Raw genomic sequence first — 43,083 nt, 5'->3', positions numbered from 1 at the left:
AGCCGGCGCCCCTTCTTCGGTACTGCTGAACAGCTGGTGATCTACTTGGCGGACACCGAGCGGCCCGCGGACTTGAGGTCGTTGCACGCCTCGATCACGCGAGCGGTCATCGACGCCTCTGCCTTCTTCAGATAGCTGCGCGGGTCGTAGACCTTCTTGTTTCCGACCTCGCCGTCGATCTTGAGCACACCGTCGTAGTTGCTGAACATGTGTGCCGCGATCGGGCGGGTGAACGCGTACTGCGTGTCGGTGTCGACGTTCATCTTCACGACGCCGTAGCTCAGTGCCTCGTCGATCTCCGACTTCAGCGAGCCCGAGCCGCCGTGGAAGACGAGGTCGAAGGGCTTGGAACCGTCCTTGAGGCCCAGCTTCTTCGATGCGGCCTTCTGGCCTTCGTCGAGGATTTCCGGCTTGAGCTTGACGTTGCCGGGCTTGTACACGCCGTGCACGTTGCCGAAGGTCGCGGCGAGGAGGTACTGGCCCTTCGCCCCTGCGCCGAGCGCATCGACGGTCTTCTCGAAGTCTTCGACGGTGGTGTAGAGCTTGTCGTTGATGGCGTTCTCGACGCCGTCCTCTTCACCGCCGACAACACCGATCTCGATCTCGAGGATGATCTTCGCGGCGACAGCATCGGCGAGGAGCTGCTGAGCGATCTCGAGGTTCTCGTCGAGCGGGGTGGCGGAACCATCCCACATGTGCGACTGGAACAGGGGATTCTTACCTGCGTCGACGCGCTCCTTGGAGATCGCGATGAGCGGGCGGACGAAGTCGTCGAGCTTGTCCTTGGGGCAGTGGTCGGTGTGCAGGGCGATCGTGACGTCGTACTTCTCGGCGACGACGTGCGCGAACTCGGCAAGCGCGACCGCGCCGGTCACCATGTCCTTGACGCCCAGGCCCGAGCCGAACTCCGCGCCACCGGTCGAGAACTGGATGATGCCATCGCTACCGGCGTCCGCGAAGCCCTTGATAGCGGCGTTGATGGTTTCGGACGACGTGCAGTTGATGGCCGGGAACGCGAAGGAGTGCTCCTTGGCGCGGGCGATCATCTCGGCGTAGACCTCGGGAGTCGCGATAGGCACAGCGGCTGTCCTCCAGATGAGTATGGATCGGCTACCCGCTCGGGTGTGGCAGGTGCCCTTGTCCCTGCAGTATGTCAATAGGCACGACGTTTAGATACTCGGGTGGACCTCACATTCGGCACCCGATGGTCCGTCGCGATTCGAAGCAGCTTCCGCACGTCGGTACTCTGGGGATCGTGAATTTTGTCGAAGCCTCGGAATCTGTGACCAATTTGGCCCTGCTCCCGGGCTTCCTCGACCCCGTGAACCTGTTGAATTCGTTCGGCACCTGGATGCTCGTCGGGCTCCTGCTGGTGGTGTTCATCGAATCGGGCCTGCTGTTTCCCCTGCTACCCGGCGATTCGCTGCTGTTCACCGCAGGTCTGATCGCGGCGTCGAAGTCTGCGGAGGTCGAGCCGTTCGCGCCGCTGTGGGTGCTCATGGTGACGATCCCGATTGCGGCGATCCTCGGCGATCAGGTGGGCTACTACATCGGCACCAAGGGCGGCGCGAAGCTGTTCAAGAACAACGACGCGAAGCTGTTCAAGAAGAAGTACCTCGACGAGTCGCATCGATTCTTCCTGCGGCACGGTCCCGCAATGATCTTCTTCGCCCGGTTCGTTCCCATCGTCCGCACCTACGCGCCGCTCGTGGCGGGCGCCGCGAAGATGCCGTATCGCGTGTTCATCGTCTACAACGTGATCGGCGGCATCGTGTGGGGCGCGGGCGTGACGCTGCTCGGCTACCTTCTCGGCCAGATCTCGTTCATCGCCGACAACGTCGACATCATCTTCCTGCTCATCGTGTTCGTGTCGGTGCTCCCGATCATCAGCGAGGTCGGCAAGCGATTCCTGACGGCACGTAAGAACGCCGGAGCAGAAGGCACCGCGTCGGACGAGACCTCGGCGGAGCAGACCGGTTCTGCCAGTGCTCTCTCGGGCGCCGAGCACGCACCGACGACCCCCATCCCGACCGCGCAGTCCGCGGCACAGACCTCGGCGCCGACCACGCCGATCCCGATGATCAACACGGATCCGAACAACCGGCGATAACGACGTCGGTCAGGGAGACGCCACCACCGCGTGCGCGGCTTCCATGAGCATCCAGCCACCGAGCTGCACCGACAGGTCGCGTTCCGCGATCGACGACGAACGCACCGTGCCTGCGGCGAACTGCGCGACCGTGCCCGACGAACCGGGCAGTCGTGCGGGCGCGGTCCAGTCACTCCCGAACAGCGGTAGCCCTTCGATCTGCAAGCGGTTCTCCCACGCACCGTCGGCCGAGGCCAGCACGATGCGGCGAGCCGCGGCGCGTGCTCGTACGTCGTCGGAGTCCTGCACCGGCAAGGTGGTCGCGACCACAGCGAGGTAGCGCGCGAGGATGCCGTTGAACAGGCCCCCGTCACCTCCCCCACCACCTGCGATGACGCTCCGTTCGGTGAGTTCGTTGTCGACGGCGTCGACGAGCGCATGCACCCGCGTGCGATGACGAGAGTCGTCGCACCGGGTGGCGAGCTCGGTCTCGAGTCCGAGCACCACACCCTGGCAGTACGAGTAGATGGCGCGTTCGGGTACGCCGTGACGGATGCCGTCGAAGATGAGCCCGGTATCGGGATCGACGAGGCGGTCGTTGATCCACTCGGCCATCTCCTGCGCCCGCGCGAGCTCGCCCGACCGCGCGAGCAACAACGCTGCCGGACCGTTGGCAGGGGTGTTGAAGAAGTCGTCACCGCGTCGCCACGGGATTCCTCCGCCGTGCTCGGGTTGCCACGCATCGTGCAGTTGACCGACGAGGGTGGAGATCGCGGTGCGGTGGTCGATATGCAGGTGCCGTTGGGCACGGTCGAGGGCCAGACCGAGCCACGCCATGTCGTCGAAGTAGTTGTTGGTCCAGCCCGTGATGTTGCGGATGCGGTGGCTGCGGGTCAGCTGTGCCACGCGGCGGCGGCCGCGCGGGGTATCGTCGCCGTCCTTCGCCTGCCGCTCTGCGGCGTCGACCGCGAGGTCGATCAGGTGCGCCTGCCACCAGTAGTGCCACGAGCCGAAGAGGCGTTCGCGTCGCGTGGCGGGCCAGCCGACGACACCGAGTTCCGTACCGGGTAACCCCCAGAGTCGACGCACGTGCCGCGCAGCGACGGCAGCTTCGGCTGCATCCGCCCGATCGGCCCACATTTCTGGCATGCCGTAATCTTCCTCGTCCCACAACAGCGGCGGGGCCACATGGCCCGCGCTACTTCATCTGCACAGGGAGCGGGGGCGTTACTACAGACCGAGTCACTACCAAGCGTCGGCGAGGTCGGCGTGCCGGCGGACCCATGCGTGCATGGCGATTCCTGCGGCGACGCCCGCATTGATCGAGCGGGTGGATCCGAACTGCGCGATCGACACCGTCATCGACGCCACCTCGCGTGCTCGTTCGGTCACACCCGGCCCTTCCTGCCCGAACAGCAGTAGGCAGTTGCGGGGCAGTTCTGCCGTCTCGAGCGGCACGGACCCGGGGGTGTTGTCGACGGCGACGATCGTCAGATCGTGCTCGACGGCCCAGTCGATCAGCGCATCGACGTCGGGGTGGTGTTGAAGATGCTGGTAACGATCGGTGACCATGGCTCCGCGGCGATTCCAGCGGCGTCTGCCCACGATGTGAACGGCGGCGGCCGCGAACGCATTGGCGGTGCGTACGACGGTGCCGATGTTGGCATCGTGCGCGAAGTTCTCGATCGCCACGTGCAGCGAGTGTCGGCGGGTGTCGATGTCGGCGACGATCGCGTCGCGCGTCCAGTACCGATACGAGTCGACGACGTTGCGGCGGTCGCCGTGTTCGAGCAGTTCGGGGTCGTACTTCGGGTCGGTGGGTGGCGGTGTCCCGAATTCGTCGATCCACGGTCCCATGCCGTGCGGATGCTCGCCCCATTCCGTGGGTCCGGGGACGGTGAGAGGGTCCTGTTCCTGGTCCGGCCCGGTTTCTCGGTCAGGCACGGTCAGAACGTCTCGTTCGAGCCGGATGCGACGGTGAATCCGTGTCCGGTGGTGTCGTTGGTGCACGTCACGTCGGCTTCGGTGGTCGCGCACGTGTAGCCGAGCTGCGAGAGCGTCGCCCCCGCGGGCAGCACCTCCGCAGACCCTTCGACGGGCAGGTAGACAGGACCGCCCGAGCACAGGAACTCACCGGGACCGCTGTCGACCACACGCATCCCGTGGCCCCAGTTGACAACGCAATTCTCGGGCTGCGGCGGCACCGGATCGGTGACGCCTTCGCAGCCCGCTTCGGTACGACCCGGGAGTTGCACGATGCCGCACGCGAATGCCCCGTCGGGGGTCGTGAAGTAGTACGACTCGCCCTGTTCGAACGCGACCGCGGCCAGTGTCGGCGGTGCCTCGGGAGTCGGCGCCTCGGTCGTCGTCTCCGAAGGCGGAAGTTCGGAGGGCAGTGTTTCCGAGGTGGTGGCTTCTGTCGTGGCCGGTGCAGCGGTCACGCTCGTGGTGGTCACTGTTGTGGTCTCCTCGGCCGCGGCATCCGGCTCGTCTGCGGATCCCCCACACCCACTCAGAACCAGTACAGCTCCCAACGCAACCACAACCGACGACACGCGCACCTTCACACCGCTCCCTCCGACGAGCACAGAAAGTGCCACTCTATCGACCGACGGTCGACGCGCGGTCACGCGCTAGTGTGGGAGACGGAGGGGCATCATGAAACACAAGCGCATCCTGCGTGTGGTCGCGTTCATCACGGTCGGCTATCTGATTCTGCTGTCGCTCTGGCTGAACCTGTTCTATCCGGATTCCGCCGAAGGCACCGAAGGCTTCCAGGTGATGTTCCTCGTCTGCCTGTACGGCGCGCTGCTGGGTCTGGGCATGTTGCTCGCCGATCACACCACCCGCGCAGACCGCAAGATCGAACGCGAAGGGATCGAGGGCTGGGCGACGATCCGCGCCGCCACCCCGCTCGGCTCCGTCATCGGCAACGTATACCGAACCGAATTGGATCTGGATCTGATGGTCCCCGGTTCCGAGCCGTACAGCGGCAGGGTGGTATTCGAAGCGGACCGCAATGACCTGTCGCGGTTGGTGGCCGGCCAGGTGGTGTCGGTACTCGTCGACCCCGACGACCATACGCGGATCCTGATCTACCCTTGACGAATCACGTGCGCCTCACCGCGACAGGTCATTTGCGTCGGACGAGCGCGAGCATCCCCTCGACGAGAAGCAACTGCGCGGCCGCGTAGGTGGCGAGTACGAATCCTTCCGCTGCTGCCCGCGACGACTTGCTCTTCAGCAGGGTCCGCCGCTCGACGATGGTGCCGTCGGACAGGGTGAACACGAGCCCGCCGAGACCGAGCCAGCTGCGCCGGTCGGCGTTCGGAAACACGAGACCACCGGAGGTCTTCGCTCCGGGTGCGAGGGACGGGTCGGCCGCGAGTGTCGCAGTGGTCGCCAACACTGCGCCGTACGCGGTCAATGGCGCGGCCACCGAGCGGCTCCGCCACCCGAGCAGTCCGGCGGCTCCCAGGACCGCGGGCACACGCTGCAGCACCGCGGTACGGGTCGGGCGGGCGCCGTGCCGGGCGAGCAACGTCGAATACGCAGTCTGCATCACCGCGAAAGATCCTGCACCGCGCAGGATCCGACTGTCGTCGTCGGGGTCGATCATGAACACGTCGCCCACGGTCGCGGCGGTCAGGCCGACGAGGAGCAGCGCGGCGTCGCCGCGGTCGAGGTCGCGGGAGCGGCGCAGCACCCGCACGGCGAGCGACGGCGCGATCAGCGGCTTCGCGACCTTCTGCACCGACTCGTTGCCCAGGACTCCGCCGACCACCGTTGCCGCGCTCGCGACCGCGAACACGGTGTGTTCGACACCCCACTTGTTCCGAGTGAACCAACCCATGGGCGCACAGTACCCGGCAGTGCTTCAATGCCTCTCGCACGGTAACGTTCCCGCGACGATCCCAGTTATCTGCACGCGCAATCGCGGTAGCGGGAAGCTGGAATCGTCGCGGCTGGACTTCGCCACGCCGACGGCACCGTCGGTGTTCAACAGCGGCACGCACCGGGAGACGGCGTGGCGTGCAGGAACACCGGCGGCGGAAAACCTTGGGCTTCAGCTGTCGCAGTCACAGCCGCCTCGATTCCCGGCACGTCGTTGCTCTCGCACAACGCGATCGCCGAGCCTCCGAATCCACCGCCGACCATGCGCGCCCCGTGCGCTCCCGCCGCGGTCGCCGTGTCCACGGCGCTGTCGAGTTCTGCGCAACTGACCTCGAAATCGTCGCGCAGAGACCGATGCGACGCGTCGAGCAACGGGCCGAGGTCGCGCACGCGACCGGCCCGCAGTGCGTCGGCTGCCGTGCGGACGCGGGCGATCTCGGTGACCACGTGTCGCGCGCGGCGCTTCAGTGTCGGGTCGTGCAGTGCGGACACGGATTCCACTTCGCGGAGGGGGTGGCCCAGTAGCCGGGTCGCCTCTTCCACCTCGGTCCGTCGCGAACCGTACCGGCCGTCGACGAGCCGATGCCCCGTCCCGGTGTCGATGACCAGCACCGTGAGGCCTGCCGCGGCGGTATCGACGGGGATGTGCTCGACGTGCCCGTCGGCGCAGTCGAGGAGCAGCGCGTGACCTGCGCGGCCGCGCAGGGCGATCTGTTGATCCATGCCGCCGGTGGGTGCACCCGCGTAGTCGTTCTCCGCACGCGCACAGGCGCGGGCGAGGGCGTCACGTCCTTCGTCGTCGACGGGGAGCCCGCACAGATCGGCGAGCGCCAGTGCCACGGACGCCTCGAGCGCGGCGGACGACGACAGACCCGCACCGACCGGAACCTCCGACGCGATCGCAATGTCCGCTCCGCGGAAGCCGGGCGGGTCGAGCGCCCACACCACACCGGCGGCATACGCACCCCACCCTGCGACGCGTCCGTCCGTCTCGACCTCCACGGAGTCGAATCCGTTGCTGTGCAGGCGGAGCCGGCCATCGATGCGACGACGCACCGCGGCCGCAGTCACCTGGGGAATCGCCATCGGCAGGCACAGTCCGCCCGCGTAGTCGACGTGCTCACCGATCAGGTTGACACGACCGGGTGCGCACCAGATGCCATCGGGGTCGCCGCCGAACGCAGTGGTGAACGCGCGCCACGCGTCGTCGGAAATCGTCACGGTGCGAGCTCGCGTAGTCGCTCGGCGATGCGCTCGGGTGTCGTGTCGCTGATCCACGCGCCCATCGCCGATTCGGATCCCGCCAGATATTTGAGCTTGTCGGGGGCACGGCGCAGCGAGAAGATCTGGCAGAACAACCGGCCGTGCTCACGTCCGTCCCCGACGGGTGCCTGATGCCATGCCGCGATGTACGGGACGCGGTCGAGTCCGTCGAAGAACCGGTCGACGCGACCGAGCAGGTCGCGATAGGCGAGCGCGAGCTCGTCGCGTTCGGCGTCCACGAGCGCAGTGAGATCGGGGACGTCGCGGTGCGGTGCGAGATGCACCTCGATCGGCCACCGTGCCGCGGCAGGAACATACGCGGTCCACCATTCGCCCGACCACACCACGCGGGTTCCGGTACGACGTTCGGCGTCGAGAATGTCGCGTTGCAGCGACCCGCCCGTGCGTTCGTGATGGTCGCGGGCACGGTCGATCAGCGTCTGCGTCCGCGGCGGAAGGAACGGGTATGCGTAGATCTGTCCGTGCGGATGTTCCAGTGTCACACCGATTTCGACGCCGCGATTCTCGAAGCAGAAGACCTGCCGAACCCCCGGTAGCGACGACAACGCGGCGGTACGGGAGGCGAGGACGTCGATGACGGTGCGGGCCCGTGTCGCGGGGAGGTCGGCGAAGCGCGCGTCGTGGTCGGCGGTGAAGGCCACCACTTCGCACCGACCTGCTTCTCCCGAGCCGAGGGCAGGAAAACGGTTCTCGAACACGACGACGTCGTAGTCGGCCGCCGGGATCTCGGTGGCGGTGCCACCTGTGGACTCGGTGCCGGGTCTGGTCGGGCACAGGGGGCAGTCCGCGGCCGAGGGCAGGAACGTGCGATCCATACGGTGCGCGGCGAACGTCACCGGTTCCCCGGTGAGCGGGTCGATACGGATTTCCGATGTCGCCGTGACCGCCGGAAGTGCACGACGGTCGTGTGCGACACGGGTGGCACCTCCCCCGACGTACGGTTCGGTGTCATCGAAGAAGATCAGTTGGCGACCGTCCGCAAGTTGTGTGACGGTCTGCCTCACCCGTGGGTTCACGGTGTCAGGAGTTGTCGAGGCCCAGGTCGGCGAGGCCGAGCAGCGACCGGTACTCGACGTCTTCCGCGGCGATGACCTCGTCGGCTCCGGTCGCGCGGTCGACGACGGTGGCAACTCCCACGACGATCGCTCCCGCATCGCGCAGTGCCTTGACTGCGGTGAGCGGCGAGTTCCCGGTGGTGGTGGTGTCTTCGACGACGAGCACTCGCTTGCCGACGACGTCGGGGCCTTCGACCTGCCGCTGCATGCCGTGGGCCTTGGCCGCCTTGCGGACGACGAACGCGTCGATGGGGCGACCGGGTGCGTGCATGATGGCCATCGCGACCGGGTCGGCGCCCATGGTGAGTCCGCCGACCGCGTCGAAGTCCCAGTCGGAGACGAGTTCGCGCAGGAGGGAGCCGATGAGCGGTGCAGCGCGATGGTGCAGGGTCGCGCGACGCAGGTCGACGTAGTAGTCGGCTTCCTTACCTGACGACAGGGTCACCTTGCCGTGTACTACTGCCAGCTCACGTACCAGTGCAGCCAGTTCGTCGCGGTCGCTCATCGCACATCCTCACCGTCGTCTCGTTCACCGCCGGTGGCGGAACCGGCGCGAAACGAGCCTAGTCGCTGCCGGCGGGGGTTCAGGCGGCGACGGTCCCCGAGCTCTTCTTGTCGCTCGGCTCGGGGGCGGTCTGTTCGTCGGTCCGATTCTCGACTGCGGATGGCTCGGTTGCGGTGTCCGCTGCCAGCGCTGCCGGAACCTCGAACATCGGGACGGCCCGCACTCCGGCCAGCATTGCGAACAGCGACGTCGGAACTCTCGACACCTGGGTGTTGAGTTTGCCTGCCAGGTCGTTGTGGACGCGGACCGCACCGGCGATGCGCTGCTCTCGGGTATCCAGTTCACGGGCGACACGGATGAACGGCCAGTGGTTGGCTCCGTCGCAGACTCCGATGAGCTCGTGCAAAGCAGCTGACAGCGCGTTCTCGGTGGCCGCACGCTCGGGGAGATCGAGACGCTGGTCGCGCATCGCGATGGCGAGGGAACGGGCTCCCACGACCGGACTGATGCGGCTGCGCTCGACACCGGCACCCGCCGACGCCGCGATGAGCGCGGGGATCAGATCGTAGCGATCATCGAGTTCGTTCAGGAGCAGGCGCAAGCTGTCCCTGCGTCTGGTGAGAAGGGTCCGTAATCGTCGGATTCCCAGCCGAATCCACAGCAGCGTCACTGCCACCACTGCCACAACCATCACCACAGCCACAGGTGTCACGGCGAGAAATGTACAGACCTCAATCGGTTCGCACGACGAAGGATCCGGCGTGTCCTCCCGGGCGTGTCCGTACCGTGATCTGTCGAGCCGGCAGATCGGGTCACCGGGATGTGCTGCGACGACCGCGCGTGAGGTATGCCGGGCAGGTCAGCGATGTGCGGACGGGCGTCCCGGATCGTGGAAGCTGCGGTCGACGTTGTCGGGGTCGACGACGGGCGGGAGGACGTGCAGGATGCCCGAGAGGCGCGCGACCGCTTCGATCGCCGCGTCCCATTCGCGTCCGTTGCTTCCCACCGGGATCGAACCGAGCGTCCATGGACCTTCGCTCCACAGCATCTGGACGTGCTCCGGGATCGACTGGGTGAACGACACCATCCGCTGGTCGCACACGCGTCGGGCGATCTCGAGGTCGGTGGAGAACACGATGCGAGGGCCGATCGACCCGAGCAGATTCATGTCGGAGTCCTTCGGCGGGGGCGTCGACTTGAGGCGCAGGTCGATGTCGACGTCGGACCCGACCTTGCGGCGTACCGCGACGATCGTGGCGGTTTCCTCGATGTCGAACAGGATGAATTCCTCACCCCGACGTACTCCGCGCACAACGTCGATCGCGCCGAGGTACTCCTGCTTGGCCAACGCCGCGCGATGCCAGTTGGAGGGCAGCCGCTCGTCGGAGTCGGTGTACTTGTACCCCTGGGCGCGGGCCCAGATTTCCCGCACGCGCCCTGACTGTTCCCTCCGCGTGCGGTCGATGTACAGCAGAGCGAGCGCGCCGAGGAGCGCGATCGCCGCCAGACCGAACCACATGAATGTCATCGCGATCAGCCTAGCGTCTTCAGTTGCCCGGGTTGCCGAACGAGGGGAGCGACGCGCTGATGACGGTTTCGGCCGTCATCTGTCCGTTCTCGACGGGGCTGCCGGTCGCGACGACGGTCGCGCCGATCTCGAGGGCCTCGGGCGATGACCCCTTCAACGTGATGATCTGGGTTTCCGGCGTGAACAACACCGTGGTGAGCGATCCGCCGATGCCGCTGAGCGTGATGCTGCTGCCGTCGTTTGCCGTGATCGATCCCACGACGGCACCGGTCTGGCCGATGACGTCACCGAGACCGCCGGGAAGTTCGTCGAGCGGCAGCCCGAGCGTTCCTTCCGGCGCGGTGGCCGGCGGCGGTGTCGTGGTGGGTGCGGGCGGCATGGTGCGGCTGGTGGCCGGGCCGGTCGCGGTGGGGTCGGGGTCGTCGCTGCTTCCGCTCAGGAGGAATCCGACGATCCCGCCGAGCACGATGAGGACGAGGGCGGCGAGGGCCAACAGACCCCAGCGTGGACCGCGCGGCGTCTTCTCGGGTTCCGCCGGCTGCCCGTAGCCGGGCGGGGGTGCGGCGGGCGGCTGGTATCCGCCTCCGGGATAACCGGCCGGTGGGTACTGTCCCTGCTGGTACTGGGCTTGCGAGTACTGGGCTTGCGGGTACTGGGCCGTCGGATGTTGCGCAGCCGGTTGCTGGCCCTGCGAGTATTGCCCCAGGGGTTCGCCGAGTTGCTGAGTGGGGTTCGGGGGCGGCGCTGCCGAATCGAAGCGCGGATCGTACTGCGGATACACCAGGGTCGGGTTCGTCACCGGCTGCCCGTACGCCTCCGTCGGGTCGTCGGTGTGCAGCACGCGCGTCTCGTCGTCATCCGGCTCGTCGTGCGGGTAGGCACGTTCCTGCGGTGTGCGCGGATCGTTCGGATTCGTCATGGCCCCTCCCAAGGTACCGATACGGGGCCGGTCCCGGTGACTGTTGCCACCGGGACCGGCCCCGCACCGGTGTCAGACGCCGAGGACCAGGCTGTCGGCGTCGTCGCTCACACCGACCTTCACGGTGTCGCCGTCGCGGATCTCCCCCGCCAGCAGCTTCTTGGCGAGCTGGTCGCCGATCGCCTGCTGAATGAGCCTGCGCAGCGGACGCGCGCCGTACTGCGGGTCGTAGCCACGCACCGCGAGCCACATCCGTGCCGCTCCGCCGACTTCGAGGGTGAGACGTCGCGCTTCGAGACGCTTCGCCAGCTGGTCGATCTGGATGTCGACGATCCGTTCGAGCTGCTTCTCGGACAGCGGGTCGAAGATCACGACGTCGTCGAGCCGGTTGATGAACTCCGGCTTGAACGCCATGCGCACCGCCGCCATCACGTGGTCCTTGTCCCCACCCGCACCGAGGTTCGAGGTGAGGATCAGGATGGTGTTGCGGAAGTCGACCGTGCGGCCCTGACCGTCGGTGAGTCGTCCGTCGTCGAGCACCTGCAGCAGCGTGTCGAACACGTCGGGGTGTGCCTTCTCGACCTCGTCGAACAACACCACCGTGTACGGGCGACGACGCACCGCCTCGGTGAGCTGACCACCGGCGTCGTAGCCGACGTAGCCGGGAGGCGCACCGACGAGCCGGGCGACGCTGTGCTTCTCGCTGTACTCGGACATGTCGATCCGCACCATGGCGCGTTCGTCGTCGAACAGGAAGTCGGCGAGCGCCTTGGCGAGCTCGGTCTTGCCGACGCCGGTGGGCCCGAGGAACAGGAACGATCCGGTGGGGCGGTTCGGGTCGGCGACACCGGCACGGGCGCGGCGGACCGCATCCGAGACGGCCTGTACGGCTTCGCTCTGGCCGACGACACGGTGGCCGATCTCGTCTTCCATGCGCAGGAGCTTCTCGGTTTCGCCTTCGAGCATGCGGCCGGCGGGGATGCCCGTCCATGCGGCGACGACCTCGGCGACGTCGTCCGGGCCGACCTCCTCCTTGAGCATCACATCGCCGTCGGACGCGGCACCCGACGCCTTCGATGCAGCGTCGAGCTTCTTCTCCAGTTCGGGGATCCTCCCGTAGCGCAGCTCCGCGGCCTTGCCGAGGTCGCCGTCGCGTTCGGCGCGTTCTTCTTCACCGCGCAGCGCTTCGAGTTGTTCCTTGACCTCTCGGACGGAGTCGATCGCGGTCTTCTCGTTCTGCCAGCGTGCGGTGAGCTGGTTGAGCTTCTCGCGTTCGTCGGCGAGTTCGCCCCGCAGCTTGTCGAGCCGATCCTTCGACGCGGCGTCGGTTTCCTTCTGCAGCGCCATCTCCTCGATCTCGAGGCGACGGACGATGCGTTCGACGGTGTCGATTTCCTCGGGTCGCGAGTCGATCTCCATCCGCAGTCGCGACGCGGCCTCGTCGACGAGGTCGATGGCCTTGTCGGGGAGGAAGCGCGACGTGATGTAGCGGTCGGACAGGGTCGCGGCGGAGACCAGCGCGGAGTCGGTGATGCGCACGCCGTGGTGCACCTCGTAGCGTTCCTTGAGTCCGCGCAGGATGCCGACGGTGTCCTCGACGCTCGGCTCACCGACGAGTACCTGCTGGAAGCGGCGTTCGAGGGCGGCGTCCTTCTCGATGTATTTGCGGTATTCGTCGAGAGTGGTGGCACCGACCAGTCGAAGTTCACCGCGCGCGAGCATCGGCTTGATCATGTTGCCCGCGTCCATCGCGGATTCGCCGGTCGCGCCTGCGCCGACGATGGTGTGCAGTTCGTCGATGAAGGTGATGATCTGGCCGGCTGATCCCTTGATCTCGTCGAGGACGGCTTTGAGTCGTTCCTCGAATTCGCCGCGGTACTTCGCACCCGCGACCATCGAACCGAGGTCGAGGGAGATGACGGTCTTGCCACGAAGGGATTCGGGGACGTCCCCTGCGATGACGCGCTGCGCGAGGCCCTCGACGATGGCGGTCTTGCCGACGCCGGGTTCGCCGATGAGAACCGGGTTGTTCTTGGTGCGGCGCGACAGGACCTGCACGACGCGACGGATCTCGTTGTCACGGCCGATGACGGGGTCGAGCTTGCCTTCGCGGGCACGTGCGGTGAGGTCGGTGGAGTACTTCTCCAGGGCCTGGAAGGTGCCTTCCGGGTCGGCGGTGGTGACACGGCCGGTGCCCCGCACCGTCGTGAATGCTTCGCGCAATGCTTCCGGGGTTGCACCCTTACCGGTGAGCAGCCTGGAGGTGTCCGAGTCTCCACTCGCAAGGCCCACGAGCACATGTTCGGTCGAGACGAATTCGTCGGTGAGTTCGGTCGCGAGTTTCTGCGCCGCGGACAGCGCGGCGATCGCTTCACGGCCGAGTTGCGGTGTGGTGGTCGCGCCGGTCGCGGTGGGCAGTTTATCGACGAGGTCGTGTGCCTCTGCCCTGATCTGGGCGGCGTCGACGCCGACCGCCTTGAGCAGCGGGCCTGCGATGCCATCGGTCTGGTCGAGCAGCGCGACGAGCAGGTGCGCCGGACGGATGTCCGGGTTGCCCGCAGCGGATGCCGACTGCAGTGCTGCCGTCAACGCCGCCTGGGTCTTCGTCGTGGGGTTGAACGAGTCCACTACGGGCTCCTTCCGTTCTCGAGTGAGTCTGTATCAATTCTGTACCCATAGACTCGGGTCTGCGGGCACTCGATGGTTTCAACGAGCGCAAAGTTGAGTTTGTTCCACTCAACTTTGCGCTGAATAGTGATTCCCCTCACTATTCCGAACTGTCGATCACGCGACCGCGTCGAACATGTGGCCGACCCGCGAGGAAACGACTACAGTGGCGGCGTCCGAATCAGCGCACTACGTGGGAGGATGGCGTGGAGGCGTTCGCCATCGCCCGAGTGCAACTCAGCTTTGCTTCGATCACCGCAACCCCGACCGGGCCCGAGCGGTTCGCCACGTCGTTCTACACCGCGCTGTGGAGCGAGACGACCGGCACCCGCGAGTTGTTCCCCGCAGGCATGGAGAACATGCGGCAGCGGTTCACGACCGCGGTCGGCTGGGCGGTCAACAAGCTCACCGACTTCGACGGCCTCGACGCCTTCCTCGGTCAACTGGCCCGCGACCACCGCAAATACGGAGTCCGGCCCGAGCACTTCCGCGCCGCCGGGCACGCACTGCTCGTCGCAGTGCGGGAATGCACACCGATCATCCTGTGGACGGCCATGCTCGAGCGCACGTGGGCCGAGGTGATCGCCCACTTCACCGAGACGATGGCCGTCGCCGCGGCGGAGGACGATCTGCCCGCAGCGTGGGGCGCCACCGTCGTCGGACACGAACGCGTGCTCGCCGATCTCGCGATCATCCGCCTCGAAACCGACAGCCCCATCCCGTTCCACGCCGGCCAGTACATGAGCGTCCAGATCCCCCAGCGTCCCCAGATGTGGCGGTATCTTTCTGCAGCAATCCCCCCGAATCCTCAGGGACAGATCGAGTTCCACGTCCGACGTGTCTCGACCGGGTGGGTCAGCGGGGGTCTCGTCGGTGAGGTCGTGGTCGGCGATCGGTGGACGATCGGTCCACCACTCGGAGGCCTGCAGGTCGACCCGGACAGCAGTCAGGACGTACTCATGATCGCGTCGGGTACGGGCCTGGCGCCACTACGCGCCCAGATCATGGAGATGGCGATGCGCGGCACGAATCCGCGCACCCACCTGTTCTACGGCGGAACCTACCCGTGCGATCTCTACGATCTGGAAACGTTGTGGCACATCGCGATGACGAATCCGTGGCTCACCATCACCCCCGTCATGGAGGAGCTGGAGAACCCGTACTGGCATCCTGTTCCCGTGCGCGAAACGCCCCCGGGTCTCCCGGAGCCGATTCAGGGAAAGCTGGGTAAGGTCGTCGCGAGTTACGGATCGTGGTCCGATCACCAGATCCAGATCTCCGGGTCGCCGTCGATGATCCGCACGACGCTGTATGCCTTGTCTGCCGGGGGGACGCCCCGGCAGAACATCAGCTTCGACCCGCTGTAAATCACGCCCGTGAGATCACGCCCGTGAGATCACGGCGCGCGCGAAGTCGGGGTGCGCGTCCTGCACCACGAGCGCCGAACCGTCGTCCGCAAGTGCCACTCCCACTCCGGCCCGTCGATGCTCGATCATCCGCAGTGCGACGTAGAGCGGCACGAAGGACACCGCGAACACCACGAGCAGCGCGATCCCGTAAGGGCGAGGCGCACCCTGCAGCAGTGCGAACACCAACGCCAGAAACAGGACCGCGAGCGACGTGAACAGCGCTGCCGCGGCGATCTGCCAACGCAGACGCGCCGTGACACACCGCGCACACACCGGCCACTCCACCGCTGCCACCTGCACGGTGTAGGCCGCGGCGAGCGCCGAACCCAGCCGGCTCTCACTGTGCTGCGCCTGCGACCTGTCCGACTTGATCGTCACCCGCACCCGGTCGGTCTCGGGGTCTCCGTGTCGCGAGCAGATCGGCGGCACCGGCTCCACCGGCCGTAGTGCGCCTTCTCCACTGAATGCCGATCCGAAGAGAGCCCCGTCCGAGCTCTCGACCGGCACTCGTACTTCCACCCGCTGCGGGTCCCCGTTCGCCATGCGAGGCAGTATGTCAGGCGACACCCCACATCGGTAGATCGGGCATAACGGGCACTTTCAGACCGGTCGCAAAGCTTCCTCCCGTCGTCCGGCCTTCCGTTGACTCACGACCCACGGAAACCCGGACGAGGTGCGGACACTTCCACTCTCAGCTCGGCAACCACTTGTCGGGTCCGAACACCTCGTAGTGGATGTTGCGCTCCGGAACACTGCGCTCCACAAGCGCACCACGCACGGCCTCCATGAACGGCAGCGGCCCGCACAGGTAGACCTGGGTGTCGGGCTCGACCTCGACCTCGCTCAGATCGATCCGGCCGGCGCGGGTCGTGTCGCTCGCGGGCCGGACTCCCAAATCCTCGTACCAGTGATGGAGGTGAGCGCCCGGTAGTCGATCGACGAGTTCGGAGAGCTCTCGTCGGTGCGCGTGCCGTGACGGCGCGCGATCTGCGTGGAGCACGCTGACATACCGGTCGGACTCCGTGCGAGTGAGATAGTGCAGGAAGCCGATGATCGGGGTGCAACCGATTCCCGCGGAGATGAACAGCAACGGAGCATCGGTGTCGTCGAGGAGGAGATCACCGTACGCCCGCGACACCTTCAGCTCGTCGCCGTCGAACAGGTTGCGGTGCAGATGGTTCGACACCTCCCCTTCGGGAATGACGTGACCATCCTCCGATGTGGTCTCGGGGATCGCCTTGACCGTGATTCCCCAGTACTGGCGCTGTGGAGCGCGAGTGAGGCTGTACTGCCTGATCTGTTGAGCGCCGTCCGGGAGTCGGACGGCCACCGAGACGTACTGCCCGGGTCGCGCGAACGGTAATGTCGACTCGTCGGGGAGCGCCAACGCGAACGAGACCGTGTCGGGTGATTCCTGGGTTCGTTGCCGGACGACGAGTTGCTGCCACACCTCCCCGGGTTCGACCCCCGATTCCCGGTACAACTCGTTCTCCATCGAGATGAGAGCCTTCGCCATCTCCCAATAGACCTCGTCCCACGCGGCCCCGACCTCTGGGGTCACAGCATCTCCGAGCACCTCGACGATCGCGTCGAACAGATGCTTGTGAACGATGTCGTACTGGTCGGCGATGATGCCGAGCGACGCGTGTTTGTTCGCGATCCGCGAGAGCAAGTCGTCGGGTTCTGCGACGCTCTCGGAGACCAGCAGGGTGGCGTATGCGGCGATCGCTCCGGCGAGAGCTCGTTGCTGGTCACCCTGCGCTTGATTCCCCCGGTTGAACAGATCCTTTTCGAGTTCGGGATGCGCGGCGAACATCCGACGGTAGAAAATAGGAGTGATATCGCCGATGGCGGCGCCGACGACGGGAAGGGTCGCGCGCACAACCTCGGCGTTCTGTGCAGACAACATGATCCAACGGTAGGCCTACCACGCCCGCCAGGACCCGCATTCGGGCTTTTCACCTGTGGAAACGAGCATGCAGGATGGTTCTCGGCAACCGCCGAGAACCATCCTGGTGACACTATTGCGCGGACCCCGTCTTCAGCAGCTCCAGAATGATGCCGACGATCACGTCGATGAGTAGCGGTGCAACAGAACCCATTTCATTCCCCTCCCGATGAATGCCATACACCGCGCTCGATGTACAGCGGTGATGCGGTGATTCGAATCCCCATCACCGGAAGTAATCCTCACCCGAGTCGGCGGTTTCCGCTTGCCACGTGACAGACGTCACCCCATAGGACTGGGCAAAGTTGTGACGCTGCACAACTTTTCGGCTCCCGACTTTCGGACGTACCCCTATCGGTACGACGCGCGCAGCGTCTTCTTGTCGAGCTTGCCCAGCGGCGTGAGCGGCAGTGCGTCGAGGAAGTCCACCGACTTCGGCGCGTGGACGGACCCCTTCGCCGCGCGCACCTTCTCGATGAGCTCATCGGCCGGAACATCCTGCCCGTCGCGCAGAACGACACACGCCTTCACCGCCTCGCCCCATTTCTGGTCGGGCACACCGACGACCGCGACCGACGCGACCGCCGGATGCGCCGAGATGACGTCCTCGATCTCGCGGGGAAAGACGTTGAACCCACCTGTGACGATCATGTCCTTCTTGCGGTCGACGATCGTGAGGAACCCGTGCTTGTCGGCGCGAGCGACGTCGCCGGTATGCAGCCATCCCCCGCGCAGCGCCTCGGCCGTCTCGTCGGGCTTGTTCCAGTAGCCCTTCATCACGAGGGGGCCGCGCACACAGATCTCACCGAGTTCACCCTGCGGCACTTCCTGCAGGTCGTCGTCGAGCAGGCGGACGTCGAGCCACGGCACCGGGCGGCCGCACGAGGCGAGGCGTTCGGGGTCGTCGGCGAGGTGCTCTTCCTTGCGCAGCACCGCGATGCTCATACCGCATTCCGACTGGCCGTAGAACTGGAAGAACACCTGCCCGAGACGCTCGATGCCCTCGCGCAGCCGGGCGGGCGACATGGCCGAGGCCCCGTAGAAGAGGGTCTGCAGACTCGACAGGTCACGATTGTCGAAGTCGGGGTGGTCGAGCAGCATGTAGATCATCGTCGGGACGAGCATCGTGGCGTCGATGCGGTACTTCTCGATCGCTTCGAGAACAAGACCGGGCTCGAAGTAGGGCAGCACGTAGAGGCAGCCACCGCGCAGCAGTGTGGGAACGAAGAACGCGGCTCCGGCGTGGGACAGCGGCGTACAGATCAGGAATCGAGGCTGCTCCGGCCACTGCCACTCGGACATCTGGATCTGCGGCAGCGCAACACCGGACCGGAAAGAGCCCATCACGCCCTTGGGCTTGCCGGTGGTGCCCCCGGTGTAGACCATCGACGAAGTGTCCTCCGCGTCGACATGCGCCGCGACGAGTCGCTGTTCGGTGAAGGTGTCGGCCAGCGCGAGGATGTCGGTGGCGATCTTCGAGGGGCCGAGCGAGAACAGATTCTTCAGGGTCGGCACCTGCGTCTTCAGTTCGGCGGCGCGCTCCTCGAAGTGCACGGGGTCGAACACGAGGGTCTCGATCTCCGCGTCGGCGGTGATGTACAGGTGGTCGTCGAGCGACCCCATGGGGTTGAGAGCGCTGTTGCGGCACCCGGCGATCATCGTCGCGCCCATGTTGATGAGAACCTCGGGACGGTTCTTCGACAGCACCGCGACCGACGAGCCCTGCCCGACCCCGACCGACGCGAGTGCCTGCTGGTAGCGGCTGATGGCCGCGCGCATCTCGGCGCCCGTGAGGACGACATCACCCAGGTGCAGCGCGGGGCGGTCGGCACTGCGGTCGAGTGCGGTGATGAGCAGATCCGGGTTGTAGACGGGGCGATGCAGCTCTGCGTACTCCCCGGGTTCTACGTTCTCAGGCATCGGCATCCTTCCGATCGTGGTGACGGCGTCGGTGCGATGGCCGGCAGGTCGGTATATGGCGACCATCACATGCTGTCCGTCACGATAACCGCTCCCCGACCAAAACTGAAACACGTTCCACTCTGTGACATGTCCGAATTTTCGCCTAGAGTGTGGGAACACCGTGCGCACATCACCAGGGGATCCATACATGCAGTCGGCTACGTCCTCATCGCCCGAAACCGAAGTCGCCGTGTCGGCGACCGTTGTCGAACACCACCGGCTCCGTCACGATCTCGCGGTGATTCGGCTCGAATGCACCGAGGGCATGGTCCCGTTCCGTGCGGGTCAGTACGTCGACGTGACGGTGCCCCAGCGCCCCAACCTGCCGCGGCGCCTGTCTCCCGCGTTGCCGCCGTCGATGGACGGCAAACTCGAGTTCCACGTGCGCACCGTCCCCGGAGGCTGGGTCAGCGGCGCGATCGTGAGCGACACCCAGCCGGGCGACGTGTGGGCCATCACCGCACCACGCGGTGGCGATCTCCACCTCGACGACACCGGCCGCATCGCCATCATGGTCGCCGCAGGCACCGGGCTCGCGCCGATGCGCGCGTTGATCCTCGACGCCGCCCGCCGCGAGAATCCGCCGCGCACCTTCTTGTTCATCGGCTCGCGATCGCCGCGCGATCTGTATGCGGCCGACATGCTTTCGCTCCTGGGTGAGGCACTGCCGTGGCTGACGGTCGTCCCCGTCGTGGAGTCGGTGGAAGACCCCTCGGTCCCCGACCCCTGGTACCAGCGGATCCTCTCGCGCGTGGGCGATATCGGCGCCGAACCCGATGATCTGCTCGAGGGCAGCCTCGACGAGATCGTCACGTCCTACGGGGCGTTCGGCGATCACCAGGTCCTCGTGTGCGGACCGGGCGCGATGGTACAGACGACGGTGCAGCGGCTGACCGAATCGGGTACTCCGATCGCGAACATCCGCTACGACCCGTACTGACCGCCCTCCCGAACAGGCGGCTACATGCCGATGACTCGGCGATCGCCGAGCTCGGCGCGGATCCGCACGGTCCGCGCCGCGAGCCGCCATCCGTCGGACGTACGACGCCAGCGGTCGTCGTAGTCGCCCATGCATTCGTAGGTGAGGCCTGCCAGGTCGCCGATCCCCGTGTGGAACGCCCGGAAGCTGCTTCGCACCGCGGCGTCGCTTCCGTCCTGCTCGATCCGGACGTTGCCGATCAGATGCTGGGTAGCACCACACACGTCGAGGCAGTACCTCACGCGTGCAACGGTTTCCGCGACACCGACACTTCCGTACGAATGGGTGTCATCGGTGAGCGACGCCGCGAGCGTCACCCAGTCCTTGTCGTCGAGACAGGTCGCCATCGCGAACAGACTGTCCGCGATGGCGGCCCGGTCCATGCTCATCACCGTCAGGAAGTCACCTTCGATTTCGCGGCGTCGAGGGCGGCGATGTGGCCGTACACGAGGCCCTGGCCGATCGTCGCGCCCGCACCCGGGTACCGGTTGCCGAACGCATTGGCAGCGGTGTTGCCGATCGCGTACAGACCGTCGATGACGTCGCCGTCCTCACGCAGAACCCTGCCACGTTCGTCGGCGCGCAGGCCGCCGCACGTGCCGAGATCGCTGAGCGTCATCTTCACAGCGAAGTACGGACCGTGATCGAGCGGACGCATGTTCGGGTTGGGCTCGACCGTCGGATCGCCGTAGTAACGGTCGTACGCGCTCGCGCCACGGTTGAATTCCGCGTCGACACCTGCGGCGGCGTCCTCGTTGAACCGTCGGAACTGGTCGGCGAACGACTCGACGGGCACGCCCATCGACTCCGCGAGCTCCACTGCATTCGTGCCCTGGTGGGCGATTCCGGCCTTGTACCAGGACCCGGGGATCGGTGCGCGCGGGAAGAGCCCGGCTGCGAACATGTAACTGTTGCGGTACTTCTGGTCGAACACGATCCACATCGACTCGATCGGATCACCGGCGCGCTCGCGCTCGAGGACTAGCTGTCCGAAGGACATGTAGTCCGACGACTCGTTGGTGAAGCGACGACCGGTCTGGTCGACGATGAACGAACCCGGCAGCGACCGCTCGGCGAGCATCACCAGCGGCGCCTTGCCCGGCTTCGTCGGTGCGACGGCGGGGAACCACCAGGCCTGATCCATCAGGTCGACGTCTGCGCCGATCTCCTGCGCGATCTTGATGGCGTCGCCGGTGTTACCTTCGGCGCCCAGGCTCTCGCCGTCGAGCAGCGACTCCGACTGGAACTTGCGACGCCATTCCATGTCGTGATCGAACCCGCCGGCGGCGAGCACGACGCCGCGGCGCGCGGTCACCGTCACCTCGCGGCCGTTCTGCTCGAGAACCGCGCCGGTCACCCGGTCGCCGTCCTTGACGAGCCGGACGAGCGAGGTCTCCGTCCACACCGGGATGTTCGCGTTCAGCACGCCCGCGAACAGGCCCGCCGCGATGGCCTGCCCACCGGCGGCGTACTCACGCTTGACGGCAAGTCCGGCCACGCCCTGAGCGAGACGACGGAAGATGCGCGAGAACCCCTTGACGGGCGTCCGCACCATCAGGTTCATCCACTTGTAGTCGGCGCCGGTCGTGGGCATCGGGAGTCCGGCGTCCATCAGACCCGGGCGCAGCCGGCCACGTTCCGCACCGAGCTGAGAGAGGTTGAAGGGGCGGCACTCACAGGTGCGGCCGACGGCGGCACCGCCGGGACGCTCGGGGTGGTAGTCGGAGTAACCCTCGGCCCAGAAGAACTTCATCGGCGTGGTGCGCTGCAGCATCGCCACCGTCTCGGCGCCGTTGTCGACGAACGCGTCGCCGCGCTCCACAGGAGCGGTGCCGTCGACCACCGAGCGCACGTAGGTGCGGCCACGCTCGACCGTGTCGCCGGTCTTCGCTTCCTTCAGCACGGGGTTCGCAGGCATCCAGAACGCACCGCCCGAGCGGGCGGTGGAGCCACCCACATACTTGGTCTTCTCGACGACGAGCGAGGACAGACCGAGTTCCTTCGCGCTCAACGCCGCAGCCATGCCCGTACCCGAGCCGATCACGAGCAGGTCCACGGTTGTGTCGCGGGCGGGGGTAAGGGGCGGTACTGCGCGTTTCGCCATCGAGGATTCTCCTTCAATTTCGGTGTCCACCGGACGGTAGGTCGCTTCGGGAAGCTCAGATGCGGCTCATCCCGCCCAACGGGATTCATGCTGCTGCCGCGTCATCTGCGGTAACTGTAGAAATCGGGCGTGTGATCGACCCGGAGCCGCGTGAGGTTTCGGTAGCTGATCAACCACGTCCCGTCGACCCTGCGGTATTCCTCGTGGTAGTGGCCCCAACCGTGCAAGTGTTCCTCCACATCACCGTTGGCCCACCACAGCACGTCCTCCATCGCCCAGATCCCCGTCGCGGTGGTATCGGAGGTGAGGACGATCTCCGGGTTGTGCCCGTGATGGGCCGACGTGACCGGGACGGGTCCGTCGAGGAACTGCTGGATCATGTTCTTCAGCGGTTCCCGGCCCACGACGGCACCGGGTCGCTGCGCGGGCGGCAGGTGGCTGTGGTCGCCGCCCTCGAGACGGAACGTCTCGCTGACCACATCCTCGGTGTGCAGCTCGGGATAGCGCTCCCATTGCTTGGTGTCCATCACCCGGAGCCGAGCCGCGAAGAGCCGTTTGATCTCCTCGATCGCCAACGCCTGTTCTGCAGGAGTGAGGGTGAGGGCGGTACCGGACATCAGAGCGTCCGCAGGTCGGCAGGCGACCAGAACGCCCGCATCGACGTGATGCGGCCCTGCTCGTCGAAGGTCATCACATCGATCGGCTCGACCTCGTAGGTGGCGCCGCCCATCGGGGTGGTGACGCGGAAGTGGAACGCTGCGTTCGCTCCACTGATCTTGAGGCTCAGCAGTTCGGTCGTCTGCTTGCTGCCGTCGAGCGCGCCGTAGAACTTCGTGATGGCGTCGCGGCCGACCTTCGGCTCGCTACCGACCGGATCCTCGAGGGTTGCGTCGTCTGCGTACAGGGCGGCGATGGTCGTCGACGAGCCCGACTCCAGTGCGGCCATGTAGCCGGTCACCGTGGCGCGGATCGTGTCGGCCGAAGGGATGCTCTCGATTGTGGACATGCGGGCGACGCTACGACGGTCCGATGTCCACAGGGATACAGTTTCCCGTTGAGCGAGAGACCGGATCCTCGTGCCCTGTTCGACCGCTGATCGGGAGCCGGATCGGTATCTCCCGATCGCGTACCGGACACTGGAAGGACAGTGTCACGGCCTGGTAGGTCATGGCCCGGTAGCAGGACGACGACTTCGGAACGGAGCTGAGTATGACCGCGGAACATGCAGTGCTGGATCCACGCACGATGCGCGACGTGATGGGTAACTTCTGCACGGGAGTCACGGTGATCACCACCCTCGACGGTGAGCAGCCGCTCGGATTCGCATGCCAGTCCTTCACGTCGGTGTCGCTGGAACCGCCGCTGGTGTCGTTCTGCCCGGCTCGTACGTCGACGACCTGGCCCAAGATCCGAGAGATCGGCACTTTCGCGATCAATGTGCTCTCCGACAGCCAGCGCACACTGTGCGGGGCCTTCGCGACGAGCGGCGGAAACAAGTTCCACGGTGTGCGCTGGTCGCCGGGCGACAATGGCGCTCCCGCGATCGACGGTGCGCTTGCACGAGTGGAAGCGACCATCGAAACCGAACACGACGCCGGCGACCACACCATCGTGGTGGCCCGTGTCACCGGGTTGACCACCCTGCATCCGAACAGCCCGCTGCTGTTCTACCGCGGAACGTACGGCACCTTCGAAAACATGTGAGTCGGCCCTGATGTAAGTCGGCCCTGAAGGTAAGTCACAGGAATAGCGGTCGCCGGGAAAGGGTTGCACCGAAGGTGTGCCCGGCGGCCGGTGCCGGGCCCCGACGCGAAGGATCTCTCGGTGACTGTTCCCCTCTCCATCCTCGATCTGGCACACATCGGCAAGGGTGAATCCGCACGCGACAGCTTCGAGGCGAGCGTGAAAATGGCCCAGCTCGCAGAGAAGTGGGGTTACCGACGGATCTGGTACGCCGAGCACCACAACATGCCGACGATCGCGTCGTCGGCGACGAGTGTCCTGATCGCGCACGTCGCCGCGCACACGTCGACGATCCGTCTCGGTGCGGGTGGCATCATGCTGCCCAACCATTCGCCGCTCACCATCGCGGAACAGTTCGGCACCCTCGAAACGCTGCACCCCGGTCGTATCGATCTGGGTGTGGGCCGCGCGCCCGGCAGCGATCAGAAGACCATGCGGGCGCTGCGCCGCGACCCGTCGTCGGCCGACAGTTTCCCGCAGGACGTGCTCGAGCTGCAGGCGTATCTACGTGGTGATTCCCGTATCCCCGGTGTCGACGCGGTCCCCGGCAAGGGCACCGACGTACCGCTCTACATTCTCGGATCGTCCCTGTTCGGCGCCAAGCTCGCCGCGCTCCTCGGGTTGCCGTACGCGTTCGCGTCGCACTTCGCGCCGCAGTCCCTCGAAGAGGCGGTGCAGCTGTACCGAAACGAGTACCAGCCGTCGGAGCAGCACCCCGAACCGCACGTCATCGCCGGTGTCGGCATCATCGCCGCAGACACCGCCGACGAGGCCGCAGAGCTGTTCGAGCAGACGAAGCGTCAGCGCGTGGTGCAGATGGTCGGGCGGGGCCGCACCTTCACCGACGAAGAGATCGACATGCTCCTCGACTCCCCCGCCGGGATGCAGGTGCTCACGATGCTGCGCTACACCGCCGTCGGCACCCCCGACGAGGTGCGCACCTATCTGGACGCGTTCACCGAGCGCGCCCAGGCAGACGAGCTGATCGTCGTGTCGTCGGCGCCGGGTCGCGAGGCGTGGCTGCGGTCGCTCGAGCTGGTCGCGGAGGTCAGTGGGCTCGTCCCGGCCTGACGCTCTCGCGCATGGCCGAACGCGAATGGGAAGGTAATTTCGGCGCAACGTACTCGCGGGTACACTTTGGCCGCCAGCCGGCCACACGCAGTGGGCACCGAGACACCCGCAGGAGCACCATGAAACTTCGCACCCGCGTCATCGCCGCCGCCGTCATCGCCGCCGCAACACTCACGGCCCCCGCAACGGCAGGTGCCGAGGAGCTCCCAGACGATGGCCCCACCATCACGATGACCATCGCCAACACCACCGATGCGCCCATGATCTATGCCGGGGAACGCAACGAATACGGGCGATGGGTCGACAAGCCCGCAACAGTGATCGCGGCTCACGCGACCACGACGGTCAGCGCTGTCGCGGCGGACCGGCGCGGGTTCGGAATCCAGGTGACCTACACGATGCCGGGCGACGGGCACGTGACATTGATGTCGAGCAACTACGGCACCGGCCCTGCGAACGCCGACGGAACACGGATCGACGGCGGAAACGAGCACCGCTATTCCATCTCGTCGCACGTCGACACGGGCTTCCCCTTCATGAAGGTGGCCTACACGGTCGCCCGACCCTGAAACGACAGCCGACCCTGAAACGACAGCCGACCCTGAAACGACAGCGGCCGAACGTCACTCCCCTCGCGAGGTGAGTGACGTTCGGCCGCTTGACACTCGATGAAAGCCCGTCAGCGGGTTGCAGCATCCTTCACTGCCAGATGTGCGAACAGTGCGCTCGCACCGATCGGATTGCCGCCGCCCGGGTAGACGGTGCCGCTCGGTGCTGCCATCGTGTTCCCCGCCGCGTACAGGCCGGCGATCGGCTTACCCGCGGTATCGAGAACACGACCGACCGTGTCGGTCTTCAGACCGCCCTTGGTGCCCAGATCGGAGATCCCGAACTGCGCAGCATGGAACGGTCCCTTCTCGACCGGCACCAGCGCCGAACCCCCGCCGGTGAAAGCAAGGTCGTAGGGCTCGTCGCCGCGACCGAAATCGTCGTCGACTCCCTTGGCGGCGAACTCGTTGAACCGCGCCACCGTCGCCTCGAGGGCAGCCGCCGGAACGCCGATCTGCTCGGCGAGGCCGGCGAGGGTGTCGGCAGACTTCCACAGACCCTTCTCGACGTACTCCTCGGTCTTCGAGAACGGAACGTTCGTCGCCCCGACCGGGGGCACCTCACCGTTGCTGTCGTCGTAGATCATCCAGAACGGCAGCGTCATCGTGCCTGCGTTCATACGGTCGATGATCTCGCGGCCGAGACGGTCGTAGGGTGCGTACTCGTTCGTGAAGCGGTTGCCGTCCTGGTCGACGAAGATGCCTGCGGTGAAGCACAACGCGAAGGCGGAGCGGCCATCCGGGTGGGTCAGTCCGGGCGACCACCATGCCTCACCCATCAGGTCGACGTCGGCACCGACGGCGATACCGGCCTGATGTGCCTTGCCGAGGTTGGACCACGGCCCCATGGAGTCGCGGGCGGCGCCGGGAACGCCGTATTTGCCGCGCATCTCGTCGTTCTGGTCGAAGCCTCCTGCCGCGAGCACGACACCCTTGCGGGCACGGATCGCGCGACGCTCCCCGCCGTTCGACACGATCGCACCGACCACGACACCGTCTTCGACGACGAGCTCTTCGAGCGGTGTGTTGCGGTGCAACTGCACGTTCGGGAACTTGCGCAGCGCGATGAGGAACCGGCCGACGAGGGCGCGGCCACCGATGAGCATGTCGGGCAGCGCGTCGCCGTTGCGTTCGCGTCCGAGCGGGCCACGGATCGACTCGTTGAGTTCCGGGTCGTCGGCGATCGCCAGCGGCTTCGGCACGATGTGACGACCCTCCGCGCGCGCCTTCGGTGCCTTGCCGAAGTAGTCCGGCCACGGGTACGGCACGAACTCGAGATCTGCGTCGATCTCGAGGTAGTCGATCAGGGGTGCGCCGCCGCGGACGTATGCGTCCTGCAATTCGCGGGGAGTCCGGTCGCCGACGACGGCGTGGTAGTACTCGAGTGCGTCCTCGATGGTGTCGTCGTCACCGGCGCGCTTCAGTACAGCGTTGGTCGGGAACCAGACTCCGCCGCCACCGGAGTACGAGGTGGTGCCGCCGTAGTACTCGGAGGCTTCGACGAGGGTGACGGAGAGTCCCTCACGTGCTGCCGTGTAGGCGCCGCAGCACCCTCCGGCTCCCGATCCGACGACGAGTACGTCGCATTCTTCGGCCCAATCCACCATGCTTGATGCCTTCCGCTGCTCGGTTCTGTGGAACACGCCACAGTGTGCCCGTGCGGGACGCTCGCCGGTCGGATGATTCCGCTGATCGGGAGGCTATCGGCGCAGCGGTACGAGACAGGGCAACATCGGTCAGCGTTCGCGTTGGCCGCGCGGCTTCCACACCACCAGCGCATTGCTGCGCGGAATCGGAACCAGTTCTCGTCGCACGGAGCGGAGCTGAGCGATCTCCACCGACATCTCCGCGACCCGCTGCTGCAACGCCTCGACCTGGTTGGTCAATTCGATGATCCGCTTGATACCGGCGAGGCTGACGCCCTCGTCCTGGGACAACCGCTGAACCTCACGAAGCAGTTCGACGTCGCGCGGCGAGTACCGGCGACCGCCACCGCTGGTGCGGTGCGGGGTCACCAGTCCGAGCCGGTCGTAGTTACGCAGCGTCTGCGCGTGCATCCCTGCAAGTTCGGCCGCGACCGAGATGACGTAGACACGTGCATCCGGGTCGGGTGAGTTGCGGAAACCTGGCGTCTCGCTCATCGTGCACCTGCCCATCCTTCACGCGGATCGAATCCACCGGCCTCTTCGGCCTGAAGATATGCGCGCAGCGCCTCGGTCGCCTTGTCGTCGAGGTTCTGTGGGATGGCCACTTTGAGGGTCACCAGCAGATCGCCCGAGCCGCCGCCACGCTTCGCGACACCACGGCCGCGGACACGCATGACCCGGCCGTCGGCGGTGCCCGGCGGAATCTTCAGCCCGACACGTCCTTCCAGCGTCGGCACCGATACGGTGCCGCCCAACACGAGTTCGCCGTAGCTGACCGGAAGCACGAGGGTCAGGTCGTCGCCTTCGCGACCGAACACCTTGTCGGAACGCACATGCACCGTCACGAACAGGTCGCCCGACGGCGCGCCGCGCAGTCCGGCCTCGCCCTGCCCGGCGAGACGGATCTTGGATCCGTCCTTCACGCCGGGGGGAACGCGGACCGTGATCGTCCGCGTCCGGTTCTGCACTCCGGATCCGTGGCAGTCGTGGCACGGGTTGTCGATGATCGAGCCGCTGCCGCGGCAGTCGTCGCACGGCTCCGAGAAACCGAACGCGCCCTGGTTGCGCGAGACGATGCCACTTCCGTTGCAGCGCGGGCAGACACGCGGGCTGGTTCCCGGTTCGGCGCCGCTGCCGTGACACGTGGTGCACGGCGCGGGGCTGGTCATGCGCAGCGGAACGGTGACGCCCAGAACGGCGTCACGGAAGTCGAGTGTGGTTTCGGTTTCGACGTCGGCGCCGCGACGCGGACGCGACCGGGTGGCCCCACCGGTGCCCCCGCCGCGATTGAACACGCCGCCGAAGAGGTCGCCGAGGCCGCCGTCGCCGGCTGCGCCTCCACCGAAAAGGTCGCCGAGGTCGAAGGTGCTGCCCCCGGAGAATCCGCCGCTGCCGGGCTGGAAGCCGCTGCCACCGCCGGGGAAACCCCCGGAGGCGAACAGGCGACGGGTCTCGTCGTATTCCTTGCGCTTGGCAGGGTCGGACAGCACGGCGTTTGCTTCGCTGACCGCCTTGAAACGTTCCTCGGCGGCGGTGTCGCCGGGATTGGCGTCGGGATGCAGGTCCCGTGCCAGCTTGCGGTAGGCCTTCTTGATCTCGTCGGCCGATGCGGACGAGGAAACGCCCAGATCCTTGTAGAAGTCCTTCTCGATCCACTCCCGTTGGCTCACTGGGCGCCTCCTCCTTCCGTTGTTGTTGTTCTTACTCTGCGCCGGACTCGTCCGACGGCTTATCTTGCGGTGTGTCCGACGGATCTCCGTCGGTCACAGTCACCATCGCGTGCCGCAGGATCCGCTCGTTGTAGCGGTAGCCCTTGCGCAGGACTGTCCCGAGAACGGGATGGTTTCCGTCACCCTCCATCTGGACCGCTTCGTGGAGTTCGGGGTCGAAGGGGTCGCCCTCCACTCCGAATCCGGCCAGCCCGAGCGAGTCGAACACGGTGGTCAACTTGTCGGACATGGCCTTCAGCGGGCCCGACTCGAGATCTCCGTGTGCTCGCGCACGGTCGAGGTCGTCGAGCACGTCGAGGAACTTCGCCGCGACCGAGGCCTTGGCTTCCTCCACCGCTGCGGTGCGCTGGGCGTCGGACCGGCGCCGGTAGTTGGCGTACTCGGCTGTGACGCGCTGCAGATCTGCAGTGCGCTCGGCGAGTTCGTCCGATTCCGGCGCCTCCACCGATCCCTCGGCGGTCACTTCTGCGTCACCCTCCGAGTCAGGAGCAGGCTCCACCACGTCGCCTTCGAGAGGCTCGGTGTCGCGAACCTCGAAGGTTTCCGGGTCGATCCGTCGCTTGTCGGTGACGGTTACCGGCTCCTGCTCTGGGGTACCCGAAGTCACTTCTTCTCCGTGTCGTTGGGCTCGTCGACAACCTCGGCGTCGACGACGTCGTCGGCACCGGCGGCTGCGCCGTCACCGGCTGCCGCACCCTCGGCGCCCTGCGCCTCGTAGATGGCCTGGCCGAGAGCCTGCGACTCGGTCGCGAGCTTCTCGACGGCAGCCTTCACCGCGGCGATGTCGGATCCGGCGAGAGCGTCGTTGGCTTCCTTGATGGCAGCCTCGACCTTCTCCTTGACGTCGGCCGGCACCTTCTCCTCGTTGTCCTTGATGAACTTCTCGGTCTGGTGCACGAGCGACTCGGCCTGGTTACGAACCTCGGCCTCCTCGCGACGGGTCTTGTCTTCCTCGGCGTGGGCCTCGGCGTCCTTGACCATCCGGTCGATCTCTTCCTGGGACAGGCCGGAGCCGTCCTGGATCTTGATCGTGTTCTCCTTGCCGGTGCCCTTGTCGCGGGCGGTGACGTGCACGATGCCGTTGGCGTCGATGTCGAAGGTCACCTCGATCTGCGGGACACCGCGCGGAGCCGGTGCGATACCGCCGAGCTCGAACGAGCCGAGCAGCTTGTTGTGCGCTGCGATCTCACGCTCGCCCTGGAAGACCTGGATCTGCACGGACGGCTGGTTGTCGTCGGCCGTGGTGAAGGTCTCGGACCGCTTGGTCGGGATCGTGGTGTTGCGCTCGATGAGCTTGGTCATCACGCCGCCCTTGGTCTCGATACCCAGCGACAGCGGGGTGACGTCGAGCAGGAGGACGTCCTTGACCTCACCCTTGAGCACGCCGGCCTGCAGGGCTGCGCCCACAGCGACGACCTCGTCGGGGTTGACACCCTTGTTGGGTTCGCGGCCACCGGTGAGCTCGCGCACCAGGTCGGTGACGGCGGGCATACGGGTGGAACCACCGACGAGCACGACGTGGTCGATGTCGCCGACAGCAATGCCTGCGTCCTTGACGACCTGCTGGAACGGTGCACGGGTGCGCTCGAGGAGATCGTTGGTGATCTTCTGGAACTCCGAGCGGGTCAGCTGCTCGTCGAGGAAGAGCGGGTTCTTGTCTGCGTCGACCGTGATGTACGGCAGGTTGATGGACGTCGACTGCGAGCTCGACAGCTCGATCTTCGCCTTCTCCGCAGCCTCACGCAGGCGCTGCAGGGCCATCTTGTCCTTGGTCAGGTCCACGCCGTGCTGCGACTTGAACTTGTCGACGAGCCAGCTCACGACGCGCTCGTCCCAGTCGTCGCCACCGAGGTGGTTGTCGCCGGAGGTGGCACGCACCTCGACGACGCCGTCGCCGATCTCGAGGAGGGACACGTCGAACGTGCCGCCACCGAGGTCGAAGACGAGGATGGTCTGTTCCTTCTCACCCTTGTCGAGGCCGTATGCGAGCGCAGCCGCGGTGGGCTCGTTGACGATGCGCAGGACGTTGAGGCCGGCGATCGTGCCGGCTTCCTTCGTAGCCTGACGCTGGGAGTCGTTGAAGTACGCGGGGACCGTGATGACCGCGTCGGTGATGTCCTCGCCCAGGTACGCCTCGGCGTCGCGCTTGAGCTTCATCAGCGTGCGAGCGCTGATCTCCTGCGAGGTGTACTTCTTGTCGTCGATCGCAACGCTCCAGTCGGTGCCGACGTGGCGCTTGACCGAGCGGATCGTGCGGTCGACGTTGGTGACCGCCTGGTTCTTGGCGGGCTGGCCCACCAGAACTTCGCCGTTCTTCGCGAACGCAACAACCGACGGGGTGGTGCGTGAACCTTCAGCGTTGGCGACCACAACGGGTTCGCCGCCCTCCAGAACGGAGACGACCGAGTTGGTGGTCCCGAGGTCGATACCGACCGCACGAGCCATGATTTCCTCCAAATGCTTCGAGAATGTTCTTTTGCTCAACCTGAGCCTGTCCGACTCACACTGAGCGTGCTCGACTCGACTTTGCACCCACAGGACCCTGCAAGTCAAGCAAGTTGAGTCAGATACGCTCAAGTTGTCTGATGGGTCCAACGGCAAGTATCGGAGAAATGTTCCGGATGCGACATAGATCACATCCTTGCTACAGAAATCGACCTTTACACCACTTCCGAAGCAGCGCATCTGTCCGCAGGCGTTGTCACCGCGAGTTGTCCACAGACGCCCCCGTTGTCCACAGATTCGGTGCTCCGGCCGTGAATCCGCCCGATCTCGTCGCAGCGAGCCACGACGCTGGCGGACATGACCGAACCACCACTCCGGCTCCGATCCGATCTACTTGCCTCCGGCACAACCTCCGACGAGATCCGACACGCCCTGCGCAGCGGATCACTGAAGCGCATCGCGCGCGGCGTCTACGTCGACGGCACCACCGACCTCGACCCACTCGCGCAACACCGCGCCCGCCTGTCGACGCTCCGCGGCACGCTCTCCGACGGCGAAACCATCAGCCATATTTCGGCTGCCATCCTGCACGGATTCGATCTGTGGGACGTCGATCTCACGCGAATCCACGTCACCCGCGACCGTGCTTCCGGCGGGAGCCGCCGCGACACACGACACACCCATACGACGCCACTTCGACCCGACGAGATCTGCCGCGTCGACGGCGTACCTGTCACTTCCATCGCACGGACGGTCGTCGATCTGGCACGTACTTTGCCGGTCGACCAGACGGTGATCGCCGGAGACTCCGCACTGCGGATGTACCCGGACACCGCGTTGTCATTGCCCGATGCGCTGGCAGCGGGACGAGCGCGGCAGGGAATAGCGAAGGCTCGCCGGACAGTGGAGTTTCTCGACGGACGCAGCGAGAGCCCCGGCGAATCACTCAGCCGGCTCCGAATCCACACCGCCGGCCTCCCCGCACCCACACTCCAGCACGAACTCCGAACCGACTCCGGAGTGTTCGTCGCCCGGCCCGACTTCTTCTGGAAGGACCGAGGCGTGATCGGAGAGTTCGACGGGCGAGGCAAGTACGGTTCCGACGAACCCGGTTCGACCGCCGAGACCGTGCACCGAGAGAAGCTCAGGGAGGACGCGATCCGGTCGCTCGGCTTCGAGGTGGTGCGCTGGACGTGGCGGGAGGTCTTCGAGTTCGGCCCGGTACGCGCACGCCTCGTCGACGCAGCAGGCAGAGCACGTCGACGGTGGTAACAGCGACAACGGACAGATACAACGCTCCGCAGAGGTTGTATCTGTCCGTTGCTCCGCTTCTACGACGACCGGGACTCGTCGGCTCTCGTGATGAACTCGATCTGCTCGGGACTCGGTCCGCAGAACTCCTGCTCGATCCGCTGCGCGTTGTCGGTGTGCATGCGGAACAGGCTGTCGCGCAGGCCTTCGTCACCACCGTGGAACTGTTCGAGCAGCCCCATCCACTGCGCCGCCATCTCCTGCGCTTCGGCGCACGTCGGGTCCATCCCCGCGCTCAGCGCCGCATCCACGCGCGGGATGAGAACTTTCCACGACATTTCCGCCGCCGCGATCGTCTCCTCACCCAGCACTGCGCGCCGCTCGGCGAGATCCGCGAGCTGGGATTCGTCGAAATATCGCTTCACTGTGTCGTCCACGTCGATCACTCCTCTGATCACTTCGAGGAAGTCGGCGACCGAGGCGTCCGGCGAGGTGCGTACCTTCCGGCCGAGCATCTCGACGTGCGCGCGCAGCATTCGTGTCGCGGCAAGTTGCTCGTCCAGATAGGCGCGGTGCGCGTCGAGGATCTCCGACAGTGATGTGTCCCCGTCGGTGACCGCCGCGATGGCATGGAGCGACAAACCCAGCTGACGCAGAGCAAGCACCTGATACAGCCGGTGCACGTCCTGTTCCTCGTACAGCCGGTGCCCCGCGGAAGTCCGCCCCGACGGACGCACCAGGCCGATCTCGTCGTAGTGATGCAGTGTCCGCACCGTCAGGCCGGTCTCCGTTGCCAGTCGACCGACCTTCCATTGCCGGCCGGAACGTGTCGTCCGCATCGTTCACCCACTTCCACCGGCGCTCTCTGCACCGGCACAATCGACGCTAGGACCTCACGTTACGTAAGGATCAAGTCGACGCGACACCCATGACGAGACGCTGTCCGAACGCGAGGCAGAGGTTGCCGACCTCGCCGTTTGGAGCCTCACCTACCGTGAAGTAAGGAAACGCCTGTACATTTCCGCGAAGACCGTGGAACATCATGTCGCCGGATCCGTCGTCGCCTCGGCGCCGGAACTCGTTCCGAGCTGATCTCCATGCTCAGAGCGATGGGGTACGGCGTCGATGTTCGGCGACGTGAAAACGACCTACCTGAATGGGGGAACTTCGGCATGTCCGTAGGCGTAGGCCTGAGGGTAGGCACTTCCGTATCGTCGGTCGCCGTCACATCCTCCTCCCCCGGACGGCCCGACCCGGAACCCATCGAACGCCGGACCGCAGTGCACCTGCACTCCGACGGCACCGCCACGCTGGGTGAGCACCACGTCGTCGACGGCAACACCAGTTCGTTCACCGACTTCGTCGACCGGCTGGGACGATCCAACGGCGTCCGCGCCAACGACGGCGCCCTCTCCCGCGCAGAAGACCTCGTCGCGACCGCGATGGAATGTCTCATCGCCGACGCCGGGACCATGATCGGCAACGCACACCACACCGTCGTGGCGTCGCACCCCACCGACTGGCCGCCGTCGACCGTCGCGCTGCTCCGCAACGCCCTCGACTACGTGGGTCTGCGACACGTGTCGCTCATCTCCGACGCCGAAGCCTCCGCCGCGTGGTTCGAATCGCAGGTGGCACACCAGACCGGCCGACTCGTCGCCGTTTACCACATCGACCCGCACGGCACGACCGTGACACTGGTCCGGTCAGGCGTCGTCGCGGGTAAGGCGTTCCGCTTCGCTGAGGGCGACGCCACGTCCGTCTCCGCGCAGTTGTCGGCCGCGCTCGGAGCATTCGGCTGGCTCGTGACCAATCTCGACGCAATCGTCGTGACGCTCGACGAGACTGTCGACACCAGCGCCGCGCAGATCGTCACCCAGTCCATCAAGGCCGGTCTCGGTGTGCGATGCGCACTCGCACCCGACCCCCACCAGACGATGGTTCGTGGTGCGGCGCTCGCTGCCGCCGCGGGGTCGGTGGATCTCCTCGGGTCCACGCAGGTGCTTCCCGTTGCTCGCCCGACCGGCCCGAAGCGCGGCGGCCTGGATCCCGAGACCACCACGGTGATCGCGAAGATCACGCCTACGGCTGCGGCCGCCACCACCTCCGCAGGCGCTGCCGGAGGCGTCGGCTTCGCGAAGAACACAGCATCCGCCAACGCTGCCTCACCCGGCACGGTGAGTTCGGCCGCAGAGCCGACAGACCCAGCTTCCGGCGCCGACGAACCCGGCAAGAAGTCGAAGGTCGGCGTCTGGGCGGCAGCCGCAGCGGTTGCGGTGATCGTCGGCGCGGGGATCCTCGTCTTCTCGCTGCGCGACACCTCCACCGCGAGCGCGACCCCGCCGTCGCCCACGCCGGCCTCGATCTTCTCGACGACCACGCAGTCCCAGCCGAAGCCGACCTCGACGGCGCCCACGACTTCCGAGACATCGGCGACCACGGACACCGCAGAACCCGACGACACGGCGCCCGAGTACACGGCGCCCGGATATGTGGCCACGAACGTCCCGCAGACGCAATACGAGGCGGAAACCTCGAACACCGAGTCGTCGACGACCACCGAGAAGAACACCTCGACCACCACTGCGCCGACGAGCAGCAGCACGGGTTGGTCGCGGCGAAATCCGCCGAACGAGCCGAGCATCGGTTCGGGTGGTGGCGCAAGCCAGCCGTCGCCATCTCCGCCGTCGACGCCGAAACCTTCCGAGGAACCGGAACCCGATCCCGGGTCGGATCCAGAACCCGGGGAATCGGGTACGTCAAGCGCTGCCCCCTCCTCGACAGCCACCACGACGTCCGCAGAGATCTAGTCGAATCGGGCCCTCCGACCCCTTCAAGATCAACGTCCGGTACCGTACGCTATCCCGGGAGCACTCGACCCCACCGGGCGAAGACCACAAAACACCAGTTCACACACAAGATCGACCAATCACGAAGGGCCTTCATGCGTCACTCGCCGGCGTCGCGCGCCGCAGTCCGAACCACCATCCGTCGTGCCGTCGTCGTCGCGGCATCAGCGGTGCTGCTGATCGGACCGCTGACCGCCACCGCGAACGCCGCTCCCGCGGACCGGACGCCCGAACTGCCGGCGGAACTCGTCGAGGCCGTTCAGCGGGATCTCGGGCTCACCCCTGAGCAGTACCTCGAACGCGCAGCCCGCGCCCAGGAGCTGAACAGCTACGCACGCGACTTCCGCGCCGAGCGCCCCTCGGACTTCGCCGGAGCATGGATGAGCGCCGACGGAAGCCCTGTCGTCGCCGTCACCAACCGTGACGCAGCGCGCCAGGCCGAGAAGGACGGCTACCAGGCCACGGTCGCGCCCATCTCGGCCGACGGCCTCGAGCGAGCCCTCGCAGAGCTCAACCGGTGGGTCGCCGCACTGCCCCGTGAAGTGTCGTCACAGGTCAACAACACGTCGATCGATGTGCTGAACAACCAGATCGTCGTCGACATCGTCAATTCGCCCCTCGGCCGCGCGCTGAACCTGCCGTCGCTCATCGCGAACATCCAGGTGCAGCTGACGCCCGGCATGCCGGCCAACGATCCGGCCCCGCTCGGCGGCGACACCTACATCACCGCAGACGGCGACGTGCGCGACACACCGCTCGAGCGCATCGGTATCTGCTCGTTCGGGTTCAACGGTGTCGACGCGAACGGCGATCCCGTCAACATCACCGCCGGCCACTGCGACGCGGTAGCCCGCGACGAGGGCGGATCCACCGTGTACCTGCCCAACCGCGGGAACATCGACGAGAGCGTGCAGATCGGCTCGTTCACGAGTTCGACGGCAGGCACCGACAGCAACCTCGACTACGGCATCATCTCGCTCAACGATGCGGGCGTCGACGCAGGCCTCGACCGTCCGACGGTGCGCGGCGGCAACGGTTCGACACTGACGGTCACCGGGATTGCACGTCCTGTGGTGGGCGCTCCCGTGTGCAAGTCGGGACAGTCCTCGTCGTTCACGTGTGGTGTGGTTGCAGCCGACCACGTCGAGACCCAGCTCCTCTACGCCAATGGCAGCGCGAGCACCATTCGCGGATTCGCGACCACCGCATGCACCCTGTCGGGCGACAGTGGCGGCGCCATCGTCACGGGCACTCTCGCGCTCGGCGTCATCTCGGGTTCGAACAGTGCGGGCGCCCCCGACTGCGTCGAAGCCAATCTGGTGCTTTCCAGCAGCGGCGGAACGTCGAGCCTCGGGATCTCCGTCGGCGACATCGCAGACGCCACCGGAACCCGCGTACGCACGGAATCCGCATCCCAGTAATCACAAAAGTCACACGCGACACTCTGGTGACGGGAACATTCGCTCCCGTCACCAGTGTCAGCCAATATGATCGTGTCGCCGATCCGCTCCGATCGGCCTCTCCACGCGATGCGTGGAGGTCAATGAGAAAGGTATCCATGCGACGCTCCTTCGCACGTCGGGCAGCCGTCATCGGCTCAGCCGCCGCGCTCCTCATCGGACCTGCCGCGCTCGTGGCACAGGCCGACCCGGCCCCCGTCCAGACCACGGACCTGCCCGCCGAACTCGTCGAAGCGTTGGATCGAGACCTTCAGATCAGCCCTGAGCGGTTCCTCCAGGACGCCGCACGAAGCCAGGATCTGGCACGTTTCGCAGAGACGGCACGCGAACAGTTCGCCGCCGTGTTCGCCGGTGTGTGGCTCGACGACCAGGGCACAGCCACCGTCGGACTCGCGGAAGGTGAGCAGTTCGACGAGGCCCGCACCTCCGCCGAGGATGCCGGGTTCGCCGTGCAGCGGACCGAGGACAGCGAGAACGCCCTCAACGACGAACTGAAGGCTCTCAACGACTGGCTCGAGACGCAGCCGCCCGCCATCGCCGATGTGGTTCGCGGTGTCGCTATCGACGTCATCAACAACGACATCATCGTGCGCGCCGAGAATGTCGCCGGAATCGAACTGCCCGAATTCCTCTCGGGCGTGCGGGTGTTGTTCGCTCCCGTCGAGCTCACGCCGCAGCCCGCCGCCGACCTGCATCCCGTTGCCGGGAACGCAGCACCCGACGCGCTGCTCGGTGGCGACGCCTACGCATCGCTCGGACAGGGAACTGGCCTGCGCTGCTCCCTCGGCTTCAACGCCGAGGACAACCGCGGACCCGTCAATATCACCGCCGGTCACTGCGACCCGAACCGCGCTCAGGCCGGCACCGACTGGGCGTCCGATGTGTACCAGCTGAACGGTGAGACGCTCGGTCAGCACCTCGGCTCGTTCGAGAAGACCAGCCTGGACGACAGCGACTACGCCATCATCCGCCCCACCGGCCAGGCCGAGAGCCGGTTCGAGAACAACGGCGTCCGCGTGCCGGGTGCCGCGCCTCTGCCGATCACCGGCACCGCCGATCCCATCGTCGGAACGCCCGTCTGCAAGTCGGGTCTGCGCACCGGTTACAGCTGCGGCGTCGTGACCGCGGCGAGCCAGAACGTCGAGATCGGTCACCGCGTCCTGCAGAACGGCTTCTCGACCAACCTGTGCGCACTCCAGGGCGACAGTGGCGGCACGCTCGTCACCGGCACCCTGGCCATGGGCATCTCGAGCGCCTCGAACGTCGGCCAGTACGGCATGTGCGAGATCGCCAGCATCGTCAGCGGCCTGCTGGGCGAATCCCCCGAACTGTTCGCGACGCCGATCAACTCGATCCTCGCCGACAACCCGGGTCTGAAGATCCGCACCAGCTAGCCCTCACGTAAGCAACAGTGCCCGCCTTCCACTCGGAAGGCGGGCACTGTTGCTTACGGCCGCGGCGTCCTGCCACTGTCTGCTACCCGCTGCCCGCCCACCCGCTTCCGAGCGAATGTATCCTTCGTCTCCTTCATCGAGACGAGTGGCACATTCGCTCAGTCGTGGTGGGAAGCTCGGGCCGGGCGTGGGTGCGGAGTGTCGACGCGGCATCAAGATCGAAGCGGGATAAGCTCCGGAAATCTCGTTCGGCCGCACAACGAACGATGACGGGGAGGCCCCCGCTCATCGGCGGCGAATTACAGGGAGGACGTAAATGTTCGGATCGAGCATTGGAAGCGCCGATTTGGTAGCGGGCTGGATCAACCTCTTGCTCCAGCTGTTCTGGTTCAGCTGACACGGAACGGCCCCGCCGTCCAATGGATGGCGGGGCCGTTCGTCGACTGAAGAATCAGTTCGCGTACACCGTGGTTCCGGGAGGAGCCGTCAGCGTCTGGATGAGGCCGACGCCCGCGATGACAAGCGTCGGGCCGCCCGCGGCGATGGTGCCGAGCACACCGCCGACGGCGGCTCCCGGAACACACCCGACTGCCAGGAGCGGAAGCGTCGCCACCGAGCCGACAATGCAGCCGATGACGGTACCGGTCAGACCACCCACGGCAGTCGCAATACCGAGCTGCGACGCGAAGTTCTGCTGAGCCTTGAGGTTCTCATCGGGCGAAGCCACGTCCGTCACCTTGAGCGCGACGGGCGTGATGCCCGGGACAACCTTGTCCTCGGGTGCAACGGGAGTCGCCTGCGTCAGGTCGGTCGACGGCGTCAGCGTGAGGGTCTTGCCGTCCTCGCTGATCTCACGCTCGAACGGCAGCTGAATGTCGCCGAGCTGGATTGCCAGCGGCAGGCTGACGACAGTGTTGCCGGCGTCGTCCTGCAGTTCGACGCTCTGGCCGTCGCCCGAGACCTGGAACGCGCCTGCGTCGATGACGGTGACGACCGACTGGCCGTCCACCTTCGACTCGTAGTTGATCTCGTCCGGGGCTGCCGGGGCCGCGTAGGAGGTTCCAGCCGTGATCCCCATTGCGGCGATGGTCATCGTCGCTACAGCGGCAAGCTTCCTGAGCTTCATGTATTTCCGTTCTGTGACATGGCGCACGCCTGAAGACGCCCCCATATTTCTCTGTACGCGTGAGACTTCCGAACCCCCGACGACGTTCTTTTTGTCCGAAAGTCACGTCCGGTCCAGAATCATAACTGACGTCACAGCGATTTGTTATCCGGGTAAGGCCTGATAGATGCCGAATCGTAGCCAAAAGCGCTTACATGCCACACATTCCACGTAGCGCAGTTAGGACATCCTGGCTCGAATTGGCGGAATACCCGAATATACGGTGGCCTCCGCACTGACTCAGCAGCACGACAGCTAGTTACCAGGTAGTAACTCCAACATAGTTACCAGCGGGTAACTTAGCGTGCGTTACGATGCTGAGGCTTATACCAGGCGGGCTGTCCGCCCCCGACACGAAAGGCCACGTATGAATGCCCTGACGATCACGTTGGGCACGATCGGCGTGCTGCTCAGCCTCGTGTGTTGGTACTCCTTCATCGGCGGCGCGTGGAAGATGGTCAACACCATCCGGATCGGCCAACCGGCCCCGGACCGGTGGCGTCCGTTCTTCCCGCGCTTCAAGCAGATGATCGTCGAGTTCCTCGCGCACACGAGAATGACCAAGTTCCGGACCGTCGGCTGGGCTCACTGGCTCGTCATGGTCGGCTTCATGCTCGGCGCGATCGTCTGGTTCGAGGCATACGGCCAGACGTTCAGCCCCGAGTTCCACTGGCCCCTCATCGGCAACACCGCGGTCTACCATTTCCTCGACGAGATTCTCGGCCTCGGCACGGTGATCGGCATTCTCGTGCTCATCATCATCCGCCAGCTGAACCACCCGCGTCAGCCCGGCCGGATGTCGCGCTTCACCGGCTCCGATTTCAAGGCCGCGTACTTCGTCGAGGCAGTCGTCCTCATCGAGGGCCTCGGCATGATCTTCGTGAAGGCCGGCAAGATCGCCACCTACGGCGGCGGCCACATGAGTACCGACTTCTTCACGATGAACCTCGCCAAGCTCCTCCCCGCGAGCCCCGAGATGGTGTCCGTCTTCGCGTTCATCAAGTTGATGTCCGGCATGATCTGGCTGTACATCGTCGGCCGCAACATCACGTGGGGTGTCGCATGGCACCGTTTCGCCGCGTTCGCCAACATCTACTTCAAGCGTGAGGACGACGGCGGCGTCGCCCTCGGTGCCGCGAAGCCCATGATGTCGAAGGGCAAGCCCGTCGACATGGAAGAAGCCGATCCCGACACCGACACCTTCGGTGCCGGTCGCATCGAGGACTTCTCGTGGAAGGGCTGGCTGGACTTCAGCACCTGCACCGAGTGCGGCCGCTGCCAGTCCCAGTGCCCCGCATGGAACACCGGTAAGCCGCTGTCGCCGAAGCTGCTCATCATGTCGCTGCGCGACCACGGCAACGCCAAGGCTCCCTACCTGCTGGCCGGTGGCCGCACGGACATGGGCGGCGACGAGGTCGGACTGGTCGACAGCGAAGGCAACGTCGACGAAGCCGCACTCGCCAAGATCCCCGAGGCGGCACGTGCCGAAGCGGGCCGCAAGCTCGTCGGCGAATCGGCCGAACTCGTCGAAGCCGGCGAACTCACCCCCGTCATCGACACCGAGACGCTGTGGAGCTGCACCAGCTGTGGTGCGTGTGTCGAGCAGTGCCCGGTGGACATCGAGCACGTCGACCACATCATCGACATGCGTCGCTACCAGGTGCTCATCGAATCGGACTTCCCGTCCGAACTCGCGGGTCTGTTCAAGAACCTCGAGAACAAGGGCAACCCCTGGGGCCAGAACTCCAAGGACCGTCTCAACTGGATCAACGAGATGGACTTCGAGATCCCGGTCTTCGGTCAGGACGCCGACAGCTTCGACGGCTACGAGTACCTCTTCTGGGTCGGTTGCGCCGGCGCCTACGAGGACCGCGCCAAGAAGACCACGAAGGCCGTCGCCGAACTGCTCGCCACCGCTGGCACCAAGTTCATGGTGCTCGGCGCCGACGAGACCTGCACCGGCGACTCCGCTCGCCGCGCGGGTAACGAGTTCCTGTTCCAACAGCTCGCGCAGCAGAACATCGAGGTCCTCGACGGCGTCTTCGAGGGTGTCGAGCAGAGCAAGCGCAAGATCGTCGTCACCTGTGCGCACTGCTTCAACGCGCTGAACAACGAGTACCCGGAGGTCGGCGGCAACTACGAAGTCGTCCACCACACCCAGCTGCTCAACCGCCTGGTGCGGGCGAAGAAGCTGGTCCAGGTCACGTCGGTCGGCGAAGACGTCACCTACCACGACCCGTGCTTCCTCGGCCGCCACAACAAGGTGTACAACGCGCCGCGTGAACTGATGGCCGCGTCGGGCGCGAAGCTCGTCGAAATGCCTCGCCACGGCGAGCGGTCCATGTGCTGTGGTGCCGGTGGCGCCCGCATGTGGATGGAAGAGCGCATCGGTAAGCGCATCAACGTCGATCGCGTCGACGAGGCGTTGAGCACCGATCCCAAGAAGATCGCGACGGGCTGCCCGTTCTGCCGCGTCATGCTCACCGACGGTGTCACGGCACGTCAGGAAGAGGGCAAGGGCGAAGGTGTCGAGGTCGTCGACGTCGCGCAGCTCATGCTCGAGTCCATCGCACGGGTCGAGGCAGAGAAGCTCACGGAGAACCTCAAGGTGATCCAGGAGCCGAAGACTCCGGTCGAGGCCGAAGCTGTCGCCGAGGCCATCGAGGAAGAACGCGTCGAGGAGATCGAGGAGGCTGCGGCCACCCCTGAAGCTCCCAAGACGACGGGTGTTCCGAAGGCCGGCGGTCTGCAGATGAAGGGCGGACTCAAGGGACCCGGCGCCAAGAAGGCAGCCGCTCCCGCTGCAGCTCCGGCCGCTGAGACTGCGGAGGCTCCGAAGGCGAAGCCCGGTGGCCTGCAGATGAAGGGCGGGCTCAAGGGACCCGGCGCCAAGAAGGCAGCGGCACCTGCAGCAGCCGCACCGGAGGCCGCCGCTCCCGAGGCGTCTGCACCGTCCGAAGCTCCGGCCGTCCCGAAGGCCAAGCCCGGCGGACTGCAGATGAAGGGCGGACTCAAGGGACCGGGCGCCAAGAAGGCAGCGGCACCTGCAGCAGCCGCACCGGAAGCCGCCGCTCCCGAGGCATCTGCACCGGCGACCGAGTCGGCACCTCCGACCGCCAAGCCCGGTGGTCTGCAGCTCAAGAGCGGACTCAAGGGACCGGGCCCGAAGAAGGCTGCGCCTGCAGCCAAGCCCGCAGCAGAACCGGCTCCCGAGCCGGAAGCCGCGGCCGAGCCCGAAGCCGCTCCGGAGGCGCCGGCCGCAGCTCCGCCCAAGGCCAAGCCCGGCGGACTGCAGATCAAGGGTGGCCCGAAGCCGCCCGGCCGTAAGTAAGCAGGCCTAGTACAAAGCAAGCAGCCCTGGTGGTCATCCACCAGGGC

Annotated in this window: 38 protein-coding genes and 1 pseudogene; 13 read left to right on the top strand and 26 right to left on the bottom strand. The window is 66.1% G+C overall.

The features are described 5' to 3' along the window. Window positions 1–41: 41 nt before the first annotated feature. Window positions 42–1,079, bottom strand: coding sequence for a class II fructose-bisphosphate aldolase (gene fbaA / locus ACFWB0_RS19405; protein WP_378492091.1), 1,038 nt, complete (start codon window positions 1,077–1,079; stop codon window positions 42–44). A 125-nt stretch (window positions 1,080–1,204) separates the two neighbouring features. Here fbaA and ACFWB0_RS19400 point away from each other — a divergent pair, with 125 nt between their 5' ends. Beyond that, window positions 1,205–2,110, top strand: a complete 906-nt coding sequence (locus ACFWB0_RS19400) for a VTT domain-containing protein (RefSeq protein ID WP_378492090.1) — start codon at window positions 1,205–1,207, stop codon at window positions 2,108–2,110. A 9-nt stretch (window positions 2,111–2,119) separates the two neighbouring features. Here ACFWB0_RS19400 and ACFWB0_RS19395 read toward each other — a convergent pair whose 3' ends face one another. From ACFWB0_RS19395 to ACFWB0_RS19385, 3 genes are all read right to left on the bottom strand, one after another. Further along, window positions 2,120–3,238 (bottom strand): glycoside hydrolase family 76 protein, encoded by a 1,119-nt coding sequence (locus tag ACFWB0_RS19395; RefSeq protein ID WP_378492089.1) that lies wholly within the window; start codon window positions 3,236–3,238, stop codon window positions 2,120–2,122. A gap of 96 nt (window positions 3,239–3,334) precedes the next feature. After that, window positions 3,335–3,946, bottom strand: coding sequence for a TrmH family RNA methyltransferase (locus ACFWB0_RS19390; protein WP_378492094.1), 612 nt, complete (start codon window positions 3,944–3,946; stop codon window positions 3,335–3,337). Between the two features lie 89 nt (window positions 3,947–4,035). Then, a complete protein-coding gene (locus ACFWB0_RS19385) occupies window positions 4,036–4,689 on the bottom strand; it encodes a hypothetical protein (RefSeq protein ID WP_378492088.1) in 654 nt (217 codons plus the stop codon). A gap of 58 nt (window positions 4,690–4,747) precedes the next feature. On the opposite strand from ACFWB0_RS19385, the gene ACFWB0_RS19380 reads away from it, so the two are divergent. Further along, entirely contained in the window at window positions 4,748–5,194 is a 447-nt protein-coding gene (locus tag ACFWB0_RS19380; RefSeq protein WP_378492087.1) for a hypothetical protein, read from the top strand. Window positions 5,195–5,222: 28 nt separating this feature from the next. On the opposite strand, the gene ACFWB0_RS19375 is transcribed toward ACFWB0_RS19380, so the two are convergent. The 8 genes from ACFWB0_RS19375 to clpB form a co-directional block, all read right to left on the bottom strand. Continuing rightward, complete coding sequence (locus ACFWB0_RS19375) at window positions 5,223–5,942, bottom strand: lysoplasmalogenase family protein (protein ID WP_378492086.1); 720 nt, start codon at window positions 5,940–5,942, stop codon at window positions 5,223–5,225. Window positions 5,943–6,088: 146 nt separating this feature from the next. Then, window positions 6,089–7,204, bottom strand: a complete 1,116-nt coding sequence (gene galK, locus ACFWB0_RS19370) for a galactokinase (RefSeq protein ID WP_378492085.1) — start codon at window positions 7,202–7,204, stop codon at window positions 6,089–6,091. After that, complete coding sequence (gene galT / locus ACFWB0_RS19365) at window positions 7,201–8,271, bottom strand: galactose-1-phosphate uridylyltransferase (protein ID WP_378492084.1); 1,071 nt, start codon at window positions 8,269–8,271, stop codon at window positions 7,201–7,203. The genes galK and galT overlap by 4 nt, the downstream gene beginning before the upstream one ends. Window positions 8,272–8,287: 16 nt before the next feature. Further along, entirely contained in the window at window positions 8,288–8,827 is a 540-nt protein-coding gene (gene pyrE, locus ACFWB0_RS19360) for an orotate phosphoribosyltransferase (RefSeq protein ID WP_378492083.1), read from the bottom strand. A 79-nt stretch (window positions 8,828–8,906) separates the two neighbouring features. After that, window positions 8,907–9,539: a LemA family protein gene (locus ACFWB0_RS19355; protein WP_378492082.1), complete on the bottom strand. Its 633-nt coding sequence runs from the start codon at window positions 9,537–9,539 to the stop codon at window positions 8,907–8,909. Between the two features lie 147 nt (window positions 9,540–9,686). Next, window positions 9,687–10,346 (bottom strand): hypothetical protein, encoded by a 660-nt coding sequence (locus ACFWB0_RS19350; RefSeq protein WP_378492093.1) that lies wholly within the window; start codon window positions 10,344–10,346, stop codon window positions 9,687–9,689. A gap of 28 nt (window positions 10,347–10,374) precedes the next feature. Next, window positions 10,375–11,274 (bottom strand): hypothetical protein, encoded by a 900-nt coding sequence (locus tag ACFWB0_RS19345; protein WP_378492081.1) that lies wholly within the window; start codon window positions 11,272–11,274, stop codon window positions 10,375–10,377. Window positions 11,275–11,346: 72 nt separating this feature from the next. Beyond that, entirely contained in the window at window positions 11,347–13,902 is a 2,556-nt protein-coding gene (clpB, locus tag ACFWB0_RS19340; RefSeq protein ID WP_378492080.1) for an ATP-dependent chaperone ClpB, read from the bottom strand. A gap of 245 nt (window positions 13,903–14,147) precedes the next feature. On the opposite strand from clpB, the gene ACFWB0_RS19335 reads away from it, so the two are divergent. Beyond that, complete coding sequence (locus ACFWB0_RS19335) at window positions 14,148–15,308, top strand: FAD-binding oxidoreductase (protein ID WP_378492079.1); 1,161 nt, start codon at window positions 14,148–14,150, stop codon at window positions 15,306–15,308. Window positions 15,309–15,323: 15 nt separating this feature from the next. On the opposite strand, the gene ACFWB0_RS19330 is transcribed toward ACFWB0_RS19335, so the two are convergent. The 3 genes from ACFWB0_RS19330 to ACFWB0_RS19320 all read right to left on the bottom strand — a co-directional run bounded on the left by ACFWB0_RS19330 (window position 15,324) and on the right by ACFWB0_RS19320 (window position 19,218). Further along, window positions 15,324–15,893, bottom strand: coding sequence for a hypothetical protein (locus ACFWB0_RS19330; RefSeq protein WP_378492078.1), 570 nt, complete (start codon window positions 15,891–15,893; stop codon window positions 15,324–15,326). A gap of 148 nt (window positions 15,894–16,041) precedes the next feature. Next, window positions 16,042–17,259, bottom strand: coding sequence for a globin domain-containing protein (locus tag ACFWB0_RS19325; protein ID WP_378492077.1), 1,218 nt, complete (start codon window positions 17,257–17,259; stop codon window positions 16,042–16,044). Between the two features lie 390 nt (window positions 17,260–17,649). Then, the gene (locus tag ACFWB0_RS19320; RefSeq protein ID WP_378492076.1) at window positions 17,650–19,218 is read right to left on the bottom strand and encodes an AMP-binding protein; all 1,569 of its coding nucleotides are present in this window, start codon (window positions 19,216–19,218) and stop codon (window positions 17,650–17,652) included. A gap of 190 nt (window positions 19,219–19,408) precedes the next feature. On the opposite strand from ACFWB0_RS19320, the gene ACFWB0_RS19315 reads away from it, so the two are divergent. Then, window positions 19,409–20,200, top strand: a complete 792-nt coding sequence (locus ACFWB0_RS19315; protein ID WP_378492075.1) for an FAD-binding oxidoreductase — start codon at window positions 19,409–19,411, stop codon at window positions 20,198–20,200. 20 nt (window positions 20,201–20,220) lie between these two features. Here the strand turns inward: ACFWB0_RS19315 and ACFWB0_RS19310 are convergent, their stop codons facing one another. The 4 genes from ACFWB0_RS19310 to ACFWB0_RS19295 all read right to left on the bottom strand — a co-directional run bounded on the left by ACFWB0_RS19310 (window position 20,221) and on the right by ACFWB0_RS19295 (window position 23,349). Continuing rightward, window positions 20,221–20,622 carry a nuclear transport factor 2 family protein gene (locus tag ACFWB0_RS19310; protein ID WP_378492074.1) on the bottom strand — a complete coding sequence of 134 codons (402 nt, stop codon included), beginning with the start codon at window positions 20,620–20,622 and terminating at the stop codon, window positions 20,221–20,223. 11 nt (window positions 20,623–20,633) lie between these two features. Next, a complete protein-coding gene (locus ACFWB0_RS19305) occupies window positions 20,634–22,343 on the bottom strand; it encodes a 3-ketosteroid-delta-1-dehydrogenase (RefSeq protein ID WP_378492073.1) in 1,710 nt (569 codons plus the stop codon). Window positions 22,344–22,444: 101 nt separating this feature from the next. After that, complete coding sequence (locus ACFWB0_RS19300) at window positions 22,445–22,960, bottom strand: nuclear transport factor 2 family protein (protein ID WP_378492072.1); 516 nt, start codon at window positions 22,958–22,960, stop codon at window positions 22,445–22,447. Continuing rightward, window positions 22,960–23,349 carry a nuclear transport factor 2 family protein gene (locus ACFWB0_RS19295; protein WP_378492071.1) on the bottom strand — a complete coding sequence of 130 codons (390 nt, stop codon included), beginning with the start codon at window positions 23,347–23,349 and terminating at the stop codon, window positions 22,960–22,962. The genes ACFWB0_RS19300 and ACFWB0_RS19295 overlap by 1 nt, the downstream gene beginning before the upstream one ends. A 203-nt stretch (window positions 23,350–23,552) precedes the next feature. On the opposite strand from ACFWB0_RS19295, the gene ACFWB0_RS19290 reads away from it, so the two are divergent. From ACFWB0_RS19290 to ACFWB0_RS19280, 3 genes are all read left to right on the top strand, one after another. Continuing rightward, window positions 23,553–24,047 (top strand): flavin reductase family protein, encoded by a 495-nt coding sequence (locus ACFWB0_RS19290; protein WP_378492070.1) that lies wholly within the window; start codon window positions 23,553–23,555, stop codon window positions 24,045–24,047. A 120-nt stretch (window positions 24,048–24,167) separates the two neighbouring features. Then, on the top strand, window positions 24,168–25,157 hold the full coding sequence (locus ACFWB0_RS19285; protein WP_378492069.1) for an LLM class flavin-dependent oxidoreductase: 990 nt from the start codon (window positions 24,168–24,170) through the stop codon (window positions 25,155–25,157). A 119-nt stretch (window positions 25,158–25,276) separates the two neighbouring features. After that, the gene (locus ACFWB0_RS19280; RefSeq protein WP_378492068.1) at window positions 25,277–25,726 is read left to right on the top strand and encodes a hypothetical protein; all 450 of its coding nucleotides are present in this window, start codon (window positions 25,277–25,279) and stop codon (window positions 25,724–25,726) included. A gap of 110 nt (window positions 25,727–25,836) precedes the next feature. Here the strand turns inward: ACFWB0_RS19280 and ACFWB0_RS19275 are convergent, their stop codons facing one another. From ACFWB0_RS19275 to dnaK, 5 genes are all read right to left on the bottom strand, one after another. Further along, window positions 25,837–27,408 carry an FAD-binding protein gene (locus ACFWB0_RS19275; RefSeq protein ID WP_378492067.1) on the bottom strand — a complete coding sequence of 524 codons (1,572 nt, stop codon included), beginning with the start codon at window positions 27,406–27,408 and terminating at the stop codon, window positions 25,837–25,839. Between the two features lie 93 nt (window positions 27,409–27,501). Next, window positions 27,502–27,906: a heat shock protein transcriptional repressor HspR gene (locus ACFWB0_RS19270; protein ID WP_378492066.1), complete on the bottom strand. Its 405-nt coding sequence runs from the start codon at window positions 27,904–27,906 to the stop codon at window positions 27,502–27,504. Next, window positions 27,903–29,081 carry a molecular chaperone DnaJ gene (gene dnaJ / locus ACFWB0_RS19265; protein WP_378492065.1) on the bottom strand — a complete coding sequence of 393 codons (1,179 nt, stop codon included), beginning with the start codon at window positions 29,079–29,081 and terminating at the stop codon, window positions 27,903–27,905. The genes ACFWB0_RS19270 and dnaJ overlap by 4 nt, the downstream gene beginning before the upstream one ends. 31 nt (window positions 29,082–29,112) lie before the next feature. Beyond that, the gene (gene grpE, locus ACFWB0_RS19260) at window positions 29,113–29,748 is read right to left on the bottom strand and encodes a nucleotide exchange factor GrpE (protein ID WP_378492064.1); all 636 of its coding nucleotides are present in this window, start codon (window positions 29,746–29,748) and stop codon (window positions 29,113–29,115) included. Beyond that, window positions 29,745–31,586 carry a molecular chaperone DnaK gene (gene dnaK, locus ACFWB0_RS19255; protein WP_378492063.1) on the bottom strand — a complete coding sequence of 614 codons (1,842 nt, stop codon included), beginning with the start codon at window positions 31,584–31,586 and terminating at the stop codon, window positions 29,745–29,747. Before dnaK ends, grpE begins: the two co-directional genes overlap by 4 nt. Before the next feature lie 357 nt (window positions 31,587–31,943). Here dnaK and ACFWB0_RS19250 point away from each other — a divergent pair, with 357 nt between their 5' ends. Continuing rightward, window positions 31,944–32,858, top strand: a complete 915-nt coding sequence (locus ACFWB0_RS19250; RefSeq protein WP_378492062.1) for a hypothetical protein — start codon at window positions 31,944–31,946, stop codon at window positions 32,856–32,858. A 59-nt stretch (window positions 32,859–32,917) separates the two neighbouring features. Here the strand turns inward: ACFWB0_RS19250 and ACFWB0_RS19245 are convergent, their stop codons facing one another. Beyond that, window positions 32,918–33,676 carry a MerR family transcriptional regulator gene (locus tag ACFWB0_RS19245; protein ID WP_378492061.1) on the bottom strand — a complete coding sequence of 253 codons (759 nt, stop codon included), beginning with the start codon at window positions 33,674–33,676 and terminating at the stop codon, window positions 32,918–32,920. A gap of 97 nt (window positions 33,677–33,773) precedes the next feature. Between ACFWB0_RS19245 and ACFWB0_RS19240 the strand changes: the two are divergent. The 4 genes and pseudogenes from ACFWB0_RS19240 to ACFWB0_RS19225 form a co-directional block, all read left to right on the top strand. Then, window positions 33,774–34,019 (top strand): annotated as a pseudogene (locus ACFWB0_RS19240) (response regulator transcription factor); the annotation flags it as partial. Then, window positions 34,010–35,647: a hypothetical protein gene (locus ACFWB0_RS19235; RefSeq protein WP_378492060.1), complete on the top strand. Its 1,638-nt coding sequence runs from the start codon at window positions 34,010–34,012 to the stop codon at window positions 35,645–35,647. The pseudogene ACFWB0_RS19240 and the gene ACFWB0_RS19235, both read left to right, overlap by 10 nt. A gap of 134 nt (window positions 35,648–35,781) precedes the next feature. Further along, a complete protein-coding gene (locus ACFWB0_RS19230; RefSeq protein ID WP_378492059.1) occupies window positions 35,782–37,107 on the top strand; it encodes a S1 family peptidase in 1,326 nt (441 codons plus the stop codon). 137 nt (window positions 37,108–37,244) lie between these two features. Beyond that, the gene (locus ACFWB0_RS19225) at window positions 37,245–38,540 is read left to right on the top strand and encodes a S1 family peptidase (protein WP_378492092.1); all 1,296 of its coding nucleotides are present in this window, start codon (window positions 37,245–37,247) and stop codon (window positions 38,538–38,540) included. 451 nt (window positions 38,541–38,991) lie between these two features. On the opposite strand, the gene ACFWB0_RS19220 is transcribed toward ACFWB0_RS19225, so the two are convergent. After that, window positions 38,992–39,666 (bottom strand): ammonium transporter, encoded by a 675-nt coding sequence (locus ACFWB0_RS19220; protein ID WP_378492058.1) that lies wholly within the window; start codon window positions 39,664–39,666, stop codon window positions 38,992–38,994. 406 nt (window positions 39,667–40,072) lie between these two features. On the opposite strand from ACFWB0_RS19220, the gene ACFWB0_RS19215 reads away from it, so the two are divergent. After that, on the top strand, window positions 40,073–43,036 hold the full coding sequence (locus ACFWB0_RS19215; protein WP_378492057.1) for a (Fe-S)-binding protein: 2,964 nt from the start codon (window positions 40,073–40,075) through the stop codon (window positions 43,034–43,036). Window positions 43,037–43,083: the final 47 nt, after the last annotated feature.

Origin of the sequence: Rhodococcus sp. NPDC060086, from assembly GCF_042730275.1 — a bacterium.
Taxonomy (GTDB): domain Bacteria; phylum Actinomycetota; class Actinomycetes; order Mycobacteriales; family Mycobacteriaceae; genus Rhodococcus.
Note: the sequence above shows the minus strand (reverse complement) of the source record. Positions and strands in the feature narration are given on the sequence as shown.

Bases quoted from the DNA above. Each gene is read 5' to 3' on its own strand.
- ACFWB0_RS19400 (WP_378492090.1), top strand. From the start codon at position 1,205: ATGGTCCGTCGCGATTCGAAGCAGCTTCCGCACGTCGGTACTCTGGGG.
- ACFWB0_RS19395 (WP_378492089.1), bottom strand. From the start codon at position 3,238: ATGCCAGAAATGTGGGCCGATCGGGCGGATGCAGCCGAAGCTGCCGTC.
- ACFWB0_RS19390 (WP_378492094.1), bottom strand. From the start codon at position 3,946: ATGGGACCGTGGATCGACGAATTCGGGACACCGCCACCCACCGACCCG.
- ACFWB0_RS19380 (WP_378492087.1), top strand. From the start codon at position 4,748: ATGAAACACAAGCGCATCCTGCGTGTGGTCGCGTTCATCACGGTCGGC.
- ACFWB0_RS19375 (WP_378492086.1), bottom strand. From the start codon at position 5,942: ATGGGTTGGTTCACTCGGAACAAGTGGGGTGTCGAACACACCGTGTTC.
- pyrE (WP_378492083.1), bottom strand. From the start codon at position 8,827: ATGAGCGACCGCGACGAACTGGCTGCACTGGTACGTGAGCTGGCAGTA.
- ACFWB0_RS19350 (WP_378492093.1), bottom strand. From the start codon at position 10,346: ATGTGGTTCGGTCTGGCGGCGATCGCGCTCCTCGGCGCGCTCGCTCTG.
- ACFWB0_RS19345 (WP_378492081.1), bottom strand. From the start codon at position 11,274: ATGACGAATCCGAACGATCCGCGCACACCGCAGGAACGTGCCTACCCG.
- ACFWB0_RS19330 (WP_378492078.1), bottom strand. From the start codon at position 15,893: ATGGCGAACGGGGACCCGCAGCGGGTGGAAGTACGAGTGCCGGTCGAG.
- ACFWB0_RS19325 (WP_378492077.1), bottom strand. From the start codon at position 17,259: ATGTTGTCTGCACAGAACGCCGAGGTTGTGCGCGCGACCCTTCCCGTC.
- ACFWB0_RS19320 (WP_378492076.1), bottom strand. From the start codon at position 19,218: ATGCCTGAGAACGTAGAACCCGGGGAGTACGCAGAGCTGCATCGCCCC.
- ACFWB0_RS19315 (WP_378492075.1), top strand. From the start codon at position 19,409: ATGCAGTCGGCTACGTCCTCATCGCCCGAAACCGAAGTCGCCGTGTCG.
- ACFWB0_RS19310 (WP_378492074.1), bottom strand. From the start codon at position 20,622: ATGGACCGGGCCGCCATCGCGGACAGTCTGTTCGCGATGGCGACCTGT.
- ACFWB0_RS19305 (WP_378492073.1), bottom strand. From the start codon at position 22,343: ATGGCGAAACGCGCAGTACCGCCCCTTACCCCCGCCCGCGACACAACC.
- ACFWB0_RS19300 (WP_378492072.1), bottom strand. From the start codon at position 22,960: ATGTCCGGTACCGCCCTCACCCTCACTCCTGCAGAACAGGCGTTGGCG.
- ACFWB0_RS19295 (WP_378492071.1), bottom strand. From the start codon at position 23,349: ATGTCCACAATCGAGAGCATCCCTTCGGCCGACACGATCCGCGCCACG.
- ACFWB0_RS19290 (WP_378492070.1), top strand. From the start codon at position 23,553: ATGACCGCGGAACATGCAGTGCTGGATCCACGCACGATGCGCGACGTG.
- ACFWB0_RS19280 (WP_378492068.1), top strand. From the start codon at position 25,277: ATGAAACTTCGCACCCGCGTCATCGCCGCCGCCGTCATCGCCGCCGCA.
- ACFWB0_RS19270 (WP_378492066.1), bottom strand. From the start codon at position 27,906: ATGAGCGAGACGCCAGGTTTCCGCAACTCACCCGACCCGGATGCACGT.
- dnaK (WP_378492063.1), bottom strand. From the start codon at position 31,586: ATGGCTCGTGCGGTCGGTATCGACCTCGGGACCACCAACTCGGTCGTC.
- ACFWB0_RS19250 (WP_378492062.1), top strand. From the start codon at position 31,944: ATGACCGAACCACCACTCCGGCTCCGATCCGATCTACTTGCCTCCGGC.
- ACFWB0_RS19245 (WP_378492061.1), bottom strand. From the start codon at position 33,676: ATGCGGACGACACGTTCCGGCCGGCAATGGAAGGTCGGTCGACTGGCA.
- ACFWB0_RS19235 (WP_378492060.1), top strand. From the start codon at position 34,010: ATGTCCGTAGGCGTAGGCCTGAGGGTAGGCACTTCCGTATCGTCGGTC.
- ACFWB0_RS19230 (WP_378492059.1), top strand. From the start codon at position 35,782: ATGCGTCACTCGCCGGCGTCGCGCGCCGCAGTCCGAACCACCATCCGT.
- ACFWB0_RS19225 (WP_378492092.1), top strand. From the start codon at position 37,245: ATGCGACGCTCCTTCGCACGTCGGGCAGCCGTCATCGGCTCAGCCGCC.
- ACFWB0_RS19220 (WP_378492058.1), bottom strand. From the start codon at position 39,666: ATGAAGCTCAGGAAGCTTGCCGCTGTAGCGACGATGACCATCGCCGCA.
- ACFWB0_RS19215 (WP_378492057.1), top strand. From the start codon at position 40,073: ATGAATGCCCTGACGATCACGTTGGGCACGATCGGCGTGCTGCTCAGC.